We start from the raw sequence: 57,671 nt of genomic DNA on the forward strand, positions 1-57,671 counted from the left end.
TCATTGACTGAAGCTTTCGGGCGATTGTACTATTGCGGATTTGAAATTGTCGGGCTAAAAGAAATTGACAACTTAATTTATTTCGCAGTAAAAAAATTTAGGGAACCGATTTCAGAAAAGAACCCATCCTACAGTTTAATCTTTAAAACCAGGCGGCAGGGAAAAGACGGCAGGGAGATTTTTGTTTATAAGATAAGAACTATGCATCCCTATTCTGAATACCTGCAGGAGTTTATTTACGAAATTAATAATCTTGAGATCGGAGGTAAGTTCAAAGATGATTTTCGAATTACAAAGTTAGGATCGCTTTTACGCAAGGTATGGGTAGATGAACTTCCGATGTTATATAATCTGATCAGAGGTGATATCAAACTTTTTGGAGTGCGCCCTATCAGCCGGCACTATTTAAGTCTCTATTCACCCGAACATCAGACACGCCGATTAAAATATAAACCGGGCTTGATACCCCCATTTTATTCGGATATGCCGGAAACTATAGACGCTATTGAAAGATCTGAGAGCAAGTATTTTGATATGTATGATCAATCACCAATCAAGACTGATATTATTTATTTCTTCAGAGCATTTAAGAATATAGTTTTTAAAGCAAAACACAGCAAATAACTGATGCGAACTTTGGGCATCCTGGTGATGGGGAAGAATTAACCACGAAGTATCGCGAAGGATTCCACGAAGTAACACAAAGAGAAAAAATTCTTCGTGCACCTTTTGGCAATGCCATCCTTTTGGGAGTGATGAACTTTGAGCATCCTGGTGTCGGGAAAATGAATACCTAACTATTTGTCATTCTTGAGGTGATGGCATCAGTAATCTTTATTTTTATAAATAGCAATAAAAGCTATTCCCACCCATAATGTTGTTTGACTTGGTATATCTTTAGAAAACTGTGCAAGCCAGAGAGAAAAGAATATCAACGCAAATAATTTATAAGAAACGGTGTAAGATTTTTTTAAAATAAATAATATTAAAAGTACGACAAGCAGCAAGCCGCCCATACCTAATTCAACAAATGCCTCAAGAAAAATATTATGCGGATATGAGATTATCCACCCTATCTTATTATCATTATACACACTTTTGTATCCGCCAAAACCAACACCTATTATTGGTGATTCCGCAATGCGATCCAATGCTAAATCATAGCCCTCTATTCTTGATTGAATAGCTTCATCCTCAGAACTTTTTAGCTGAAAGGTTTCGACCAGATTATTTACTCTTGTTTTAATATTCCCCTGCCAATTGGATGCGATAAAAAAGAGCAGTACACCCGCAAACAGGATTGAAATTATGAGCAGCACTTTTTGATAGTTTAATTGTTTTGAAAATATCCCCGCAGTTATCAGCATGAATGATGAAACGACAACTCCACTTATTGCAGATCTCAGCCCGGTAACAATTAAGCCAAATGCTATAAAAAGTGTGATGAAATAGAAGAGTAATTTACCCTTGCCTTTGCTGTAGTCAATTGTGAAAATCAGTGAAGTGAGAAAGGCTAATCCTAGAAACCTGCCGAAGAAAACATGACTCCAGTGGAAAGTCATCAAATCATAAACCTGATCATAATAGAACGGATTAACTATCAGGATAGTTCCAACTGAAATAACTGCACCCGCCAAAACGATTATGCTTATAAATTTTAATTGTAATTGAATCGGATCGGTGAGGAAATAGATCAAAATAAGTGAAGGGAAAACAGTACTTAAAATCAAATTAAATATTTTAAGCATTCCGAATTGCGGATTAGCTGAATAAAATAAAGTCAATGCCGGAAGTGCAATTAAGCAGGAAATAATCAGTAGTACTTTGCTTAAATCAAATTGTTTAATCCTGAACCAAAATTTTACTTCAGAGTGTCTTTCTTTAATCGCAATTAAGAAAAAAATAAAAATGATTGCAGAAGATTTAATCACAAAAGATGAGACAGTATAATTAGAAATCGTTCCTAACATCAGAAAGGAAAGAAAAGAAATCATTAATACTGAGTGTAAGAATGAAGATTTTATTTTTAATAAGTAATTTTGAAAATTCATAATGTGATTAGCATTTACTTAGCCAAATTTAAGTAATTTAATTATACAAATTTTTTAGAGAATCATGAAGACATTGCGGCACGTGCAATTCTTTTGGCGATGGAATCCTATTTCCGCTGAATTGATTAATACTGCAATGTCGGAAGAGGTCTCTATTTAATTACTCAGCTAAAATGATTAACAATTTAACACAAAGATTTATGACACATACTGAATCAAGAATAACCGTCTTTTTAATAATCATATTTTTTATTTCAGCCAATATTATTTCTTTGGGGCAGGTAGTTTACACTCCCCTGGAAAATAGTGTGTATGATTTTATCGGGAGACTTTCCATTAAAAAAATAATCTCGATTGATGATGAAGTAAAACCATTTCACAGAAAATATATTGCAGAAAAACTATCCCTGCTGGATCACAAAAGAGAATATCTGAATGAGCTTGAGGAAAAAGAGCTTGATTGGTACATGGCTGAGTATGGTAATGAATTAAACTTAACAGATGATGAAACCAGGTGGTTTTTATTTAATCATTCCGATAGTCTGTTTTCTTTTTCGGTATCGCCGATTGCAGGATACGGGCTCTCAGCTATCGGGTAGTAATAGTGGTCATTCGCGCTGGTGGGGTGCCTCGGTTTATTCTTCCTATCAGAGCTGGTTCGGTGCATCATTAAGTTTGAGAGATAAAGGAGAATACGGCGATAATGTTGATGTTCAGAAGGAATTCACACCAATACGCGGAGCATGGTATAAAGCTGCTCCCAATGGCATAGAGTATTCGGATGTAATCGGAAGTATTTCATTAAACTGGGATTGGGGTACTGTATCATTGATTAAAGATTACTTTCAATGGGGGCATGGCAAATTCGGGCAGCTTATTTTATCGGATAAAGCACCCTCATTTCCGAGAATAGACTTTTCCATAAAACCCGTTGATTGGCTGAGATTTAGCTACATACATGGGTGGTTAAACTCTTTAGTATTAGATTCTTCCCGGTTTTATTACACGTATCCTTTAAGTGAATTCCCACGGCTGAGGCAAAACTACATCAATAAATATATCGCCGCTAATATGCTGACTATTTCGCCGAATGATTGGATGGATATTTCACTCGGGAATTCAATTGTTTACAGCGGCGACTTGCGCCCGGAGTTTTTCATTCCATTTATGTTTTTTAAATTTCTGGATCACAATACAGGACGCGGAGATATTGAAGACGGCAACGGGCAAATGTATTTTGATTTTTCGGTGAAGTATCCCGAAAGTTATCATTTTTATTCAACTGTTTTTATTGATGTGACAGAGATAAGAAATATACTCGACGGTGAATTTTATAATACATGGTTTGGCTTTAGTCTTGGCGGCGAAAAGGTTGATTTATTAATACCTAATCTTGATATATTATTTGAATGGACTCATATAAGCCCCTGGGTATATGAACATAAAGATGAGACAACAAACTATAAACATTTGAATTATTATTTGGGTCACTGGCTTGGTCAAAACTCAGATCAGTTAAGACTGCAGCTTAATTATAAAATTATACGCGGTCTAAGTGTCAGCGCATTTGCTGAAAGAGTTCGCAAAGGAGGACTGCTTGATATCTATTATGCTTATGAGGCGCCATTAAATCTGGAGTTTCTTTATTCTCCTCTTAGAAAGGATATAAATGTTGGCTTTACTGCCTCTTACGAATATTTACATGATTTAATTTTTAAGCTTGATTACCATCATTCTCAAGTTAGTGATGATCAAACTGGAAGGACACCTTCCTATTTAATTGGAGAAAAGGAAAATTTTTTTTTACAAATTTATTATGGGCTTTAGGTTTTTCTCAAATATATTTTATAAATTACAGTAGTTGAATTAATCTAACCTTTATCTATAAGGTTTTTATAGTGTCATATAAAAAAATATTAGAGGGTGTTATGAGAAACTTTATTGTTTCAGTTTTTGTAATAATGTTTGTAAGTACTGGTTTTGCACAGTACAGTTTAAAATACCATCCATTCTCCGGTAGTGTAGGAGTAACGGGTGAACTTGGCGGAACGCTTGCTTTGACGGATTTCAACAACAATAAAATTGATTTCCTTGGCAGGGCAAATGTTGAATACTTTTTCCCCACTACAAATATGGGAATATTCGGTTTACGAATATATGGCGGAGGCGGGTATATTGCGGGCAAGGGTGGTGCAACGGGTAATTATCCATTAATTACTGAGTTCCGTACAGATTTACTATTTGTCGGAGCCGGTCTTTCCTATAATCTTCAGGCTGATGAATCTATTTATCCTTATGTTTTCGCAGGTATTTCATATCTTTATTTTAATCCGAAAGATCAGAATGGAGATAACATGCCTTTTAACAGCGTAAATAAGTACAGCCGAAATGAAAAACTGATCGTCGGGGAATCAGGTGTGCGATTCAAAATCTCGGATGAAGCATCTATTAATTTTGCACTGGGATTAAACTACGCAGGCAATGACAATTTAGACGATCTTGATAATTCACTAACTAATGGAACAGATGATGATGTTTTCTTTACCGGGTTACTTGGATTTACTTTATTCATCGGCGGTACGCAAGATTCTGATGCCGATGGAATAGAAGATGAGCATGATTTATGTCCTCACACACCGGAGGGAATTCAGGTTGATCAGTTTGGATGCCCTGTTGATGTTGATAAGGATGGTGTTCCGGATTATATGGATTTATGTCAAGGCTCACCTCTAAATGTCCCTGTGGATGAAAATGGCTGCCCGTTAGATACTGACAGTGACGGTATTCCTGACTACTTAGATTTATGCAGAGACACTCCGCTGAAAGTTAAGGTTGATAAACGCGGCTGTCCGATTGACACTGATGGCGACGGGGTACCTGACTATAAAGATAAATGTGCAAATACCGCTGCCGGTGTCGAAGTGGATAAAAACGGATGTGAACTTGTCGCTCAAATCAGCGAGATACCAACTTTGCCGACAAAAATAATTCTGTCCGGCGCAACTAATTTTGAATCGGGGCAATCTCATTTACCTCTTGCTTCGATACAAGAATTAGAAAAGTTGATCCCGGTTATGAACGAATTCCCGGACAGCAGATGGCGAATTGAAGGATATACTGATAATACAGGCTCATATAAAAACAATAAAAAGTTATCTTTGAATAGAGCCAATGAGATAAAAAATTATTTCGTAAATGCAGGCATTTCGGAATCAAGATTTGAGACTTTTGGCTTCGGCTCAGACTATCCAATAGCCGATAACAGTACTGAGTCCGGACGCGCAATGAACCGCAGAGTCACCATTGAGATGATAGGCAGCGATGATATTGAAAATTCTAAAATAAATGAAGACCACACATATAATAGTGCAGCCGAAAAAAATGTCGGCGAGATGATTTTTACTGATGGTTATCTCTACTGTTATCAAGTATCATCATGGCGGACAAGAGCAAAAGCTGAAGCAGAAAAAAATAGACTGATTGGCGAGGGTTTAAAAGCTTTCATTACAGAAGCAAGGCTGCCTGAATTAGAAGGTATCTGGTATCGTGTACGAGTAGGATTTTTTAGATCTTATGAAGAAGCGCTGCTATCCAGAAAAAAATAAAAGTTATATTTAATTTTAGAAGGCGTCCAATTAGGACGCCTTTTTTATTTTATTTCGTCTGAAAGTTTATTGTTCAGGAAATTTCATTAGGCAATCTTTAGTATTTTTGTACTGAAGAAAATCAAAGGGAATCTAAATTGAAAAAAATCATCTCTGTTGTTGGTGCCCGTCCTAATTTTATGAAAGTTGCACCTCTCCATCGCGCATTTGAAAAATATAACAAACAACAATCTGTCTCCTCATTAATGATTGATCATAGGATTTGTCATACAGGTCAGCATTATGATGAAAAAATGTCAAAGATATTTTTTGAAGAACTTGAACTTCCGCAGCCCGATTTTTATCTTGGAATTGGAAGCGGCAGTCATGCTGAACAAACTGGAAAAATAATGATTGAGTTTGAAAAAATTCTTATTCAGCAGCAGCCTGCTTTAGTGATAGTAGTTGGTGATGTGAATTCAACGATTGCGTGCAGCTTAACTGCTTCGAAGTTAAATATACCGGTTGCCCATGTTGAAGCAGGATTAAGAAGTTTTGACAGACAAATGCCTGAAGAAATTAACAGACTGTTAACGGACTCGATAGCAGACTTTCTTTTTGTATCCGAACCTTCAGGGTTGAGTAACCTGAAAAATGAGGGGGTGTCAGATGAAAAGGTTTTCTTTGTCGGTAATGTTATGATAGACAGCTTGCTTCATCATCTTACAAAAGCGGAAGAATCTCAGATATTAAAGAAATTAAATCTTCTTCCTAATGAATACATACTTGTTACGATGCACAGACCGAGTAATGTTGATTCTGATGAACAGCTTTCCCTGCTGGTAAGAATGTTGAATTCCCTTTCGGAAAAACGCGATATTGTTTTCCCCATCCATCCACGCACAATGAAAAATCTCGAGAAGAATCAGCTTGACAGCAAATTGAATGAAAAAATAATTCTCACTGATCCAATCGGTTATATTGATTTTTTATGGCTCACACGAAATGCTGAGGTGGTGTTAACTGACAGCGGCGGAATTCAGGAAGAAAGCACATTCCTCGGTATTCAGTGCGTAACTGTTCGGAGCTCAACTGAAAGACCGGTAACCATTGAAGTTGGTACAAATCATTTAGTAGGCGATGACTTTGATGAAGCTGAAAAGGTTGTGATGGATATTATTCACGGCAGAAAGAAAAAGGGTAATATTCCAGAATTGTGGGACGGAAAAACATCCGATCGGATAGTTGAAATTATTGCTAAAAATATTTTTTAGTAACCTGCTTCTATACTTTTTATTACTAACTGATGTTACGCACTTTGTGATTTCTTAGTGTTTTTGTGACTTGGCGGCAAAAGAAAAAGCATCTGCCACAAAGGCTCGAAGTCACCAAGTTTCACTAAGGAGAATTCGTGAAAATTCAATTTATGCATAACATAAGTTACTAATTCAAATTTCGTTAATAAAAAAAGCCCGGTGATGGGGGGACACCGGGCTCGACTTGTAATTTCAAAAAGAATAATCCTTTTGAAAAGGTCAGAGGAAACTTAAAATGTTTTCGAAATAAAAGCAATAGTGTGATTAACTTAATTTTAGAGGTAAGGTAATTGAGGTTTTAGAATATTTAATTCTTCCAAAATGAATTTGTTTTTAACATTGGACAGTTTTATCGAATCATTTAGGTCTTTCAATCCCCTGTCTATTCAACTTAACAATCAATTTCCTTTTGCAGAAGATCAGTTATCGGATACGAATGAAAAATAGGCACCCAATTAATTGACTGCCTATTTATTCGGGTAACGTACCACTTGAGATTATCTGATTAGAATCATCTTCCTTGTTTGAATATAACTCCCCGCCTTCAACTGGTAGAAATATACTCCACTTGAGAGATTCTGACCTTTGTTAGAATGACTGTCAAATTCAACTTCATATCTACCAGCAGGTTTATATTCATCCACAAGAGTCGCAACTTCATTTCCAAGTACATCATAAATTTTTAAAGTTTGCCAACTGCCTGCTGGAGACTGCCAACTTATCTTCGTGCTTGGGTTATATGGGTTGGGGTAGTTTTGATCCAATCTAAATTCATTCGGGTTTGAAGATATATCTTCCTGGTTATCCGAGGTATTTAGCAATTCAACTTCGACAAGAATATCCCATGTGTATTCCAATGACCACCAGCCATAATCAACCCCAGGGTTAAAGCGACCGTTAGCATAAAACTTCCATCCCGGTATGCCAATAATTCCAGATCGAAGACTAATCCGATCTGTATCCATATTAGCTCCAGTATTTCTATACGCAATTCCAAATATCTCACCCTGAAAAATATTCGGTTCGAACTTTATGTTTGTTTGCATCCACACATACTGACCAGTGTCAAACGGTACAATAGGCACACTGAAACCACCATCACTCCATATATCACTACCGAATGGTTCCGGATCACCGCTTATTGATGTCCATCCGCCTGTTCGATCCGGGTTATCAAGGAATGCGGTAATATTATTGTAACCATTTCCCGACGCCTGATAATACCCATCCCGTTCTGCTGGAGTAATTAACAACTGATCTTCCGTTAAATTTACTTTTACAATTTTGCTTTCAAGATAAGCACCATTAAGTAGTCCAGAATTATCAGTTGCTAAAAAAGCAAATCCTTTGATTATAAGATCTGCCGGTGCAACAAACCATTGCAGCATCCAGTCCTGTCCAAAGGATCCAAAATCAGTATTAAACGTGCCATCATTATATCCGAGCGTATCAATTATACCATTAGCTGATATTGGATTTTTGACGGTTGATCTGATCTGTTGCTTATTCGTGTTTGGTTTAATCTTCATAACTTCAAAAGAGTTCTCGTTCCCATTAAATCTGTAGAACTTCCCATCAGGTCTCATAACCATTCTTTCCTGCGCAATCAAAGTCATTGAAGAAATTATAATAACCACGAATAGATATACAGCTTTTTGCAGCATTGTATCACCTTTTGGTTTAGTTAATTAAAAAACTGAAACCATCTTCAAAACTGATCTCAGTTAGATGCTGATACTTTATTAAAATTGATTTCATTGATTCACTATTAGAGAGATTAATTATTTAATAAATATCATCTTCCTTGTCTGAATAAAATCCCCCGCCTTCAACTGGTAGAAATATACTCCACTGGAGAGATTCTGTCCTTTGTCAGAATGACTGTCAAATTCAACTTCATATCTTCCGGCAGGTTTGTATTCATCAACAAGAGTCGCAACTTCATTTCCAAGAACATCATAAATTTTTAAAGTTTGCCAACTGCCTGCTGGAGACTGCCAACTGATTTTAGTAGTTGGGTTAAATGGGTTGGGGTAGTTTTGATTAAGTGAAAATTCTTTCGGTATTGAACTATGACTATCATCATTTACATCTGTGACAATATCAATCCCAAACCACTTCAGTGTTTGGTAAGGTGCATTGGATGAATCATATCCAACCCAATGATAATATGAATAATCATCACTTAAGGCTGTATTTAGTGCAATTGGATCATACGCAAGAAATACTATTTTATTACCCGCAGGCAATTCTCTGTGCATCGCAGTCGGTTTTATCTGTATCTCCGGTACTCCTGCTATTCCTCTTGTTTCAACTTCCATATCAACTACAACGTCATTTGTTGTTTCGAACCCATCTATCCAATTGCTTGTTCCCAATTCAAAATTAGGATTATACATTAGTGAATCAGCCGGCGGGTTTAGTGAATTGAATAATGTTCTAATCGGCTCACCAAATAAACTACCTTCAACCGGTAAAACCAAAGATGGAATATTTTGCCCGGATACTCCATCATAACTTACATCGTTATAGCTGTGTGTTATTCCTAAAATATCATACTCAAAATCTCCGGGAGTAAAATCCTGGTCAACATAACCATATCTATCACCGAGCCATTCCTGTCCGGCAAGAAAGTAATTTCTGTTTCCATCAGCCTCAAGCCAGGGACCGATCAATGAATCAGTATAGTTTTCAGGTGCTCCGTTACAGATTTCAATTATGTTAGAATAATAATCAAACAATTCAGCGGGTGCTTCGCCGTATCCCCAGACATCGTGAGCAAAATCTAACTCCCCTCCCGGTAATAATTGCGGACCGAAATAATAATCTTGAGGATAGCCGCCGATAAAATTAAATCCATTAAACAAAACAAGTGTATTTGCCCCGGACGGGCCAAAGACGGTGTACACTTTTGGAAGTTACCGCTGAATGCATTGTTGTATCAGTAGCTTCAAAGTAATAAGCGACATTCGTATTGGCCGGAAAACCCGGGAGCTCTCCGGTATACAGACTATCAACTATGTGATTAAGTCTTGACTCATACCATGTTTGTTGATCATCTGTAGAATAGTATGCCGAAACGACAAACTCCGGGTCAGGATTTTTAGTCCATCCACCTAAAACAACAGCAAATATCGGTCTTGGTTCTGTTGATAATGTTCAATTTAGATAAGAATGAATCAAAAAATGGTCCAGATCCCCACTAACAATATCTACTGCAACCGCAAAATCAAATGTATATTCTCTTGTCCACCATCCGAAATCTACTCCCGGGTAAAATCTCCCATTTGCATAATATTTCCAGAATGGGAAACCGACTATACCTGCAAGAAATCCGATTCTATTTTCGCCCATATTTGGTGACGTGTTTTTTACAGCAACACAAAAAGTCTCGTTTTCCGAAATTATCGGCTCATAACCAAGTAGATTCATATCGATCCACTGATAATCAAATAAATTCTCATCCGGGATATATGAATAACCAACTCCATTATCACTCCATAAATCTTCTCCGAATGGTTCAGTATCACCGGATTGAATTGAAGTCCATCCGCCGGTTCTATCAGGATTATCAAAAAATGAAGTGATGTCATTATAGCCATTGCCAAGCGCTTCGTAGTACCCGCGTCGCACAGTATCAGCGCCAAGTAATTGAGATTCGGTCCAATTCACTTTTACTATTTTTACTTCTGCCGGAGTATCATCAGGATTATCGGTGCAATTTAATCCTACACTTTTAATAATTAACTCTGCAGGTGCTTTATACCACTGAAGCCCCCAATCTTGTCCAAATAGACCAAAATTACTATTGAACGATCCATCGTTGTACCCAAGTGTATCATGAAGCCCAAGAGTTCGGCTGTCAGATATCGGTTTCAGAATTTGTGTTGAAGGAATTTTCAGAAAAGGTTTTATTCGTTCTGTTTCTTGAGATTTAAGTAAACTCAATTTTTTTTGTTTTTCCAATAAAATATTTTCCTGCGGAAAGAGATTTGCTGAGAATAAAATAAGGAAAAGTATTAGTAAAGATTTCATAGTAGCCTCCTTTATTTTAAAACAATCATCTTCCTTGTTTGAATAAAACCCCCCGCCTTCAACTGGTAGAAATATACTCCACTTGAGAGATTCTGACCTTTGTCAGAATGACTGTCAAATTCAATCTCATATCTTCCGGCAGGTTTGTATTCATCAACAAGAGTCGCAACTTCATTTCCAAGAACATCATAAATTTTTAAAGTTTGCCAACTGCCAACTGGAGACTGCCAACTGATTTTAGTAGTTGGGTTAAATGGGTTGGGGTAGTTTTGTTTAAGTGAAAATTCTTTCGGTAATGAATTATCAGTATGATCATTTGCATCTGTGACAATATCAATTCCAAACCATTTCAGTGTTTGGTAAGGTGTATTCGATGAATCATATCCAACCCAGTGATAATATGAATAATCCGTACTTAAGGCTGTATTTAGTGCAATTGGATCATAAGCAAGAAATACTATTTTATTACCCGCAGTCAATTCTCTGTGTATAGCAGTCGGTTTCATCTGAATGTCCGGTATTCCTGCTATCCCTCTTGTTTCAACTTCCATATCAACTACAACGTCATTTGTTGTTTCGAACCCATCTATCCAATTGCTTGTTCCCAATTCAAAATTAGGATTATACATTAGTGAATCAGCCGGCGGGTTTAATGAATTGAATAATGTTCTTACCGGCTCACCAAAGAGACTACTTTCAACAGGCAAAACCAAAGATGGAATATTTTGTCCTGATACACCATCATAACTTACATCGTTATAACTGTGTGTAATTCCTAAAATATCATACTCAAAATCTCCGGGAGTAAAATCCTGATCAACATAACCATATCTATCGCCGAGCCATTCCTGTCCGGCAAGAAAGTAATTTCTGTTTCCATCAGCCTCAAGCCAGGGACCGATCAATGAATCAGTATAGTTTCCAGGATCTTCGTAACAGATTTCAATTATATTAGAATAATAATCAAACAATTCAGCGGGCGCTTCGCCGTATCCCCAAATATCGTGAGCAAAATCTAACTCCCCTCCCGGAAATAATTGCGGACCAAAATAATAATCTTGTGGATAGCCGTTTGGAGAATCAAATCCATTGAACAAGACAAGAGTATTTGCTCCGGACGGAACAAAGACGGTGTACTCTGTTGTTGGAGTTACCGTTGAAAGCATTGTTGTGGTATCAGTAGCTTCAAAGTAATAAGCCACATTCGTATTAGCAGGAAAACCCGGGAGTTCTCCAGTATATAGGCTATCAATTTCATGATTAAGTAGGATTGGAGGGTACTGATTCCAAGTACTACCTCCATCAATAGAATAGATTAAATTAGCAGTAACAACAAATTCCGGGTAAGGATTTTTAGTCCCTCCACCTAAAACAACAGTTGCAAATACGGGACGTGGTTCGGTTGATAATGTTGAGTTTAAATAAGAATATTCTAAAAAAATTGGGACCGTCCCGCCACTAGCGATATCTACTGCAACCGGAAAATCAAATGTGTATTCTCTTGTCCACCAACCGAAATCTGCTTCCGGTTCGGGGGGATGAATATATCTTCCATTCGCATAAAATTTCCAACCGGGAACTCCTATTCCTGCTAAAAATCCTATCCTATCTGAATCCATGTTTGGAGAAGTATTTTGTACTGCGACACCAAAAATCTCCCCTGCTGCTATCATCGGAGTATAAAGCAAATCCATATCAATCCATTGATAATCTTGACGAGACTCATCTGGTACGAAAGGAATTCCATAACCTTGATCACTCCAAATATCTTCTCCGAATGGTTCAGTATCCCTTGGTTGGATTGAAGTCCAGCCGCCGGTTACATCAGGATTACTACCAAATGCAGTAATGTCGTTATACCCATTGCCAAGAGCTTCGTAGTAACCACGCCGTAAAGTATCAGCACTAATTAATTGTGACTCACTCCAGTTTACTTTTACGAGTTTTACTTCAGCCGGTGCATTATTATTATTATCGGTGCAATAAAATCCCACACTCTTAATTTCCAAATTTGCTGGTGCTTTATACCATTGAAGAAGCCAATCCTGTCCAAATATACCAAAATCAATATTGAATGTTCCGTCGTTATAACCAAGTGTATCAAGAAGCCCAAGAGTTCGGCTGTCAGATATCGGTTTCAGAATTTGTGTTGAAGGAGATTTCTGGAAAGATTTTATTTGTTGTGTTTCCGCTGATTTAAATAAGCTCATTTTTTTTTGCTTTTCCAATAAAACATTTTCTTGCGAATAACTATGTACTGCGCATAAAAATATTAAAAGTGTAATCAAAGATTTCATAGTAACCTCCTGTTATAATTTAGAGAATAATAAAAGTCTGATTGATAAAGCGAAGTAGATGGCGTGATAGAAGTTGGAACGTATAATTTTCGGAAAGCGCTTAAAAATATTTTTAAGCGAAGCGGGCAATGAGAACTATTTTGAACCTCGAAGCAACCAATCAAATACAGATGGATCTGCATAGATACCTCAAACCAATTAATAAACCGTTTTAATTACGGCATAATTGTAATGAATTTATTAGAAAAAAGAAACAACTATTTTTAGTTCTTATTTTTTAATATTAATGACCCTCAATGGCTACGCAAGCAAGCTTGCCGCTTTTAACTGCGCTTTCAATTGTTGAGGGTAATCCTGTATCAATCCAATCACCGGCGAGAAATAAATTATTAATATTCGTTATGGTCGAAGGTCGTTCGCTGTTGATTCTGTTGGATGGAATAAACGCCGCTCTTTTTTCTTTTAGAATTTTATGATGAGTAATCAAATCTTTCGGTATTAGAAGAAATTTTTCAAGTTCAGAAGCTGCTAGATCTAATATTTCCTCTTTAGATTTTTCATTAAGATAATCAGCATCACTGATCACAAGAGTAAGGTGGCTGCCTTTATTAAATACCCAATGTACCGGTGAGTCAATCAATCCATAAAATGCTTTGCCGAGATTATTTTCTTTCAGCCACAAATGAATAGTGAGGATGGTGGAATACTCCAATTCCGGAATCTGCAATTGCAATGATGAGCTTTTTATTTTTTGTAAAGCGAATAACGGAATTGCAGTAATAACGAAATCAAAATCTGTAATGTTTCTTTTATTCGTAACTACTTCAGTTACTCTGTCCTTTTCGATAATAAATTCCTGCACAGTTTCTGAAAGATGAATCGAGCCGGAATGTTTTTTTATAAATTTCATTGCCGGTTCGCAGTATGTCTCACTCAATCCATATTTTGGAAGGATAATTGTCGAAGAAAAATTTCCTTTGAAAAATATTTCTTTTAAAATGTCTGCAAACATTTGTGCTGATGCTTTTTCTGCACTGCAGTTTAATGCACCCGCAACAAGAATATTCCAGAATGCTTTCTTGGTATTTTCATTTTGCATTTGTTTATCAAGCCAATCCGAAACTGATAAATCCAACAAATCACTTTTATGCTGAAAAAATAATTTCAAGAAAAATTTCAGAATTAAAATCCTTTCTGAAAATTTTAGAGCACTATATTTCAGAATACTGATTAGAAGATTGAACGGATAAAAGAATCTATCTGCAGAAAGCAGATGAATGCGATTTTTTTTTTCTACGAAATTAACATTCAGATTTCTTTGAGAAATTAAATTTTCTTCTGCGCCGATGAGTTTTAGAAAATCTATCGTGTGATTGTAACAGCCCATCAAAATATGCTGACCGTTATCAATTACGGTTTGGGTTTTTGAATCTGAAAAGGAATAAGCTCTTCAGTGAAGTTTTGGTGAGGCTTCAATTAATTCGACTTGATAATTATTAGCGGCGAGAAAAGATGCAGCAGAAAGTCCGGCGAACCCTCCACCTATCACTAACACTTTTTCATCAATAAACAAGCTGATACTTCGCCCAAACACCGATTGCTATACCCACCTTCTGAATTTTTGAGACTTTGATATTCTTATTGAACACATCATATTCAGCGTCGATGATTTTATTCAGCATTTTGTAGTAGATATGCTGCATTGCCCTTGCTGCGAACATCGCACGTTTATCGTCAAGATTCAAACAACTTGTGGCGGCATCAAAATAAGTTTTTGCTCTGCGCACTTCGTAAGCCATCAGATCGCGGAAGTTTTCGTTATAGACATACCTAACAAGTTCATCTTCTGAATAGTTAAACTTTGCCATATCTTCTTTGGGCAAATAGATTCTTCCCTTTTCCAAATCCTTTTTTATATCGCGTAAAATATTTGTAAGCTGCAAAGCGATTCCGAGATTGACAGCAAAATCTTTTGTGGTTTTATGTTTGTAACCAAAAATCTCTATGCACATTAGTCCAACGGTGGATGCGACGCGATAGCAATAAAGCTGCAGATCATCAAAAGTCAAATAACGATTTTTTTGAAGATCCATTTCCATGCCTTTTATCAAATCATAAAAAGGATCAAGCGGAATATCAAACTTGGAGATTATTCTGATAAGTTTGTTTAGAAGAGGAAAATCAGATTCACCCTTTAATGATTTTTGAAATTCTACTCGCCAGCGATGAAGTTTTTGGTATTTAATTTCGAGCGATTCATTTCCTTCATCAATAATATCATCCGTCTGACGGCAGAAAGCATAGACTGTATTCATTGCATCGCGCTTATCTTCGGGAAGAAGATTGAATGCATAATAAAATGAACTTTTACTGTTCTTCGCTATTTCTTTTGCTTCATCCATTAACAAATGATTTTATGAGTAGAATAAAAAAATCCTTCTTAGAAAGTTCCGGTCGAATAAAAATATTGTAATTATTTTTTTTAATTTTATTTAAAATTTCTTTTCCGCCTGCAATTGTCCATTTGATTTCATACTTCAGTCGCCCGCTTAAGTATTCCGAAAGTGCGGCACCTTCATTAAATAAATTAAATGCCCGATCAACATTTAACTTTATAAGCGCTTGTAAATTAAGGTTAAAATCTTTTAACTCAAACACTTTTTCTTTGACATTAAATTTCGTCAGTTCATCAAGCGGATAATAAATCCGACCTTTACTATAATCAATTATCGTATCCTGATAAAAATTAGTTAATTGCAATGCAGTGCAAATCTTATCCGAAAGTTGGAATGCATTTTCATCTCTGATATTATAAAGTTCAAGAATCAGTCTGCCGACAGGGTTTGCAGAAAGTGAACAGTAATGCATCAGTTCTTCAAAATTTTTATATCTGGATTTTACCACATCCTGCCTGAAAGCTTTTATCAGGTTCAGGAAATGCTCCTTTGATAATTTTTTTTCAGTAATAGTTGTGAAAAGTGTTTCATCAAATTCATCAACAAAATTTCCATGCATAGATTTCAAAAATCTCTGTTCAAATAAATTTAGTTGATTGAGTCTTTCATCAACAGCCGCATTACCTTCGTCTGCTATATCATCAGCAGTTCTTGCAAACCAGTAAATAATTGAAACATGTTTTCTTAAATTTTTCTTAATCAGAAATGATGCAACTGGAAAATTTTCATAATGATTTTTTGCAAAGCTCAATGCTTTTTGATATGTGTGATAGTGTTCTATCAATATGTTTTATTGTTCGGTTGAAAGTATTTAATTAAATTTGTTCGAGTAAAATTAAGTATTTGATATGGAAGATTTGTAATTAGTTTTTTTGTGACGGATAAATATAATTCGAACTATAACACGCATCACACATTCTCTTTTCTTCCTTCGTAAAAATCATTAAATGAAATAATCATGAGTTTAATACAAGAAATTAATAGAAGACGTACTTTTGCCATCATCTCGCATCCTGATGCAGGTAAGACTACTTTAACCGAAAAATTTTTATTATACGGCGGTGCAGTTCAACTTGCTGGATCGGTAAAAGCACGGAAAAATCAGCGTGCCGCTACATCTGATTGGATGGAGCTTGAAAAGAAAAGAGGGATTTCAATCACCTCGGCTGTGCTTCAGTTTGATTACAAAGGTTTCAAAATAAATTTGCTCGATACCCCCGGTCACGAAGATTTTTCAGAAGATACTTACCGTGTATTAACCGCTGTTGATGCTGCCGTGATGGTTATTGATGGAGCGAAAGGCGTTGAAGCTCAAACAAGAAAATTATTTGAAGTTTGCAGAAGAAGAAACATCCCGATTTTTACATTCATAAATAAAATGGATAGACCTGTTCGTGATCCATTAGAATTGATGGATGAAATTGAAAATGTTCTTGGTATTGGTGCATTTGCAATTAATTATCCAATCGGGCTTGGCGATAGTTTTCGCGGTGTTTACGATCGACTGAAAAATCAGATTCATCTTTTTGAAAAAACTACAGGCGGTAATTTTAAAGCACCGGTGACAATCACTAACATTTCAGACCCCTTTTTCAAATCTATTCTTGGCGAACCTGATTATAAAAAGTTCACAGAAGAATTGGAAATGATTGAGACCGCCGGCGAAAGTTTCGATGTAAATAAAATATTTAAAGGCGAATTGACTCCCGTTTTTTTTGGAAGTGCAAGAAACAATTTTGGAGTACAGCTTCTGCTTGATGGATTTTTAGGTTACGCAGTTCCCCCTACCTCCCGCAATAGCTCCAGTGGAATTGTAAATCCCACAGATGAAAACTTTTCAGGTTTTATCTTTAAAATTCAAGGCAAATATGGACCCTCGCCACAGGGACCGAATCGCATTCTTAAGAATTTGTTCAGGAAAATTCACCCGCGATATGCAGGCTTATCACGTTAATAGTGGAAAGAAAGTAAGGTTATCTAATTCACAAAAACTTTTTGCACAGGATAGAGAAACAATTGATGAAGCATATCCAGGTGATATAATCGGATTTGTCGGTAATACTAATTTTGGCATTGGTGATACAATTTCTGAGAATGAAAATATTTTATTTAAAGAAATTCCTCGATTTGCTCCCGAACATTTCGTGCTTTGTCACAATCCTAATCCATCAAATTATAAGAAATTCCGTGATGGGTTAGATCAGCTTTTGCAGGAAGGTGTAATTCAAAGTTTCTATTTAAAAAACTCGGTGACTAAAACTCCACTACTTGGAGCAGTTGGTCCGCTTCAATTTGAAGTTGCACAATACCGCCTTGAAAACGAATATGGAGCGCCATCGCGAATTGAACCAACCAATTGGAAACTACTGCGTTGGATTGACCCTGCAATTGATGAAGATGAGATTGCCAGATTGTTAATTCCTGCTGGCGCTGCCTGGGCTTACGATCAATTGGAAAGAGCTGTTCTTTTACTAACATCAGAATGGTCAATGAATTATTTTATTGAAAAGAACCCCAAAATAAAATTACAAGACATACCATTTATAGAGCTTGTAACACAATAGGACTTTGTTTTCATTTCGATCCAACTATCATTAACATTTTCCTCAAATTTGTCGATTATCAACATGGAATGAGAATTGAATAGCTATTAATCATATAACAAAGCTTATTCATACTATTTCATAAACAAAAAAGATTAAAAATGATTACACTCGAAGTTTCGGATTTAGATTTTAGAACTGTTTTCTATGGCGATGTGCTCGTTGAGCGCGTTCAAATGCTGCGAGCTACAAAACGTGAGGCAGAATTTTTTAATAAAAAACTTAACTCACACATAGAAAAAAAATTAAATAAAATTGTAATTGATCTTAGCCAATGTGAATTTTTAGACTCCAGTTTCCTCGGCGCAATCGTATTCAATCTAAAAAACATTGAACGCATCGGCGGTGAAATAAAATTAGTTGAGCCGGCAAACACCTATCAAGGACTGCTCGAAAAGACAGGAACATTCAGGATTTTTAATACTTACAAATCAATAAAGGATGCGGTAGAAAGTTTTAGATATAACTAATTTATCCTTCTTCCATTCTTTCACCTTTTCATTAATATTGTACTTACATAAAAAAAACAGCCTCCCAAGATCAGGAGGCTGTGACATCTTAAAAGTAAGAGATTGAAAACTAATTCACGCTTACTTTGATTGCTTATTGATTAGCTCTACTTAATGAGCACCATCTTATTAACCTGAACAAAATTATTTGAGGTTAATTTGTAGAAATAAATTCCTGACGCATATTTTGAAGCGTTCCATGAATAGGAATATTTACCCGGAGCCATTTGTCCGCTTACCAAAGTCTCAATCTCATTTCCAATTGCATCATAAATAACAAGACTTACTTCTGCATTTTCAGGAACTGAAAATTGAATCTTCGTTTCCGGGTTGAATGGATTTGGATAATTCTGTTCAAGTACATAAGAATTAGGAAGATTGTTATCAACGGGTTCTACATTGACAACCCCGCCAACAGCTTCAATCGAAGCCTTTAACAATGCAAATGTGAATGCAGGATTATGAATGCCAAGACTTCTATCTTCTAAAACAACAAGGTAATTATACGTAGCAGCCGCAACATTTAAAGTGACTGTTGAATCAATTACAACTTCGCCTTCTTCATCTATAGGCAAGAATGTCGCGAGGTAGTCAAGTAATCCTTGCATTTCTATTTGCAAACCTTCAGCAGTTCCGTTTCCATCAAGATCAGCATTTCCGTTGATATAATATTTTTTGTCAGCGAAAGAAGTGCCAATATTACCGTGACAGTTAGCACAAGCCTCTACGTTATCATTGCCCTCTTGATCAGCCATGCTAAATGTATGTCCGCCGAACATTGGAATTCCTTCTGCTTCTTCAGAACTATACATATGACAACTGACACAACTGTTTTCAACATCCATCAGGTGGGGAGATGTAGGAAGTATCTGACCGAATGTCCACACATTACTTGCAGAAAGTACCTCTGCTTGTGGTCCATGATGAGGACCGAAATGGCTTGCATTCAACAAGTAATCCGACACATAAGCCACCGCATCTCTTCTGCTTCTGTGACAGTTCATACAAATTTTACCATAACCGCCTTCAGTAATTTCCTGACCACTGACTAAAGTTACATCAAGAGTTCGGAGCTGATGATCGAGGGATGCATCATGAGGATCGTGGCAAGTTGCACAGCCAATTGGCATTTCATTGCTATAGCCGTCTATTAAATCTACTTTGCCGCCATTAACCCAATCAACAAATCCTTCACCGCTATGGCAGGGGGCACACGAATTTCTATCTTCAGGATAAAGATTCATACCATGACCAGAATTATCCCACTGTTCAGGGAAGAAATGATGATCGCCCGAATCATGACACCAGGCACAATTTGCAACATCAAGAGGTGCGACCATTCTTGAATCGGTTGTTAAACCGTAGTGTTCACTTCCGGGACCATGACAACTTTCGCATTGTATGTTTGCTAATTTCATTGCGTCCGGATATTGATTCATCATCAATTCATATACACCAGGATACAAGGTATCTGGAAAAACAAAACCAAAATCATCGAAGCCATTGTTTGAAGCATTAGGATCATAGCCGGTTGTATGGCATGAGATACAGCTTGATGAATAATGATCGCTTAATGTTCCATCAAGACCTCGTTCTAACATGGAAGAGTGCCCGGTCAACTTCCAATTATCAAATTTATAATCGAATGGTTCATTGTTGTGGCAGACTACACAGTTAACAGTTCCGTTTTCAACTCCGACAAATAAGCCTGCGTTGATTGTGATAGTTTGTGTTAATGCTCCATCCGAAAACTGAATTTCATATTTCCCTGCAACATCTGGAGTAAACACTCTTATCTGAGTTGTATCATTTAAATTAAGCAAGTCGCCAAGTTCAGCACTTGATCCTACCGGTTTGGAGAGCAATGTCCAGGTAGGTGTATTAAATACTGTATCAACAACTTGCCCTTTAAGAAACATTTTAGTTTGAACGCCAACATTCATTAAACCATTGTACGCGCTTGTGAATATATCCATTGTATCCACAGCAGCGTCGCGAGGAGAGATTCCATACGTTTCCAGTTTAAGAGATTGGGAGAATAAAAAGCTACCGTTTACCAATACTATCAGTAAAGCAAGTAGTAATTTGTTTTTCATTATTTCGCCTTTCATATTAATTAATTTGAACACTTGATTTATTTAATTTTATTACAGATTGTACAGCCTGGATTAATTCATTAGGCTGAATTGGTTTTAATGCGTAGTAGTAAACACCGATCTGGCTAATTTCTTTCCCCAATTCCAGCCCTTCGTTTGAGGTGATAAAAATAATTTTGAAATTTTTATTGATGTCTTTTAAAGATCGGATTATCCGAACAGAATTCGGATTTAGAAAATCATCATCAATGATCATAAGCGAAGGATGAATTCTGTGCACACTTGAATGAACCTCCAATGGATCGTGAGTATCTGAATTTATGAATAATTCATTCTCAGTTCCATGGGTATTCTGCTGAATCAATTCGATTATTTGACGGTCATTTGTTATTAATAGTATTTTCATCGCTTTTATTATGCAATCGTAATGCCAATAAGATTTTAAAATGATTCTTATTAGTTGGGCTGTTGCATGATTAAAAGGTTTATTTAAGTAAAATAATCGCTCTATAAGTTTTTAAATGATTGAAATTTAGATATTTCAATTTGTGAAAGTGAGATATTTTTGTCTCGATGCGACAAGAATGGGATAGTAAATTTTTTAAAATTTAATTGATTGAGAAATGACAATGCACCTGACTTTACTTTTAAACGCTCGATGGATTATTCTTTTAAAAAAGGATTAAGTTATTCCTAACAATTATTTAATTTTTAATTGATAATTTTTAAGTTGTATGAAATACTTGCTCAAGTAAAAATTTTCAAATTTCATGGTGCATTAATATTTCTAAAGGGATATAAATCATATGATCCATTCGGTGAGAGGTAAGTTTATACTTTTTTCTACTTTATTCATCACTCTTAGTGTTGGGGTTCCTTTATTTTTCCTGGTTAATCAGATTGATAAAAACTTCGAACAGCGCTCAAAAGCTATGTTGATGACCACTTTGGATATGCTTCATTATGGTTTGTATCATGTGATGACAATCGGTGAACATAAAGATGTTCAGGGAATTGTTGATGGAATATCTTTAAATACGAGTATAAAAAATTTAAGATTGTACGATCACTCAGGTAAAATACTTTATTCATCCAATCAAAAAGAAATCGGAACCAACATAAACACGATTGATCCGAAACATGCTTATTTCGGGGAAAGTGAAGAATGGAAAATTAAGTTCTTAAAGAAGGAAGGGTCATATTCAGCTTCTGAACCCTTGCTTAATAAAGAACTTTGCCAGAATTGTCATGGAGATAAAAAAGTAATAGCCTTTATTGATGTTGATGCAAATTTAACAAAAGCCGAACTACAATTTAATACGGGCGTTACTCACATAATTTTTCTGGGGATAGCAGTCACCCTCCTTTTAATCTCGGGGCTTTTTATCATCTTTAATAAATTTGTAAACACACCGATTAAAAAATTTACTGCTGCATTAGACGAAGTTGGACGAGGAAATTTATCGCTCAAATTGGATGATCAAAAGTCCGATGAATTTGGGACGTTGCACAAAGACTTTAATTCAATGGTGACTACAATCAGAGATTCAAAAACAAAACTTGAAGAAATGCACCTTGAACAGCTTCAGCGAACCGATAAACTCGTCACACTTGGCGAACTTACTTCTGAAACCGCTCACGAAATAAATAATTTTTCAGCCATAATTATGTCACGCGTTGATTATTTAGCTCTTGCCTTTCAACAAGATAATAATCTAAAAAAATACTCCGAAGATTTAGAAGTGATACTTAAACAGATTAATAACATTAATCATATTACCGGTAATATTCTTAAACATAGTAAGCAATCTTCCAAATCGAACGAGGCAATTGATCTTCTAAAAGTTATTGATGAAAGTATTTCGTTATTAAATCCATTGATAAGAAAGAAAGACATAAAACTGATTAAAAAATATGATGTCTCCAATTCCTTGATAAATGGAAATTCACTGTTATTAGAACAGGCATTTACAAACTTGATTCTTAACTCTCTTGATTTTCTAGAAAAGGATGGTGAAATAATAATTTCGATCAGAGAAGTAACTGATGATAAACTTTTAGAGTTAACAATCAGTGATAATGGATGTGGCATTGAAGAAAAATATCTTGACCAAATATTCTCGCCGTTTTTTACCACCAAGACGAAAGAGCGCGGCACAGGGCTTGGTCTGTATATCGTAAAAAAGATTTGCGATAAACATAACGCTTCAATCAAATGTTCTTCGGTGTTTGGCGGCGGTACTACTTTTACAATCATATTTAAAACAAGATGGTAATTTTATGAATGAAATTTTGATCATTGATGATGAAGAGGAAATGCTTACAAGCTAAAAAAAATTCTTTCCTTTAAACCCGAATACAGCCTCACCCTTTTGAATGATTCCAACGAAGCAATAAAAATAGTTCAGAGCAAAAAATTCGATCTTATAATAACTGATCTTAAAATGAAAGGAGTTACCGGGTTAGATATTCTTCGTGCAGCCAAGAATAAATTTCGTGATTCAAAAGTGATTATGATTTCCGGTTACGGTACAATTGAAGCAAGTGTACAGGCAATTAAGGATGGTGCAATTGATTTTTTGGAAAAGCCTTTTACTTCCACAAAATTATTTGATTGTATAAATAACGCTTTAGACAAAGACATTTCATCCTCAAAAGATTCTGACGATGAGAGTGGTGATCAGAAAAATATCGAAGGGATTATTTATCAAAGCAAAAAGATTGATGAATTAATAACAGTCATTAAGCGAACAGCTTCTGAAAATGTTACAATTCTATTAACCGGCGAAAGCGGTACAGGCAAGGAATTATTTGCCCGCGCAATTCATAATCTAAGTCCGCGAAAGAAAAATCCTTTCGTACCTGTTAACTGCGGCGCACTTCCGCCCGAGCTTTTTGAAAGTGAATTATTCGGACACGAACGGGGGGCTTTTACCGGTGCAGTTAAAACAAAACTTGGACTCCTAGAATTTGCAAACTCCGGCACATTCTTTTTTGATGAGATTGGCGATTTGAATCATCCGCTTCAAATAAAATTGCTCCGGATGCTTGAGGAAAGAAAAATACGAAGGGTGGGCGGGCAAAATGAAATTGAGATTGATGTGCGCATAATTGCAGCGACGAATAAAAATCTCGAGAAGGAAGTTGCCGAGAAAAGATTTCGTGAAGATTTATATTACAGACTCGATAGCATCAGGATAAATATTCCCCCCTTAAGAGAACGTCAGGAAGATATTACTCCTCTTGCAAATCATTTCATTAATAATTATTGTATTCGTGATGATAAGCAAGCAAAATATTTTTCACAGGATGCAGAAGCAGTTCTGAAAAATTATTCCTGGCCTGGAAATGTTAGAGAATTACAAAATGTAATCAGCAGAGTTTATTATCTAAGTTCGGGTGACACAATTCAGAAGGACGATCTTCCGGTCAACATGGTTGATGCACAACAAAGTATCAAAAGTGAATTCCTCACACTTCAATATAAAGACGCTAAAGATGCTATCACTGAAAAATTCGAATTAGAATTTCTCACCTATCATCTTAAAAAAAATAACGGAAACATTTCTAAAACTGCCGATGCCTGCGGACTCGATCGCCGTTCGATTCATCGTTTAATAAATAAGTATAATATTATTTATAAAGAAGAAGAGTAGTAAGCCGGATATTCCAATTTCATTTCTTCTAATAGCTAAATCACCTTTGTTAAATGTGAAGGGTAAAAAATTATACTTCAGTATAAAATTTATATTTCCCTGCATCCCAACTTTGCCGCCATGGATTGAAAACATGGCAGCAAAGTTGTGAACTTTGCTTCTGTAATCAGAACTTGGACGGTAAAGTTGAGAACTTTGCCAGCATGGTTCAGAACTTTGCGAACAATATTGGGAACAAAACGCTTTGTTTGAAAACATGACGCCATGGATTGAAACCTTGCCATTCTACTTTGCATCCAGGCAAGTTTTTTTTAGAACTAAGCGGGCAAAGTTCAGGAAATTGCCGCCAAAGTTGAGAACTTTGCTGGCAATGGTGTCAAATTGTGCGATTACGAGCGAATTTTAAAGGGTAATGGTGCCGTGGAAGAAGTAAATTTTGGCAGGTTAAGAGCAATTTTTATGGCGGATATCAAGACAATGAAACAGTTGTCCATAAATATTATATGATATGAATAAGTTTAAAACCCAAATTTTATCTGCACTCATCTCTTCAATTACCTTTCCGCCAAGTGGAATTGAAAGTTGATTGCTGTGCCTTTTGTATTTTTTCAGCAGCGGTAAGTAAACAATAACCGGTTTTGTTTTTGAGGCAACCCACTCCCCTCCTCTAAAAGCAAAGTCACTTTTTACTTTTTCAAGACACTTAATGATTATAGAAAATATTCATTAATATAAAGGAGCGACAAATGTTTCAGCAGCGATTTTTTTTGATCTTAGCGCAAACACTTTTCTTATCTTTCATAATTTTTTATGCGGGATGTGAAAGTAATACCGAACCGACTTCAACAACGTCACAAAATTTTTCACTCAGTCTTAAGACTCCGGTTAATACTCCAAAGCAAAATGGTGATGTCCTTATGATTGATGAAGCAAAAATTCTTGTGCGTGATTTAAAACTAATATCATCGCAAGGTGATGATTCAATGAGCGTCGAAATAGGACCTTTTGTACTCAACCTAAATCTTTCGGGTTCATTAAACACTTACTCTTTTAATAATGTAACAACTAATTTGTACAAAAGTGTAAAGTGGGAAATTCATAAACCTGAAGACAATGAAATACCACCCGATCCCGAATTCAGAGATGGTGAAAGCGGTAATCAAAGATATTCTGTAATTGTTAAAGGAACTTTCAACGGAGCTTTGTTTGTATATAAGTCAACAAAAACTTCTCATCAGATAATTGATTTTCCAACTCCAATTGAAATCAGTTCTGATCAAGCCATTAACGTTACTTTGATAGTTGATCCATACAGTTGGTTCAATGACGATGGTGTTGTATTAGATCCAAATGATAACAGTAATGAAAATGATATAGATAACTTGATTGCGAGTTCATTTAAAGATGTATTCAAAGATTTTAATCGTGACGGTAACCCCGACTGAGTGTTAAAATTTTCATTTCAAGCCCCGCGAAACGGGGCTTTTTTGTTTTAAACGAAACATAAATTTTTATGAGAAGTGAAAATGATTGGAAGTTATTGAACCCATAATCTATTTAGCGAAAAATAGAATTTTATAAAATGATGATATATTAATTACAATCGCCTTGTCCCTTTTTATTAACTCGGATTACTTATTATTAAAAGCAATTATTGAGTGCAAGCTTAAACATCAGTTGACACAAAAGCTGCCATAACCTGCTCGCTTTAAGAAGAATACATTTATTATTTGGTAGTTGAATTACTAAAAGGGTGAGCTATTTCTGTTCTGATATTTGATATAGACAATCGTTTGATGCGATAAAGTTATTTCGATTTTGAAAGTTCTTGTTCCTTAATTAATTATTCAATAACAAAAATGTTCGGAGGTCCTATGAAGTCCTTTCTTTCTCAACAGTCGTTCAGAACTTTAGCTTTAGTTTTCGCTTTAGTTCTGTCAGTCTTTTCCTTAGAGGTTCAGGCACAAAATGATAATGTCTCTGTTTCAATAAACACACTTATTGATCAGGGGGGTTCATCAATGAACTATGAACTCACATTAGAAAACAGGGGTACGGTTAACGAAAGTTTCGATATGTGGATTGTTGTCACCGGTCCAAATGGTTACAATGATTTAGTAATGAATCGTCACTTTAACTTTAGACCCGGTAGAATTATTATCAGAACCAGACCTTATATGATTCAAGGTGCCGATCTCGGTATTTTTACATTCACTATCAATGCCGGAACATTTGCTACCGGAACCCTTATTGATACTGACTTTGATACTTACACCAGAACTTCTGTAAGTGCCAATGAAGTACAAATCAATAAAGATATTGATTTAACAGGCGTTCCTGATAAAATGATGCTCGTTGCAAACTACCCCAACCCTTTCAATCCTTCAACAACGATAAGTTATGGATTGAATGAAGATGCGAATGTTTCCATAATTATTTACAATGCATTAGGACAGGAAGTAACTACATTGATAAACACTCAACAGACAAAAGGATTCCATAGTGTAGTTTGGAACGGTAGAGACAACTCCGGTAATCAAGTTACAAGCGGAATTTATTTCTACAGAATGATCACAGGAAATTTTGTTGAAGTCAAGAAGATGCTACTGAATAAATAATATTCTTTTTTTGTGTTAGTTCTATCAGGATTAAAGCATTAATAACTGTTTGCTTCATAAGGCAGTCATAACTGGCTGCCTTTATTTTTATTAATTGAGACTTCTGAAAAATTAAGTTTGTAAAACCCGCATGGGAAAAACGAGTTGAAGTGACATTTGCTTTGAACGTTTTTATCGCTAATTTTTAATATAGTTGTTGCTACTTTAGGCGGGAATGGCTTTATATTCATAATTAAAACAAAGCAAAAAAAAGACAACTAATTAAGCATAAACATTGTCTCTTTTTTCAATGTTCAGCTACTAATTCAAAAAACAATTTTAAAACAAAGGGAAAAATTTATGCGAAATCTTATAGCAGTTACATTCATATTTTTTACAATTATAACCTATGGACAGGTTAGTATTGATTGGGTTCAATTTACGAGAGGTGTTTCAATCGCAACGGATAATACAAACAATGTTTACACGGTGGATTATGACTACAATCCTGCAGGTGATATAACATTAACCAAACGAGACACTGATGGAAATTTCCTTTGGTCGGCGAAGTACGATCAAATAGATAATACAAAATGGGAAAAAGCAACATGGGTTGCTGTAGATAATTTAGGAAATGTTTATGTCAGCGGTACATTGATGTCAGGATATTCTAACCCGGTAAATGCTGCCTCAATTTTAATGAAGTTTGATCCGATTGGGAATTTATTATGGCGCAACGTTTATGAAAATTCATTCGATGGATCATACACAAAAAAATGTCTGATTGACACCGATAACAATATTTACGTTTTAGGAATGGGAAGCGGTCCAGCCGGATATGTTACTAAGGTGAAAAAATTTACGCCAGATGGTTTAGCCTTATGGACTTATTACGACGCTGATGGAATTGGTGCGCCGATCAACTTCAAATTCACACTTGATAATAGTATTGTGATCTCCGCAAGGGGAATTATAGGCAGTGTCAACGGTTATGCGAAAATTAACAAAGACGGAAATAAATTATGGAGTTTCCCAGGTGTAAACAGTTTAACTATTGGTGACCTGGCTGGTGACGATTTTGGTAATACTTATTTAGTTCATACCGAAGATGTAATTAATGGCGGAACTACTGTAAAAAATTATCCCCGACTGGAGCGCTTATCTGGGAAAATAATTATACTTTAGCCGGTTTCCGTGTAGAGGTTGGAACTGATAATTTGCCCGTCGTTTGTGGTTTCCCGAATCAGAATTCCGGAGGTTCATCCTTTATAAAAATAGATGGTAACGGCAACACTGTATGGTTTAATCCCGATGCAGATGGAACTTATGCATTGCTTTTACATGCACAATTAATGATGGATCAGTACAATAATATTTATCTGGCTGCAGGCACTTTGTTCGAAATGGCAGTATGTAAAGTAAACAGTGATGGAACATCTGCTTACACAATTACAACATCAGGAAGTTATGCTAATGCTTTCACACTCGGAAATGATTACTCAGTTTATGTTGTGGGAGGAACAACTGCAAAGATTAATCAAACAATTCCGATCTCAACAGTTATGCATGTTGGAGCACAAACTGTTACCCGGGAGTTGTCCGGCAGAGCTAAATACCGTGGTGTTGATCAGGTTTTAGTTTTGGATGAAAATAATCAACCGGTTGCAGGCGTTACTGTAAGAGCTAATTATACCGGACCTACAAATGGAAGAACTTCTGCTGTAACAGGGGCTGATGGAATTGCAATCCTTTATAGCAAGTTTATGCGGAATCCAGTTGGAACTTGGTGCTTCGAAGTAATCAGTCTAACTAAGTCTGGATTTACATACGATCCAAATGGTAATGTAATTACAACTCAATGTGAATCCGCTGAAGTTTTAACTAAAGAAGAAATTGAAATAAATGATTATAATCTGGAAGCATATCCCAACCCTTTCAATCCTACAACTACTATTTCTTTCTCCCTACCTGAAACGGGATATACATCATTGAAAGTATATGATATACTTGGTAATGAAGTGGCAGATTTGGTTAATGAAGTAAAGGATGCCGGGATTTATAAAGTTCAGTTTGACGGCAGCAACCTTTCAAGCGGTGTATATGTCTATCAGTTACAAACCGGAGATTATATTGCTACCAAAAAGATTCAAATGATAAAATAATTAATTAAAAAAACAGGGAGATATTAATGTCACAAATTCACAAGTTGATTATCGTCTTACAAATATTTCTAATTACAGGATCACTGCTTGCCCAACCCGAATATTCCTGGCGTTATTATAACACTGGAAATACAGGGATTCAGGGCGATTATGTTGAAGCAATATGGGTTGATCACGATGGTGATCCATACATTGCCGGTTATACCCCAGGTTGGGAAGAAGGAGGTTTTGCAAAATATATTCAATCAGAAAATAGGTGGATTAATTATTCCAATGTTGACTACCCAATAATTGGAGATATTAACGATGTAGGTTCATCTCGAATAAGTGACATAGAGGAAGATGCTAGTGGAATACTATGGATGGCTACATGGCGCGGAATATTAAAATTTGATCCCGCAGTTGGTGCAAGTTCATTGGAGTTTTTTGGCGCAGATAATTCCTTGCATCCCGGCGGTAGAACGATTGATTTAGCAATTGCACCTGATGGATCAATTTGGGCGGCGGTATTATCTGTGACATGGGGGGGCGGCGGTCTAGTAAATTATAATCCGTCAACAAACTTATGGCGTTACTGGTACTATGGATCTACAGCTAACAACTGGCCAAGTAATATAGGTGTGTGTGAAAATATTTCGATACAGGAAAAACCTTCCGGTGGCTACATTGTGTGGATAGATGGTGAAGGTTGGAATACTATGATTACTTTTGATAGTGATACGCAGCTATTTACATTATTGCCGCAGAATCTTGACCCCGGAGAGGTTGTTTCTTTGCCTGGGAATAAGTGTACTGATTCGGCAAATAATTTATGGGCGCTTAGGTATACAGGCACAGCGAGTATTTATTCACTCGATTACAGAACCCCTGCTGGTGATTGGATCACACCATCTCAACCTCAATCAAGTTCTGAAAACGATATCTATGCATTTAAAGCTTATGAGAACGGTAAGGCTCTGCTTATTGATGGGAATAGTAATGTCTGGCAATTTAACGGTACCTCATGGCAAAACTTTGGCATCTGGCGGGAAGGTGGTTTTTCTTACGGGTTAGATATTGACGCTGACGGGAATGTCTGGGCAAGCGGAATTGGTGGTGCTGCAAAAAGAGATGTACAAACAGGTATTTGGCAGCGCTATCGAATAACGAACTCCTCACAAATTACATACTGGGTCGAAGACATTGCAATTGATACGGATGGCAGTGTTTGGATGGCAGGAAATGCTGGGCCCGGAGTTGGTGGGTTTGAAAAATTTGATGGTATTAGATGGATTGGTTTTAATAATGAAAACTATGGTTTAGGTTATCCTTTCCCTTTCCCGACTGATAACACAGAAGTTATTTACTATCGTTCGTCAAATAGTGAAATAATTGTCAACCCAATGTATAACTATTTACATACATGGGATGGCAGTAACTATACATCACTAAATTATCCATTGGATCGTTCTAAAGGTGTCGTTGAAGATTCACAAAACAGATTGTGGAGTCTTGGTGAGTACTACAATCTTTCTTACTATAATGATGCAGGCAACAACTGGACTGCTGTTCCTTTCATGGGATGGGGTGCGAACATCATGAAAGATTCAGATAGACCAGGAACAATTTGGGCTTGCTCGGGTTATCAGGTTTTAAGAACTGATGGAACATATAATTTTTCAAAAGTAGTAGATGATTTTTCTGAGTTAAATCCGCAAAGTGATTTCCTAACCACAGTCGTTCCTTTGCTTGGAGGGTTTGCCTGGGTTGGGACTAATCAAGGGCTTGCAAAAGTAAATACAAACGACGGTACTTATCAGTTTTACGCACCGTCAAATTCACAAATTCCTGGAGAAAGTATTACTCCACTTGCAGTAACACCCGACGGCCGATTATGGTTTGCAAACTTTGGAAGTACAACAACTTCAACTTACGGCTTGTGTTGGTTTGATGGAACAGAATTTGGAATTTTTCCACAACAGCAAATTGGGGGTTTGCCACATGCTCAGATTTATGATCTTGAAGTAAAAAACATTCAGGATGGATATGAATTATGGATCAGTTGTGCTAGCAGGGGTGCTGCTGTCTTAACAATATTAGGAACGGTAATTCCTGTCGAGCTTTCTTCTTTCGAAGTAAATTTGGATGACAAAAACGTCCAACTTTTTTGGCAAACTGCAACTGAGACAAATAACTCAGGCTTTGTGGTTGAAAAAAGTCAAATGTCAAACGTCAAAGCTCAAATGGATTGGAATGTAATTGCTTTTGTTCCAGGCTTTGGTACGACCACCGAACCGAAGAGTTATTCCTTCATTGATGAAAATCTTTCGGCAGGAAAATATCAATACAGATTAAAACAAATTGATTTTGATGGTAGTTATGATTACTCATATGCTATTGAAGTTGAAATAACTACACCAACTGAATTTTCACTTGAGCAGAATTATCCCAACCCATTCAATCCTACAACCACAATTTCTTTCTCCCTCCCTGAAACGGGATATACATCATTGAAAGTATATGATATACTTGGAAATGAAGTAGCAAATCTGGTTAATGAAGTAAAGGATGCCGGGATTTATAAAGTTCAGTTTGACGGCAGTAACCTTTCAAGCGGTGTATATGTCTATCAGCTGCAAACCGGAGACTATATTGCTACCAAAAAGATTCAAATGATAAAATAATTAATTTAAAATACAGGGAGATATTAATGTCACAAATTCACAAGTTGTTTATCGTCTTACAAATATTTCTAATTACAGGACCACTGCTTGCCCAAGCCGAGTATTCCTGGCGTTATTATCGGCCAGGCAACACCGGTATACAAGGGGATCAGGCTACAGCCATTTGGATTGATGAAAATGGTGACCCATATATAGCAGCTAGCACTGGTAATTGGGGCGAAGGCGGGTTTGCAAAATTTAGCCAATCAGAAAACAAATGGGTAAATTACTCAAACGTTGACTTACCAATACTAGGCTCATTTGATAATGGGGAGGTTCAAATTTTAGATATCATAGAGGATTATGATCAAAATCTTTGGATGGGTAATTTTACCGGGGCACTAAAATTTAATCCCCAGATTGGTATATCATCAATTGAAAAATTTGATCCTAACAATTCAGAGTTGGACGGATTTACTTATGACATTGATTTAGCACCTGACAGCACCATCTGGTTTACGAGTGGTGGTCTTGTTCGTTTTAATCCTAAAAATGAAGAGTGGACTTATTTTCCAGGTGGCAATACTCGAATAGCCATACAACCTAAATCGGACGGCAGTTATTTAGTTTGGTCTGCCGATACATATTTTGGATTTGTGTTTACTTATAACAGTGCGACAAACCAATTATCATATTATACACCTTCGGCAGTTGGAGACATTGCGGGGTTACCGGGAAAAGATTGTGTAGATGACACAGGAAATTTTTGGTCTTTACGAATGTCAGACAATGGTGATTGGGAGACACTCGAATATCAACGCCCCGATGGAGTTTGGGTTTTTCCTACCCCACCGTACATAAATGTAAGTTTTTATATTGATGCATTTAAAGCCTTTGGAAACGGCAAAGCTCTCTTAGTTACTACTTCTGGTGAGACTTGGATGTTTGACGGCTCAATCTGGAATAATTTTGGGACATGGCGACCGGGCGATTTTACTCTCTCTGTTGATGTTGATCAACAGGAAAATGTCTGGGTTTGTGGAATTGAAGGAGCTGCAAAACGTGATGCTGTGACAGGTAACTGGCAGCGTTATAGAATAACCAATACTTCTCAGCTTGATTATTTCGTACAGGATATTTCCTTAGATAGCGAAGGAAATGTTTGGATGACTGGAAACGCAGGAACTGGTATTGGCGGGTTTCAAAAATTTGATGGTACAAACTGGATAGGCTTCAACCAATACACTTATGGCTTGGGATATACTTTCCCTTATGATGCAGACAATACCCAGGCAATTTATAGAAGGCCTGTAAACGGAGATGTTGTCTTCAATCCGACATTCCATGGAATCCATGCCTGGAATGGAGTTGATTTTTTTGCTTTGGAAGATTCATTTAATACCTCGAAAGGATTTGTTGAAGATTCATACGGAGTGTTGTGGAGCCTGGGCGAATATTTCAATGTAAGATATTACGATGAAACTATCCCTGATTGGATTGTTGTTCCATTGACAGGATGGGGTAGCCAAATAAAAAAGGATCTGACAAATAATGGTTCAATATGGGCTTCAACTGACTTCGAGTTATTGCGTACCGATGGAAGCTCTTCGTTCTCTCGTACTCCGAGTGATTTCCCTGGTTCGGCCGCTTCATTCACTGGCTTAGCCGTTGATGATAGTGATATAGTTTGGATTGGAACGTGGACGCAATTTACAGTTAGTGGTAGTACGCTTATCCGCCTCAATGCGAACAACGGTTCTTACACGGTGTTTCAACATGATCTGGGCTGGCCGTTTCCCGGCGAACACGTACGTCCCTTGGCGGTCACATCAGATGGGCGACTTTGGATGCAGTACGACAGCGAGTATCCATCAAATGACAACGGTTTATGCTGGTATGACGGTGTGAATGTTGGCTCGTTTCCTTCTCCACCGGGCGGAATACCACAGTGGGGCGGTTTACCAAACAGCAATATCAAAGATCTTGAAGTCCGAGAAATACCTGGTGGTTATGAATTATGGATGAGTTGTCTGGGAAGAGGTGTGGCAGTGCTCACAGTTCAAAATTCAGTTCCAGTTGAACTATATTCGTTTCGTGCGAGTATGATTGGAAATTCTGTAACATTGAGCTGGCAGACTGCTACTGAATTAAATAATAGTAGGTTTGAAATTGAAAGAAAACAAGTCAGCAGCCCACAGTCTTCAGTCGGCAATCAGGAATGGAATGTAATCGGTTTCGTCCCAGGATTTGGGACAACCACAGAATCAAAGAGTTATTCTTTCGCTGATGAAAATCTTTCAGCAGGAAAATATCAATACAGACTAAAGCAAATGGATTTTGACGGAACGTTTGATTACTCAAATGCTATTGAAGTTGAAATAATTACACCAACTGAATTTTCACTTGAACAGAATTATCCCAACCCATTCAATCCTACAACCACGATTTCTTTCTCCCTCCCTAAAGCAGGGTTTACATCATTGAAAGTATATGATATACTTGGAAATGAAGTAGCAAATCTGGTTAATGAAGTAAAGGATGCCGGGATTTATGAAATGCAATTCGATGGAAGCAATCTTGCAAGCGGAATGTACGTTTATCAATTGCAGGCAGATAGCTATATCGAATCCAAAAAATTACTTTTACTAAAATAGATTTTGGGGAGCTTCGGCTCCCTAAGGATAAGACGACAAAAAGTTACAATTATTTTTTGATCGAGGGATTGAAACTAATTTATAATTAATTATTGAGGTCAACTATGACACACTATTTCAGGTTCAATTTCCTTTCAGTAAGAATTAACCATGGCGGTTTTCCATTTATTTTTTTTCTATTTCTTATAATTGGTGCCAATCGAAATTATGCACAATTGCTTGCCTCGGCTTTTGACAGCACCTGGTTCGGTTATAATACGCAGGTAAGTAATCAGCCATATTTTTTATCAAGTGCAAAACTTATAGATCTTGATAATGACGGAGATTCGGACGTCGTTGCTTCAAAATATTTTGGTGGGTTCATGGGTAGCGCAAAAGGATTTGTTGTTCTAAAGAATAATGGCGAGGGACTTTTCAATAGCACGCCTGCTCATTATAATTCTCCCGAAACCTCCCAGTTTGTTGAAACGGCTGATTTTAATAACGATAGTTTTTTAGATGTTGTCGTTTCTAACTCCGGAGAATTCTGGGATGGGAATTCTATTTCTGTTTTTATGAATGATGGAGATGGTACATTTGGAAGCCCGGCAACTTACACAGTAGGGATTGGAGCAGCAGGCATTGTCGCTGCAGATTTTAACGATGATGGAAATATTGACCTCGCAGTTGCCAACTACGGAACTTTCGGTTCGCAAAATACAATCAGAATTTTATTGAATACCGGCGGCGGAGCTTTTTCACCTGCAGTTAGTTACCCCGCAGGCGATTCTCCGTACAGAATTGAAGCGGCAAAGATTAATCTTGATGATTTCATTGACCTTGTAGTCGCGAACGAAAATGGATTTCTAAATGTATTACTGAATTCCGGCACAGGAAATTTTTCGAATAGAACAGAATATTCAGTCTCCCAAACGAGTAATGGTCTTTTTCCATCTGTTTGGCTGGCTGATATTGATAATGACAGCGATCAAGACATTCTCTACACAAACCTAAACTTGTTCGGGATTGAATTATTCAGAAATCTTGGTAATTCGTTTTCTACGCCGGAGACGATTCAATCAAATGATTTTTCTGGAGGAATAATGGATATTGAAACTGCAGACCTAAACGCCGATGGCTGGTTGGACATTGTAGCGACCTCCACAACAGCAAGAACAACTGACGGCTACCAGGTTTTTTATAAATAACAGTTCGGGCGGATTCCTCGAACCATACCGAAACCCCGCAGGACAAAATACAGTTGATATCATGCTCGGTGATGTTGACAGCGATGGGTGGGTGGACATTCTGACCGCAGACTCCTACTCGATGCAAATAACAGTTCACAAGAATTACGGGCAAGCTACCTTCCCCATCCCTCATCTGTTCGATACAGGCAGTTCCATTGCCGGCAGTTTAGATGCTGCTGATATTGATGGTGACGGCGATCTTGATGTCGTAACATCGGCTTCAGGTCGTGCGGCAATTGGAGTGACGGTCAAAGTTCAAATAAATCTTGGTAACGGTATTTTTTGGCGAAGGGGTTTCATACTCAATTAGAGGTGGAGGTGTACAGGCAAAATTCAGGGAATCTTAATGGAGATTCCTTCCCTGATTTACTATTTGCAACTGCTATCAATTCCCCGCCCTACGATTTTCATTATGCTATCAACAACGGCGACGGCACTTTTGGCACTGTTCAAACAAAATCTATTGGTTCCTGCGGATGGTACGATATTGATGCTTTTGATATTGACAATGACGGTGATGAAGATGTTTTGATTACTGAGTGGCTTGGGTGTCCAAACGTAACGAATTCTAGTATGAGATTATTCATTTGTCTTAACGATGGGAATGCATCATTTGCTGATCCACTTATTGAAGTCATTGGTCGGGAGTTGCCCTATTGCTGCAGGCGATTTTAATTCTGACGGTAAAATAGATATAGCCACAGGCACAGCCGGCGCCCTGATAAATATTTCGATTGGAAATGGCAATGGTGATTTCAACGATCCAGTCAATTATTCCATCGGAAGTCAGGAGGGGCGACAGATATTGTTGTGGCAGATTTCAATGGCGATGATATCCTCGATATTGCTTCGTCCAATTTCTGGGAATCTACAACCATGTCAGTCCTTATTGGAAATGGTGATGGTACTTTTCAACCGGCAAATATAATTCCTTCTGCATATTCACCGGATTTATTAAATGTGTCCGGGATTACTGTTGGAGATGTTGACAGCGATGGAGATGCTGATATTATGGTCGGGAATAACGCCTCAAATTGTATTTCACTTTTATGAAAATAATAATGGTGTATTTACATACAGAGTGAGGATCGGAGGATATTCGGGCGTCTTCTCCCCCTTGTTCGCAGATTTTGATGGAGACGACAGAGGAGATTTAGTTGCTGTTGGGCAGTTACCGCCAAGTGGAATTCCTAGCACTTTAATGTTCATCAAAGGAGTAACCACCGGAGGTATTCCGGTTGAACTCACATCCTTCACCGCAACTGTAACGCGAAACTCCGTTTCGCTTAACTGGCAGACTGCTACTGAATTAAATAATAGTAGGTTTGAAATTGAAAGAAAACAAGTCGGCAGCCCACAGTCTTCAGTCGGCAATCAGGAATGGAATGTAATTGCTTTTGTTCCAGGCTTCGGTACAACTACCGAACCAAAGAGTTATTCTTTCGCTGATGAAAATCTTTCAGCAGGAAAATATCAATACAGACTAAAACAAATTGACTTTGATGGCATCTTTGAATATTCAAAATCAATTGACGTTGAAATAACAACTCCGACAGAATTTTCTCTTGAGCAGAATTATCCCAACCCTTTCAACCCTACAACATTAATCACCTTTGGATTGCAAGAAAAATCCATAGTTAACTTAAAAGTATTTAATTTAATAGGAGAAGAAGTTGCATTATTATTAAATGAAGAGAAAGCCGCAGGCGTGCACACTTTAACATTTAATTCAGAATCGTTACCAAGCGGAGTTTATTTCTATAAATTGCAAGCTGGTTCATTTACTCAGACAAAGAAAATGATCCTTTTGAGATAAAATATTTAATTATTATACAAAGAAATATTTAAATGAAAAATAATAATTGTTCGAACTTATTCATAAAATAAACAGGAGTAGTGATGACTTACCGTTTCACAATTAAAAATCTTGCGCTGCTATATTCAGCGTTTGCAATCTTTTTAAGTGCGCAGGCTTTCTCCTCGCCTCAGGGAAATGATCAGACACCGTTGCAGATCAGTTCCACCAAAACCGGTTCGCAAATAAAAACTGAGTTTGTTGTACCGGGCAGTTATGTAGTTGATCTTGTTGCAACTGCCTCCTTTGGGGTTGACATGAACGACGCCGGCGATGTGATCGGAACTTCTTACCCGGATCCTGGTTGCGGATCCACATGCCTCCCTCCCCTTGAAACAGTTGTTTGGAAGGACGGTATTCGAATTGTACTTCCAACTGTGCCCGGCTTGTCAGGCATCACCCTTACCGACATCAATAACCAGGGCTGGATTTGCGGTTTTGCGGGATTGCTTTCGACCACAACTCACGTTGTTGTATGGAAAACCCAACGGAAATACATACACCGCTATTGATCTCGGAAATCTACCCGGCAAAACTATTTCTACAGCAATCGGTATAGATGACTTTGGCAGAGTAGTTGGTTGGTCAACTACACAAAATTTCCCGCCGACCGGAGCTCCTTTTATGTGGACCGAAGCCGGGGGGATGATAGACCTGACGACTCTGGGTTTTCCCAATGAAAGTCCGCTCGGCATTAGCCCTGGTGGAACAGTAGCTGTTTATGGTTATTGGTATCGCTTAGACGATCCCGGAAGTATTACTGCTATCGCACCCCCACCTGCCGGATTTGCCATTGAGAACTCAACTGTTGCAATTAATGATGCCGGAGATCAAGCTCGTTTTCTTGTTACTATAAGCTCCGAAAACCTCGATTATCCTTTCCGTTACAATCATCAAGGAACATGGCAGCAGATTTCGTTTGTTCCAACCGGTCACTTGAGCTCTTATGGAGTTGGTTCTATCACTGATGCAGGTGATATAACTGCAACAGTTCAGGGAATAGGAATGATCGCTTATGGTCCCGATGAACTTGCTCAGCCTTTGGCTCCTCTCGTATCTTCTGCCTATGGTGGAAGTGTCCTCACTTCTTCTGGACAAATGAATGCAAATGGTGAGATTCTTGCAAGGATGATCATCGGTCAGAGCGGGCAGCGTCTTGTGCGTCTGATTCCCGGCGAACCATGTGTAACAAATTGCATTCAGGTATCCTCTATCTTTATGAAGGGAAGGGGTCCCCTTTTTGCAATCAGGGAAATGCAAAAGTCAGAGCCAAAGTAACTGTTACAGATGAAGCAGGAGTTAAACTATCAGGCGTTACAGTTACAGGTCACTTTTTTGATGATTACTGGCTTGATGAAACTGTAGTAGGTACAACAAATGCGCAGGGTAATGTGACATTTACTCACATAGGTCCCCCTTGCATTGGAGCAATTGCTTTCCTTATCACGGATGCGACAACAGCCCCAACCCGTACACTCGATCGAACAACCGGAATATTGACAAATAATATAATACCACTCCCACCCGGCAACAGTTCGGAAGTAGAAGAATCACTGGATTTTGATGACGATTCAGTAACCGAAAATATCCAGTCAAAGGTAGCATTGGACATTCCGACTGATTTCGGAGTTGCACAAAACTACCCCAACCCCTTTAACCCAAGCACAACAATCAGCTTTTCAATTCCTGAGAGGAGTTTTGTTACGCTTAAAATTTATGATCTGCTTGGAAGAGAAGTAGCACAACTTGTAAATGAAGAACTCGAAACCGGCAGCTTCGAAAAAACATTTGAAGCAAGAGTCCCGAAGGAGCGGGACAAGTTCGTGCAAGGGGTGTACTATTATCAACTACGCGCCGGCAGTTTTGTAGAAACGAAAAAGATGATCCTACTCCGGTAATTTGATTTTTTAGATATGCCGGATTTCGTTTGTGGTTAGCGTTCCCAAATCCGGCATATATCTACTGCCAAAAAAATCTTGTATAGCTTAATTAAAAATATATTATTAACTAACTTAAGTTGATCGCTTTTTGGTTGGGAGTTAAAACCCCACAAATTATTGGATGATTTAATTATCCACACCTAACGGGCACAGTAATTACCCAGATCTTTAGATCGGGGAATATGAAAAACCCAAAAAACTTAACAGGCTTTAGCCCCAGATACTAAGGCGGTCAACTTGAGTAACTAAACTATTTTATTCGAGTTTATTCAAGGAGGTATAAAGTGAAAACTTTATTTTTACTCATTTGCATTTTTATTTCACTTGTTCTAAATATTTTTGGACAAGGAGATTATCCTCGCTCAGATACTAAGCTAACACCCCGTAATCTAACCCCGGGTAAATTTGAGAACGATATGAGAATAAAAACTCCACGAAGCTAAAATTAGGTGATAGAGAAATACCAATAAACACAAACAGCGGGCAAATGCCAGGAGAACGCCAGCTTGAAATTATAAAAAATGTACTCACTGAAGATTTCCTTGTTAATGATGATTCAACTGGAGGAACAGATCAATATTCTCCTTCAATCTCAATGGATGGTAGTGGTAATTTTGTGATTGTGTGGGAAGACTATAGGAATGGTAATTTTGATATCTATTTTCAGCGCTACAACAGCAGCGGCACAGAACAAGGTGTAAACAGAAAAGCAAACGATGATGATGGTACGGCAGGGCAAGATTCTCCTTCAATCTCCATGGATGGCAGCGGAAATTTTGTGATTGTGTGGATAGACTTTAGGAATTATTATGATTATGATTCTGATTTTTATTATCAGCGATACAATTCAAATGGAGAGGCGCAAGGCATAAATACAAAAGCAATTATTGATGATGCTGGAAGTGCTCGTCAATACGATCCCACAATCGCGATGGAAGGATCAGGTAATTTTGTGATTGCTTGGCAGGACTATAGGAATGGTAATTCTGATATTTATTATCAGCGTTACAACAGCAGCGGCACAGCACAAGGAGTAAACACAAAAGCAAACGATGATGTTGTTTCGGCATATCAATTTTCTCCTTCAATCTCAATGGATGGTAGTGATAATTTTGTGATTGCTTGGCAGGACTATAGGAATGGTAATTCTGATATTTATTATCAGCGTTACAACAGCAGCGGCACAGCACAAGGAGTAAACACAAAAGCAAACGATGATGTTGTTTCGGCATATCAATGGTCTCCTTCAATCTCAATGGATAGTAGTGGTAATTTTGTGATTGTGTGGGAAGACTATAGGAATGGTGATTATGATTCTGATATCTACTATCAGCGCTACAACAGCAGCGGCACAGCACAAGGAGTAAACACAAAAGCAAACGATGATGCTGGTTCGGCATATCAATATTCTCCATCAATCTCAATGGATGGTAGTGGTAATTTTGTGATTGTGTGGATAGACGATAGGAATGTTAATTCTGATATCTATTATCAGCGTTACAACAGCAGCGGCACAGCACAAGGAGTAAACACAAAAGCAAACGATGATGATGGTTCGGCAGATCAGTTGTATCCTTCAATCTCCATGGATGGCAGCGGTAATTTTGTGATTGTGTGGACAGACGAGAGGGATGGAATTTCTGATATCTATTTTCAGCGCTACAACAGCAGCGGCACTACACAAGTGTAAACACAAAAGCAAACGATGATGTTGGTTCGGCATATCTATATTCTCCTTCAATCTCAATGGATGGTAGTGATAATTTTGTGATTGTGTGGATAGACGATAGGAATGTTAATTCTGATATCTATTATCAGCGTTACAACAGCAGCGGCACAGCACAAGGAGTAAACACAAAAGCAAACGATGATGTTGGTTCGGCATATCAATATTCTCCTTCAATCTCAATGGATGGTAGTGGTAATTTTGTGATTGTGTGGGAAGATTATAGGAATGTAAATTATGATATCTACTTTCAGCGCTACAACAGCAGCGGCACAGCACAAGGAGTAAACACAAAAGCAAACGATGATGTTGGTTCGGCATATCAATTTTCTCCTTCAATCTCAATCGATAGTAGTGGTAATTTTGTGATTGTGTGGCTTGACGATAGGAATGTTAATTCTGATATCTATTATCAGCGTTACAACAGCAGCGGCACAGCACAAGGAGTAAACACAAAAGCAAACGATGATGTTGGTTCGGCAATACAATGGTATCCCACAATCGCTATGGATGGATCAGGAAATTTTGTAATTGTGTGGCTTGACGATAGGAATGTTAATTCTGATATCTATTATCAGCGTTACAACAGCAGCACAGCACAAGGAGTAAACACAAAAGCAAACGATGATGTTGGTTCGGCATTACAATGGTATCCCACAATCGCTATGGATGGATCAGGAAATTTTGTGATTACCTGGAGGGACCATAGGAATGGTAATTATGATTATGATATTTATTATCAGCGATACAATTCAAATGGAGTGGTGCAAGGTATAAATACCAAAGCAAATGATGATGCTGGAAGTGCTGATCAATGGTATCCCACAATCGCTATGGATGGATCAGGAAATTTTGTGATTGCGTGGGAAGACCTTCGTTATGGGATAAATAATCAGGATATCATAGGACAGAGATATTATGCAAATGGCACTCCAAATGGAAGCAACTATCGCATTGTAGCTGATGGACCGAATTATGGAGAGACATCACCAGTAGCAGCAGCAAATAATAATCAGATAGTATTTTCATGGATGGATAATCGCCGCTCAAAGGGATGGAACATCTACGGTAAAGTAGTTGGTTGGGATTGGAATGGAGTTACATCAGTTTCAGATCAAGGAAATAACTTACCCAAAGAATACGTACTTGAACAAAATTACCCAAACCCATTTAATCCGGGTACTAAAATTAAATTCAGCATTCCAAATGTAGGGACTGGGCTTGCCATGTCCGTGTTAAAAGTTTACGATGTTCTCGGCAGAGAAGTCGCAACCCTGGTGAACGAAGAAAAACCAGCAGGAAGTTATGAAGTTGAGTTTGATGCAAGCAAACTAAGCAGTGGTGTTTACTATTATAAATTATCAGCCGGCAGTTTTGTTGAAACGCGTAAAATGATTTTAATGAAATAACGACAAATGTTGTAATTGTAAATAATAAACCTTACTTCTAAACCTCCGAGGTTTTCCTAAACCTCGGAGGTTTTTCTTATTTGCAAGTTTTTTACACTTTAATCATTTACTCCCGTAACTATTCTCCCTAAAATTTACCCAAATCCTCGAAAATCGTTAAAATTCGCACAGCAGATGAGATCCGCGGTGCGCCGGGTACCATCAGCGGTACACCGGAAAGTATCCGCAATACCCCGGGAATCACCTGCGGTATCCCCGGTATTGCCGGGCGTACTCCTGTTAAAAAGCGAGGTATCCCGCACGCAATCCGGCGTACTCTGGCTAATATGCGGCGCATCCCGGCGTCACCGCTGTACCCCGGTGACATCCGCGGTACTCCTGGCGTCATCAGCGGTACCCCGGTAAAATCAGCAATACCCCCGATAACGTCCGGCGCATCCTACGACATCCGGCGTACCCCCGATGCAATCCGCTGTAAACCGGATTTCATTTATGCTAAGCTGGTCAGCGCCATTTTTAAAGAAGATCAAATATTAAGGGACAAATTTTTGACCGTACGTAAAAATCCGTTGATTTTATAATTGTTATTTTTTAGAATTGCCTAAGCAGTTTGAGGTCTGGTTATTTCCTTCCTCATTCTGTAAAAATAAATTGTTTTTTTAACAAATTTTTTAAAGGAGGCTGCAATGCCAAAAAGGATTATCTCCCAAAGACATCCCATCATTTAACGAATGGGTTAACAGCTATGAGTTAAACTACCCCACCGTTGGTCCTACTCTGGGGCTTAGTGCACCGGAAGTGACTGCAGGTACTGCGTTAATAACGGACTATAAAACTGCATACGCCGCTCAGACGGCTGCTGAAGTTGCGTTTAAAAATAGTGTGCAAAACACCGTGGCAAAAGGCGGGCGTTAGTTTCCGGTCCAAATGGGATACGCAAGCAGGTTGCAAGTATGAAAGCGAATTCAAATTACACCCTCGCAATTGGTGAAACGCTTCAAGTAGAATTAGATGCAGAACAAATAGACATCAACACTGCAAACCCAGTGTTAAAGTTAAGGCTTACTGCTGAAAATTTCGTTGAAATATTTTTTAAGAAACTTATTTTTGACGGAATTAAGATTGAAAGTAAAAGAGGAAATGAAACATCATTTTCTTTTTTAGCTTTTGATACAGAAGCACCCTACCTTGATACACGACCAAATCTAACTGACGGACCTGAAAGAAGAGAATACCGTGCTTATTTCATGTTACACGATCAAATTGTTGGAATAGTATCTGCTGTTTTCACAATAACAGTTGGTTAATCTAACCCGCCATCAAATAAAAAGTCCCGCCAACAAAGCGGGACTTTTAATTTTATTAAAATCAGTTTTTAATTTTTCGATTGAAGCAATCATAATTGCAAAATAGGCGCTGCTGTTTTGCCTATCATTTGAGAAGAGACCCCCGTCAGCAATCCGAAATCTATTTGAGACGAATTTGATTTTAATACTCTAAACATAGATTGAAAAAAGATAAAATAGATTGCAATCAGAAGTATTACTCCAATCAATCCCTGATTCATAAAAGTTTCGATATAATCTGATTCCCAACTTGTAAAACTGCTTGCCGGGTAGATTATAATCCTGCTGTTCAATCCCCTACCTAATAATAGATTAATTATCTTAGTATTTTCCAAATCCGAACTGATAACGTCTGCTGCTTCACTGTAAAGGCTTAATCGTCCGCTGCTAAAATCATTTTGGTTTTGATTTTCGTACAAAATTGATAAAGGATTTATTCTTATATCGTCAGAGCTAAAAATCAAGATTAAAATTATTATTGAAATAGCTCCGATCGATGCCACTGGAAATAGAAAAGATTTAATGTTATTTTTTTGAAAAAGAAAAATAGAATTATAACTCCTGCGGCAAGAGTATAATAGCCAGCAAATAATCCGAAAGCCCTTTCACCTGTTGAGAAATGGTTGATAACTCCAGCTATGCCTGAAATTAATCCGCCCCCAGCTATGAGGAATAAAAAAAATTTTAAGTTGATGGATTCATCTTTAAGATATAAGAATGAAAGTGGAATAGCAGTTAACAATAATGCCAGTCTCGGTAAACTATGAAACGAAAGTTGCCTGTTTGCGGATAACAAAACAGAGATGACACCGGATAAAAACAACAGCAATAAAAGCAAATCTATTTGCGTAAGAAGTTTGCTCCGATATTTTTGCACATAAACAATAATTATTGCTGGAAGAAATAACACTATACAAATCTGCACGACAGCACTTGAGATAAACATTCCAATTAATAATGTTAAATAAAGAATGCGCAAATATTTAAGGAAAAGTTTTTCCAAATTTTTATCGAATAGTTTTTACCGATTGATAATCTAATCTCGAATCAAGTAACGAAGGTGGAAACATTTTACGCTTGTATTTTTCCCCGGTTACCGCATTTTGTTGATGAATTTCATTTAGCATTTTTAAATGAAGGAGTGCCGTTTCCTTCCAACTAAACAAACCGGCACGTTGATATCCGGTTTTAATTAAATTTTCTCGTAGTAAAGAATTTGACAAGACTTCAAGTATTCCGGTTGCAATATTCATATTGTCATTAGGCTCAACATAGTAAGCAGCGTTGCCACAAATTTCCGGAAGACTGGAATTGTTAGAAACCACAACCGGGCAACCTAAGGACATAGCTTCAAGCGGCGGCAAACCGAAGCCTTCGTAGAATGAAGGAAAAAGTAGTAGTGAAGCATTTCGAATCAGACTTGAGAGTTCTATATCACTTAAATGACCGGCATAAATTATTCGATCACAAAAAGCATCGTATTCTTTAATCACACCGTTCTTAATCAACTTAACAATTTCTTTTGCGTCATCACCTGCTAAAACTAACTTGTGTTTTATTTGATGCTTTATAAGAGAAAATGAATTAATCACACCTGCAATATTTTTCATAGGTGTGATCCTGCCATAATAGAGTATGTACTTTCCCTCCCCGCTTTTTGTATTGATCATATTTCCCGATTTATTTTCCTTTGTACCGTTTGCGATTACAATAATCTTTTCATCAGAAATTGAGTATGTATGTTTAATAAGTGATTTTGAATGATTGGAGGGTGTTACTATCAGTCTGCATTTCTTTAATGCTATTTTGACAAAATACTTAAAGAAAAAATATTGTTTAAAGTGATATTGCTTAAATAATAGCGGGATAATATCGTGAATGGTAACTACTTGATTCTTGTTGAATAAACTAACCTCAAGCTGACTTGTATTAAACACAATTGCATCCTTATGAAGGAATGAAAGAATATTTGAGAAAGCAAATCTTAATAAATGACCTTTAAAATGATTATCGGGTGACATAAGTGATGTAACCCAAATAATACTAAAATTTGTGGGAAAATTTATTTTTGATACATGATCTTTTGCCGATTGGTTTGCGTACACGATAAAATTAGTTTTGTCATCTTGTTCCGAGAAATTCCTAAGTAAATTAAGAGTATAAACCCCAATGCCACTCAATTTTCTACCGATGTTTGTAGCATTTATTACGACAGTCTTATTTTCACTTGATTTAAACATTTAACTCACCATCACTTTCTTTTTAGTTTCACATTGCACTTTGATTTCTAAAGACATTCCCTGCTGTTTTCTATAAATTGTTGAAACAAAATTCGGATTGCCGTCCATAATAATTTTCCCTTTATCGATCCATACTAATCTACTGCATTGAGAAACGAGGAAATCAATATTGTGAGAAACGAAAATAGTTGTACTGCCATTCTTCATTAATCTTTGCATTCTTGCAATACACTTCCGCATAAAAAATTCGTCCCCCACTCCGAATACCTCATCAATTAAAAGAACTTCCGGTTTCACATCAGTAGCAATGGCGAAAGCAAGCCTTGCGTACATTCCCGAGGAATAATTTTTTACAGGTTCGTCAATAAAGTTTTCCAGCTCGGCAAATTTGATAATGTCTTCGATCCTTTCTCTGATTTCCTTAGGTGAATATCCCATCAGAATTCCGGCAAGCATACAATTTTCCCTGCCAGATAAATCCGGTTGAAAGCCAATCCCCAATTCGAGCAAAGGAACTATATGCTTATTTGTTGCTCTGATTACCCTGCCCCAAGTCGGAGAAATTACGCCAGTGAATACTTTTAACAACGTTGATTTACCTGCACCATTTCTTCCGATAATTCCAATGTGCTCTCCTTCAAATATTCTTAATGAAATATCTTGAAGTGCACAGATTTTTTCATTCTCCTGTCCATTTAGTTTTGCACCGATTACTTCCCGAAGTGTTTTACGATCAAGGGAATGCTTGTCAAATTCGACATCTACTTTTTCAAGATTGAATATTTCTTTCATTATTAGCTCACAGATAAAAATAAAATTTCTTGTTATATCTTTTTATCAGTAGATATCCGGCACTGAACGACAGAAAACTGATAAAAATAGTTATTGCCCAATCATTCAGATTCGGGAACGTGCCTAAATAAATTGGTTTCTGGAAAAGTGCTGCAAAATAGGTAAAGGGATGCCATTGCATTATTTTCCCCTGAATTGAATCAGCAGCGAATACATCTTTGTTAAATAAAATGGGAGAGGTAAAAAAAACAAGCGTAAGAAACATTTGAACGAGAGGTTTAACATCTCTAAAAAAAATAAATAACACAGCACAAATCATCCCTACTCCAATTCCAGTGACCGCCCACGGTATTATTGAAAGAGGAATAATTATCAGACTAATTGACCAATCAATTTTTAAATAAGCAAATAGTGTAAATGCTGCTGCCATCGTGAATAATAAATCGAAGCTAGAAACAATCCATCTATTTAATGGAAATGCAAACGGAGACACATACATTTTTTTCAATAGCCACTCACCTCCAACAATTGATTCCATAGCGCTTAGCGCTACCTTTTCAAAATACCTCCATGGAACAAGTGCTGAAAATAGAAAGACTGCATAGTCCTTGATATTCATTTTATTTATTACCGAAAAAACCAGGCTTAGGATTATTAAGTATAATGTTGGTTCGAGAAAATTCCAGAAAAATCCTAAAAAAGTATATCGGTACCTTGTCTTAATTTGGCTTTTCGCATAAAACCATGAAAACCGCAGTGAAGTTAAATCCATCATAAATCCTTTACTGATATTTCTTGATTATAATTATGATTATGATTTTCATTTGATTTAGCAGTGAGGTTTTTCATAAGACAGCTTTTTAATTTTATGCTGTTCAGAGTAAAATCTCCGGATATTTTTTTACCGAGTATAGCATAGCAATAGTCGTCTTTTACCTCTACATTCAAGTCAACATTAATCGAATTTAGATCAGTTATGTCTATTACCATTTTTGCACAACAACTAACTTCTGCTGAATTAAGTGTTGCGTAGTGGTGAACTCTAAGTTCAATTTTATTTTCAAGTCTATTATTGAAGGTATTAACCTGTAATTGAATGTTAAAATTCCTGTTACCATTACTTAGCCAAAAATAATCAGAGTGAAAAACTGTATTATCAGTTTCATTAAAAGTAAATCCTGACTCAAAAAACTCCGCATGATTTTGAAAGAACCGCGACACGCTATTTGGCAGCGAGGAAAACGGATTGATAGACACTTCCTTATCTTCAATCCAGTTTTTATATCTCACAGATCCTTCATAGAGAAATTTTTTAGTTTTATCAAAACCGTGATAAATTAAACCTGTCTGCGCTTTAATTTTCTTTTTTCTCAAAACAAGGCTGATTGACGTAAACGGATATTTTCCGTGTAGTAGAATGGTATGATTAAAGTCAGCCATAATTTTACTGATTATATTTTTATCATCATCTGAACAAATATTTTTAATGTTCGAGGGGAACGGATAATTGGAATTATGCTCACTTAAAAATATGTTCGGTTGTGAACCAACAGAAAGACGTGATTCATTTATAAATTTAGCAAGATATGAAGGTGAAAAAATATAATTATTCGGGTCACGAATAGTTTCATCACCTAAATGAAGTTCTGTGGTAAACACATAGATTCCTTCTTCCTTTAATACTCTCCACACTTCGTCGAGATGTTTTAAAAAATCTTCAAAAGATCCAATGTGCTCCACAGAACAGGATGAATAACAAAAGTCAAAGCTATTATCCTCAAATTTCAAATCACGCATATCCATATTAATAACACTAAGTTTATTTATATCCATGTTAAATGGCATACGCTGTTTTATTAATGCTTCAGGACTATCCGTACGTGCAGTATCCCAGGTGGTTTCCAATTCGTATAGATCTGTAACAGTTAAATGGTTAATTCTTCTTGCGATTGAATAAAGCACTCTTTCGTATCCGCCTCCAACGGATAGACCAATTTTATCCTCACTTATTAGTCCTTGCTTTTCAAGTATATAATAGATCATTGCGAACTCCCATTGTTTACGATGAAACTTTGGCACCTCTTCAAGTTCCTCCCTTATGATTCTATTAAATTCCGGCTCAAACCAATCAGCGCTGTCACATATTTTACTTAATGGCAGCATATTTTCTCCTTCATATTAATATCTTGTTAACTTCTTGAATTATTCGATTAATTGGAATTGTTTCCAGACATGCACTTGATCTCATATTAGTTAATTGACATGCAATATTATCATTGCGCCAGCAAGGCAGGCAGCCAAGTTCTTCCCGAACATCAATAAATTTAACCTTGGGGTAATCTTTGGTTCTCACCTTACCGTCAATTGGTCCAAAAATCCCGAGTGCAGGAATATTCATTGCCCCGGCAAAGTGTATGAATGAAGAATCCGGGGCAACTATTAAACTGCATTTAGCCGCAAGACTAAATGCTTCCCTAATTGTAAAGGAATCAATCTTAAATATATTTTCAGAATTGAATCCATCAATCGGTATGGAATCGAACACTAACACTTTATATTTTTGAGCAAGTCTATTTACAAGTGCTTTCATAAAAGGATAGTCTCTATATACCTCCTCCGAGTGAAGTTGGATCCCAACAACTTGTTTACTGTTTAAATTGAATCTTTCCCAAAAATTATTTGCTAATGTTATTTCTTCTTCTGTTAAGTAATACTTAGGTCTCCGATCCATAAGATAGCGGGATAAAACGTTTATTCCGAATGCTTTTGCGAAAATTTCTATTCGATTTTTTTTAATTCTCGGTGATTTCCTGCTTTCGCTTCGAGATGCCGGACAGTCAGTAAAATTGTAAAATTTATAATATGATAAAAAGTTTATTGGTGCTTCCTCTATATCAACTAATGTGACATCCGGATTATTCTTAAATACTGCGAAGTATCTTTTGGGAATTGCAAGACAGATTTTTTTATGTGGAAATTTTTTCTTTAAAGCGTGAATTCCCGGAGTCATCATGAGTAGATCGCCTATCCCGCCCATCGCACGTGTTATTAGTATTTTATCCTTGTTTAAAAGCGATAAATCTATACCATTATTCCCTTTATAATCTACAATTCTTATTGCTCGATTTTCTTTCACCACGCTTTTTAATAAATCACTTTCATTCCTTCTTATATAATTGAAAAGGAATACGTAACCAAGTACAAAATATTTAGAAATAATATTAATCCATCCCAATCTTATTTTGCTGAAATCTGGTTTTTTATAATAAAGCCAGTGAACTAAAAAAAGTATCTTATTTGAAATACTGATTTCTCGTGTTAGTAATACTTTATATGCTCTCTTATAACTTCTTGATATTTGTCCAGTAAATTGATTTCTATAATCAACATCAGAATAAAAGTGTCTTAACCCGAGAAACAATAATTTTTTATAATATTCCACCTCTCCTGACTTAAGAGCAATTTGACTAAGATTAAAAAGTATTTGTGGAATTATGTTTTTTTCGGTTAAAAGATAGGGCCTCTCAACAAATTGAGTAAGTATCTTATCAGCCAATTCTAAGTTTCCCTTCCGCGCGTAAATCAGTGCAAGCCTGCTTAATAAGTGAAGGTTTATGTCTGGAAATTTATTTGAGCCAAGTAACTGTATCTCATTAATATAATCCTTTGCTTCTTCAATATAAGCAAGGGTAATTAGCTCATCACTCCAATACAAAACTGACTTAAATAATTCACGTGAATAAATATTTTTTTCTTTCGAACAATCAATAAATTGCCTGATTATCTCATCAATGAAATTTTTCTCACTAACTATTGCTTCCTCATTATGTGTTGATTTAAACTTTCTAATTTTCTCTATTCCAGCCCAGATAACCTGGCTGAAAATATCTTTGTCACCTGATATTTTACGTTGAGATGGATCGATTTGCTTGAAGTCATGATAGACTAAATCATATTGACCGGTGAAAGCAAGATAATTCAGTTCTTTTAAATCAAACCTCTTAAAGTTAATTCCTATGGATTCTTTTAAAACTTGAATTTCCATCACATTGTTTTCGATTGATTATATAATAATTAGTTGGTTTAATATTTCTTTTTCTTTTTCAATCAATTCAATTAACTCTTTAAAACGATCGCCATCAAGTTCGCTTCTACTACTTGAATAAAACCGATTACATTGTTCCAATGCCTGTTCATAATTCCCTATTTGGTTTAAACAGCAAATCTCTCTCCATCTGCATTCCATTGCAGTACTAGCATTCTCCGATTGAACTTCCTGATACAGTTTCAAAGCATCTAAGTAATAATTTTGAGCTTCAAGACAAATTGCTAACCAGTATGTTGCATCAGAATAAATAGAATTAATTTGTTGATTCTCAATCCCTATCACCCGCGAATTAAAAAAAGTTCTCAGCGGCTTTGGAATAATTTTTTAAATGCATAAAAATCCAGCCTGCTCTAAAATAACAATTCATCCTGCAAGCAATTTTAAGCGATGCATCCGCTCCCTCTGTATAATAAACAAGAGCTTCCTCGCTCGTATTTCCAAATTGCATTTCAACACACCAGCCGCAGTGGAAAAGGATTTCTCCTCTCTCACCAATATCAAGTTTTAGGCATTGCTGAAATTTTTCATATGCCGAAGAGAAAAACTTCTTTTCCTCCAACTCTACCGCATTTATATATATTTGCTCCAATTGAAATCCTATTAATAATCAGATATTTTATTTTGAACTAATTCAGTCTATGGCGTAACACTCTATAACTCAAGTAGTAATGCTACCGCATCAAAAGGGACAATAGTTGCTGAGGATATTTGCTTGGGAGGATAAATTTTTAAGTGGGTCGAGGGTAAGCTTCAAAAAAACATTTTAATTTTACTTAGCTGTTGCATCGTGTATCAAATTCTAAGTCGGCGGTTATTTAATTTTGGTGTGTAATTTTATTTCTATAATGGATCTAATTCCAATACCCACCCTGGAACGATTAAATTCACCAAATGCTTTATGACTTGTTAATTATAAATTGTACATTGTTAATTGAAACCCTGTGCCCGAAGGGGGACTCGAACCCCCATGGAAGTACATCCACTAGACCCTGAACCTAGCGCGTCTACCAATTTCGCCATTCGGGCAGTTCAATTAACAATTTATAATGATCAATGTACAATTAAAAAAATAAAATAATCAATACTTTAGTGCAACAACTGTGTCCACTCCCCAGGGATTTTCAAATAGAAATTACTGTCACACTGAGCTTGTCGAAGTGTGAACACAATCAAAATTGTCATCCTTCGACAAGCTCAGGATGACAGAAAGATAATTTTTTGAGAAGTCTCTTTAGGTAAATCTTTTTTCTAATTCAAAGTTACTAAAAATTATTCGACATCGAAAATAATTTGTTGAAATTCTGTTTTATTAGTGGGCCGAGGTTTTTTTTTCCCCCGGTCCGTGAAAAATCCCCCCCGGGCCCCCTCCTGTTGGGGGGAGATCCTTACCAGCCGGATTGATCTTCCCGTTTGATCTTTCCTCCCCCGTTATGAATCTCGCAGGTCGCAGGTAAATACTTTTCGTTTATAATGTCAGTATAAGTTTCGGGACAATTATCCGTTGCAATTCTTGGATCACCAAGATTCATAGTTTCCTTACAAAAAGTTGCCTGCACAACCCTTCCGTCAAGATCAAAATATTGAAGAGGAATTTTTAATTCTTTATATGCTGCTTCCATAAACATTGCCCAAATCGGTAAAGCCGCTTTAGCCCCCTGCCCGTACCAATTTGTAAACTTTACGCGGTGATCATCAAAGCCAACCCAAACACCGCCAACAAGCTGTGGCGTATATCCCACGAACCACGCATCGGAAAAGTTTTGTGTAGTGCCGGTTTTTCCCGCAGCCGGGTATTGGAAATATCTTCTAACCCCCGCCCCTGTTCCATAATTAATTACGTCCTGCATCATATCAACCATAATAGATGCGGACTGCGGTGATAGTGCTTCAGTATAATCCGGAGTGAATTGTTCAATCATCACACCATTTCTATCTTCAATTTTCAAGATCGAGATCGGATCAACGTGAACTCCTTTATTCACAAACGTGCCGAATGCAGAAGTAATCTCAAGCGGTGTAAGTTCCGAAGTACCAAGCCCGATTGAAGGATAGGGTGCAAGTGTGGATTTAACCCCCATCCTTTGAGCAAGTCTGATTACCTGGTTAGGAGGCGCAATTTCACTGATTGTCATTCTTCCGGTTATGACATTTACAGAATGCGCAAGCGCCCATCGCAAAGTTTCATATCCGGTATAATCATTATCAGCATTATCCGGCGACCATCCGTTATAATTAAATTTTTGATTTAATAATGTGTAAGCTGGATAGTAACCATTTTCTAAAGCGGTTGCATATACGAAAGGCTTAAATGATGATCCCGGCTGTCGTCTAATTCCAGTGACATGATTTAATCCTCTGCCGAATTCCTGGTTCTCCCCACCTACCATGGCTTTAATCTGTCCATTTGATGGATCAACGACAACAAAACCAACTTCAACTGTAGCAGCATCTTTCTTTACAGAATCAACAAAGCTTGTTCGGTTCTTTAATTGATTATAAATTTTCGCTTTCTGCCCATCACTACTTGCTGAAATATAATGTGGATTATGCTTAATTGCCTGATCAACTAAACTGGCAAGCAAAGTTTTATTTTTATCCCAGCTCCAATTTTTATCAAACAATTCCTGATATTTTTTTATGTGTTCTGCTGCAACACGATTTGCAATCTTCTGCATTCGCATATCGAGCGATGTATAAATATTTATTCCATCACGATAAAAATCAAATCCATGCTTCGTAGCCAACGCGGTCATCTGCTGGCGTACATATTCCATAAAATAAGGAGCTTCACTCTTTACGCCGCTAATTCTTCCGGAAGTCAAAACAATCGGCTGAAGTTTCATAGATTCATACTGAGCTTCGGTCAACTTGCCTGTGACAACCATATTGTACATTACAAGATTTCTTCTTGCTAAAGAATTTTCATAATTTTTTACAGGGTCATAATACTCGGGTGATTTAAGCAATGCAATAAACACAGCCGCCTCCGGCAGAGTAAGTTCAGAGGCTTTTTTATTGAAATAAACTTTAGCAGCTGACTCAATTCCGTAAGCACTTCTTCCAAAGTTTGAAACATTCAGATATAATTCAAGAATTTCTTCTTTAGTGAAATTTTTTTTCAATTTGAATTGCAGTCAGCCACTCACGAATTTTACGCACACCCGTATCAAGCAGATTTTCTCTTCCCTCCTTCAGTTGGTAAAGATTTTTTGCCAGCTGCTGTGTAATCGTAGAAGCACCTTCGCGGGAAAAAGTAAAGACATTTTTGAGCATCGCTTTAAAAAATCTTCCAAGATCAACCCCCCAATGATCGAAAAATTTTCTATCTTCGGTAGAAATCAAAGCATCAGATATAAAGCCCGGCAGGGAATCTATATTAGTTTCAATTCTATTCTCTATAAAAAATTGTCCGAGTAATTCACCATCAGAAGTAAATACTTTGCTTGCAAGCATGGGGCGGGGGTTTTCAAGCTCCTCTAATGAAGGTAATCCTGAATAGATATAGATTGATCCTGCAAGAAACAATAACAAAAAGCCAATGAGAAAAATCTTTTTATAATTCCATCTGTTTATTTTTTTATTATCTTTCAATCTATTTTTGTTCCTGAATTCGGGGTCGTTAAAATATTTTTGAAAATCATTATCACTTATTTTTTTCGCCATCTTAGTTCCAGTTCACTATCTCAAATTTATTATTTTTAAATTTTCCATAACAAGGTGCATCTAACCACGAACCTAAATTGATATAATAGCCCTCTCCTATTTTCTCAAAAGCTTTATTATGCACGTGTCCAAATATAACATAATCAAATCCACTTTTAATTTTGGCATCAGCTTCGTTTAATAAACCATCAGCTTCGCCGTAGTCTTTCTTTGACGTGTATCCCCTGCTTGTTTTGCTTGTGCCGCTTGCAATCGCTATCCCAAGATCGGGATGAATAATTGAATATAATTTTTGGAAAAAGCGATTTCGTAAAATCTTTTTAAGGAGGAGATATCCGTAATCATTCTTTACAAGACCATCGCCATGACCGATAAAAAATTTCTTTCCGTTCAACTGAAATTCTTTTCCAGCCTCATACATTTCGGCAGCAAATTCTGTTTTGAAGAAATCACGATGAAGGAAATCATGATTGCCAATGAAGTAATGAATTTTTATTCCTCTCTCAGCAATATCTGCAAGAGCGGTTAATGTTCGGTAGTATCCTTTCTGATAAACTCTTTTGTATTCAAACCAGTAATCAAAAAGATCACCAACAATAAAAAGTTCATCACAGTTGTCCTTCGCAAATTGAAGAAACCTGACAAGCAATTTTTCTTTTGCTTGTTCGATTTCTTTAGAATGCAAACCTAAGTGAAGATCGGAAATAAAGAAATAAGTTTTGTCCAAGTTTATTATTTCATTTTTAATTAAGAATTATTCGTTGGTATCAACGGTGTTTTCGAATGAAGCTAAAAGCCAGTTGTCATAATCAAGAATAATCTTTGCAGGTTTTTCTTTCACGTTAAAAGTAAATTTCTGATCCCGTTGATTAACATATAAAATTTTGTCTTCAGTAGATTCATCCGAATAAATCAAATGAACTTGAAGTTTAAACTCAAAGACCTTCCAATCATTTTGAACTTGTTCAATATTCAGATGAACAGAATTCGAATCATTCACAATTTCACTTTTCCAAATGTATCGAGCTTTGATTTGATCCTCTCCTTTGTAAACCCATTGTGCAAAAAAGTTTTCAAGATTTTTTTGCTGATCTGCTCAGAGAGAATTTTAAAATCTTCGGTTGAAGCATTCAAATATTTATATTTATTAAAATATTCTTTTAGAATCTTAAAAAATATTTCATCACCGACTTCCCATCTTAACATATGCAGCACCCACGCACCTTTATCATATACCGTTGTACCAAAAAGATTTTCCCCGGGATCATAAAGTTTTCCCTTAAACCGGTCCTGATATTTTGCGAGCATAGTTGACTTCAGCGCATCCGAACCGGAAATTGCTTCATAGTAAAGTGCTTCGGAATAAGTCGCAAAGCCTTCATTCAGCCAAATGTCTTTCCAGGATTTTGGGCCAACAGCATTCCCCCACCATTGATGTGCAAGTTCGTGGATATAAATATCCTCAAAAAAATTATTCCCTGAAACGAAATTAGAACCAATTCCTGTAATTGTTTGATGTTCCATTGCCCCAGCCTGCCATAAAAATTCTGCTACACCATATTTCTCCTTAATAAAAGGATATTCCCCAAATAGCTTTGAAAAGATATTCAACATTTTTGGATGATTTTTAAAATCTTTCTTTGCATCAGATAAGTGATCGGGAAAAACAAAATAATCAACCGACATTGTATCTGATGAATCCTGCGAAATATATTGATCAGAAAATGAAACATAATCGGATGAATAAACACTCACCAGATAAGTCGAGATCGGATAAACAGTTTGCCAGTGATAAGTTTTTCTATTACCCGAAACCGAAACATCAATCAAGTTTCCATTGGAGATTGAAACTTGTGATGAATCATTTGTAATATAAATATCGAGCATAGCTTTATCTGTTGGCAAATCATTACACGGAAACCAGGTGGAAGCAAAATCTGGTTCGCTTAAATTATAAACAACACTTTTTCCATTCAACTTCCCAAACATAAATCCGCCGAGTCCGCTTTTTTGCGGAGTGCCTTCATAAAGTATTTCGAGGATGCAGGAATCTTGCTTCAACTGATTAGCAAATGAAAGCAGGTTATTTGATTGTTGATAGTCAATTTTTTTATGATTCAATTCTAATTTTTTATTTTCATATTATTATAAAAGTTAAAATGAATTGAATCCATAGTTGTGTCATTTAATTTAAATTGAATATTGATAGTGGCAATGAGCAGCTTAGATTCGGGAAATAAATCAAGTTTCAAATCATAATGAAGAACGTCAATATTATTTTGCCCAAGAATTATTTTCTGCTCCGAATTATCTTGAAATGGAAAGTCTTCTAATGAATAGCTGCTGATTGCGCCACCCTGAATAAAAACATTCCAGCCGAGTAAAAAAGAAATAAAAAATGTCAAGCAGGAAATCATCCGGGGATATTTTTTCATCTGATATTTTATCGAAATGGACACAAAAAATTTATTATAAACAATCAATTAATCTTTCAATTCAATTTAATAAAAACTTAAATTGCCAATCAAATCATAATTCAATATATTCTAGGAAAAAATACGGAGGATTTATGCCTTTTCCCGGTTCTTCGATTCTAAGAGATACGATAACAATGATATTAGCTGGTGGTCAGGGAGAAAGACTTTATCCGCTGACTGCTCATCGAACGAAACCGGCTGTACCATTCGGTGGTAAATACAGGATCA

At 36.8% G+C, this 57,671-nt stretch carries 51 protein-coding genes, 1 tRNA gene and 2 pseudogenes (2 of these 54 running past the window's edge); 28 read left to right on the forward strand and 26 right to left on the reverse strand.

From position 1 onward, the window contains the following. Positions 1 to 624, forward strand: the 3' portion of a protein-coding gene (locus tag IPH11_00970) for a sugar transferase (protein ID MBK6912307.1). 1,296 nt of this gene lie to the left of the window's left edge; only the last 624 of its 1,920 coding nucleotides appear in the window; the start codon falls outside the window, past its left edge; its stop codon occupies positions 622 to 624. Between the two features lie 200 nt (positions 625 to 824). On the opposite strand, the gene IPH11_00975 is transcribed toward IPH11_00970, so the two are convergent. Then, positions 825 to 1,994 (reverse strand): O-antigen ligase family protein, encoded by a 1,170-nt coding sequence (locus IPH11_00975; GenBank protein ID MBK6912308.1) that lies wholly within the window; start codon positions 1,992 to 1,994, stop codon positions 825 to 827. Positions 1,995 to 2,224: 230 nt separating this feature from the next. Between IPH11_00975 and IPH11_00980 the strand changes: the two genes are divergently transcribed. From IPH11_00980 to wecB, 4 genes are all read left to right on the forward strand, one after another. Next, a complete protein-coding gene (locus IPH11_00980; GenBank protein MBK6912309.1) occupies positions 2,225 to 2,650 on the forward strand; it encodes a hypothetical protein in 426 nt (141 codons plus the stop codon). Then, complete coding sequence (locus IPH11_00985) at positions 2,619 to 3,878, forward strand: hypothetical protein (GenBank protein ID MBK6912310.1); 1,260 nt, start codon at positions 2,619 to 2,621, stop codon at positions 3,876 to 3,878. Before IPH11_00980 ends, IPH11_00985 begins: the two co-directional genes overlap by 32 nt. A gap of 101 nt (positions 3,879 to 3,979) precedes the next feature. Next, positions 3,980 to 5,656, forward strand: coding sequence for an OmpA family protein (locus tag IPH11_00990; GenBank protein ID MBK6912311.1), 1,677 nt, complete (start codon positions 3,980 to 3,982; stop codon positions 5,654 to 5,656). Between the two features lie 137 nt (positions 5,657 to 5,793). Continuing rightward, entirely contained in the window at positions 5,794 to 6,909 is a 1,116-nt protein-coding gene (wecB, locus tag IPH11_00995; protein MBK6912312.1) for a UDP-N-acetylglucosamine 2-epimerase (non-hydrolyzing), read from the forward strand. 539 nt (positions 6,910 to 7,448) lie between these two features. Here wecB and IPH11_01000 read toward each other — a convergent pair. From IPH11_01000 to hpnC, 8 genes are all read right to left on the reverse strand, one after another. Further along, positions 7,449 to 8,615: a T9SS type A sorting domain-containing protein gene (locus tag IPH11_01000; GenBank protein MBK6912313.1), complete on the reverse strand. Its 1,167-nt coding sequence runs from the start codon at positions 8,613 to 8,615 to the stop codon at positions 7,449 to 7,451. 117 nt (positions 8,616 to 8,732) lie between these two features. Beyond that, positions 8,733 to 9,350 (reverse strand): T9SS type A sorting domain-containing protein, encoded by a 618-nt coding sequence (locus IPH11_01005; GenBank protein ID MBK6912314.1) that lies wholly within the window; start codon positions 9,348 to 9,350, stop codon positions 8,733 to 8,735. 760 nt (positions 9,351 to 10,110) lie between these two features. After that, positions 10,111 to 10,986 (reverse strand): hypothetical protein, encoded by an 876-nt coding sequence (locus tag IPH11_01010; protein MBK6912315.1) that lies wholly within the window; start codon positions 10,984 to 10,986, stop codon positions 10,111 to 10,113. A gap of 11 nt (positions 10,987 to 10,997) precedes the next feature. Then, positions 10,998 to 11,615, reverse strand: coding sequence for a T9SS type A sorting domain-containing protein (locus tag IPH11_01015; GenBank protein MBK6912316.1), 618 nt, complete (start codon positions 11,613 to 11,615; stop codon positions 10,998 to 11,000). 1,951 nt (positions 11,616 to 13,566) lie between these two features. After that, the gene (locus tag IPH11_01020) at positions 13,567 to 14,694 is read right to left on the reverse strand and encodes an FAD-dependent oxidoreductase (protein MBK6912317.1); all 1,128 of its coding nucleotides are present in this window, start codon (positions 14,692 to 14,694) and stop codon (positions 13,567 to 13,569) included. 39 nt (positions 14,695 to 14,733) lie between these two features. Next, a complete protein-coding gene (locus IPH11_01025; protein ID MBK6912318.1) occupies positions 14,734 to 14,850 on the reverse strand; it encodes an NAD(P)-binding protein in 117 nt (38 codons plus the stop codon). Beyond that, the gene (gene hpnD / locus IPH11_01030; protein ID MBK6912319.1) at positions 14,846 to 15,685 is read right to left on the reverse strand and encodes a presqualene diphosphate synthase HpnD; all 840 of its coding nucleotides are present in this window, start codon (positions 15,683 to 15,685) and stop codon (positions 14,846 to 14,848) included. The genes IPH11_01025 and hpnD overlap by 5 nt, the downstream gene beginning before the upstream one ends. After that, the gene (gene hpnC / locus IPH11_01035; protein MBK6912320.1) at positions 15,678 to 16,490 is read right to left on the reverse strand and encodes a squalene synthase HpnC; all 813 of its coding nucleotides are present in this window, start codon (positions 16,488 to 16,490) and stop codon (positions 15,678 to 15,680) included. Before hpnC ends, hpnD begins: the two co-directional genes overlap by 8 nt. Before the next feature lie 207 nt (positions 16,491 to 16,697). Here hpnC and IPH11_01040 point away from each other — a divergent pair. Continuing rightward, positions 16,698 to 18,303: pseudogene (locus tag IPH11_01040) on the forward strand (peptide chain release factor 3). A gap of 140 nt (positions 18,304 to 18,443) precedes the next feature. Beyond that, positions 18,444 to 18,812 (forward strand): STAS domain-containing protein, encoded by a 369-nt coding sequence (locus IPH11_01045; GenBank protein ID MBK6912321.1) that lies wholly within the window; start codon positions 18,444 to 18,446, stop codon positions 18,810 to 18,812. Positions 18,813 to 18,958: 146 nt separating this feature from the next. Here the strand turns inward: IPH11_01045 and IPH11_01050 are convergent, their stop codons facing one another. Both IPH11_01050 and IPH11_01055 read right to left on the reverse strand, forming a co-directional pair. Then, complete coding sequence (locus IPH11_01050; protein ID MBK6912322.1) at positions 18,959 to 20,947, reverse strand: T9SS type A sorting domain-containing protein; 1,989 nt, start codon at positions 20,945 to 20,947, stop codon at positions 18,959 to 18,961. A 16-nt stretch (positions 20,948 to 20,963) separates the two neighbouring features. After that, a complete protein-coding gene (locus IPH11_01055) occupies positions 20,964 to 21,353 on the reverse strand; it encodes a response regulator transcription factor (GenBank protein MBK6912323.1) in 390 nt (129 codons plus the stop codon). A gap of 400 nt (positions 21,354 to 21,753) precedes the next feature. On the opposite strand from IPH11_01055, the gene IPH11_01060 reads away from it, so the two are divergent. The 20 genes from IPH11_01060 to IPH11_01155 all read left to right on the forward strand — a co-directional run bounded on the left by IPH11_01060 (position 21,754) and on the right by IPH11_01155 (position 44,124). After that, positions 21,754 to 23,223: a HAMP domain-containing protein gene (locus tag IPH11_01060; GenBank protein MBK6912324.1), complete on the forward strand. Its 1,470-nt coding sequence runs from the start codon at positions 21,754 to 21,756 to the stop codon at positions 23,221 to 23,223. A gap of 96 nt (positions 23,224 to 23,319) precedes the next feature. Beyond that, the gene (locus IPH11_01065) at positions 23,320 to 24,603 is read left to right on the forward strand and encodes a sigma-54-dependent Fis family transcriptional regulator (protein ID MBK6912325.1); all 1,284 of its coding nucleotides are present in this window, start codon (positions 23,320 to 23,322) and stop codon (positions 24,601 to 24,603) included. A gap of 746 nt (positions 24,604 to 25,349) precedes the next feature. Next, entirely contained in the window at positions 25,350 to 26,048 is a 699-nt protein-coding gene (locus IPH11_01070; protein ID MBK6912326.1) for a hypothetical protein, read from the forward strand. A 429-nt stretch (positions 26,049 to 26,477) separates the two neighbouring features. Then, positions 26,478 to 27,221, forward strand: a complete 744-nt coding sequence (locus IPH11_01075) for a T9SS type A sorting domain-containing protein (GenBank protein ID MBK6912327.1) — start codon at positions 26,478 to 26,480, stop codon at positions 27,219 to 27,221. A 339-nt stretch (positions 27,222 to 27,560) separates the two neighbouring features. Beyond that, positions 27,561 to 28,385: a hypothetical protein gene (locus IPH11_01080; GenBank protein ID MBK6912328.1), complete on the forward strand. Its 825-nt coding sequence runs from the start codon at positions 27,561 to 27,563 to the stop codon at positions 28,383 to 28,385. 167 nt (positions 28,386 to 28,552) lie between these two features. Then, on the forward strand, positions 28,553 to 29,362 hold the full coding sequence (locus IPH11_01085; protein MBK6912329.1) for a T9SS type A sorting domain-containing protein: 810 nt from the start codon (positions 28,553 to 28,555) through the stop codon (positions 29,360 to 29,362). A gap of 1,211 nt (positions 29,363 to 30,573) precedes the next feature. Further along, positions 30,574 to 32,025: a T9SS type A sorting domain-containing protein gene (locus tag IPH11_01090; protein ID MBK6912330.1), complete on the forward strand. Its 1,452-nt coding sequence runs from the start codon at positions 30,574 to 30,576 to the stop codon at positions 32,023 to 32,025. A gap of 920 nt (positions 32,026 to 32,945) precedes the next feature. Then, positions 32,946 to 34,658 (forward strand): T9SS type A sorting domain-containing protein, encoded by a 1,713-nt coding sequence (locus IPH11_01095; GenBank protein ID MBK6912331.1) that lies wholly within the window; start codon positions 32,946 to 32,948, stop codon positions 34,656 to 34,658. Positions 34,659 to 34,762: 104 nt separating this feature from the next. Continuing rightward, complete coding sequence (locus IPH11_01100) at positions 34,763 to 35,845, forward strand: VCBS repeat-containing protein (protein ID MBK6912332.1); 1,083 nt, start codon at positions 34,763 to 34,765, stop codon at positions 35,843 to 35,845. Between the two features lie 61 nt (positions 35,846 to 35,906). Beyond that, positions 35,907 to 36,197, forward strand: a complete 291-nt coding sequence (locus IPH11_01105) for a VCBS repeat-containing protein (protein MBK6912333.1) — start codon at positions 35,907 to 35,909, stop codon at positions 36,195 to 36,197. 8 nt (positions 36,198 to 36,205) lie between these two features. Beyond that, positions 36,206 to 36,562: a VCBS repeat-containing protein gene (locus tag IPH11_01110; protein ID MBK6912334.1), complete on the forward strand. Its 357-nt coding sequence runs from the start codon at positions 36,206 to 36,208 to the stop codon at positions 36,560 to 36,562. Between the two features lie 135 nt (positions 36,563 to 36,697). After that, positions 36,698 to 36,940, forward strand: coding sequence for a VCBS repeat-containing protein (locus IPH11_01115; protein ID MBK6912335.1), 243 nt, complete (start codon positions 36,698 to 36,700; stop codon positions 36,938 to 36,940). Then, positions 36,846 to 37,703, forward strand: a complete 858-nt coding sequence (locus IPH11_01120) for a T9SS type A sorting domain-containing protein (protein MBK6912336.1) — start codon at positions 36,846 to 36,848, stop codon at positions 37,701 to 37,703. The genes IPH11_01115 and IPH11_01120 overlap by 95 nt, the downstream gene beginning before the upstream one ends. 83 nt (positions 37,704 to 37,786) lie before the next feature. After that, positions 37,787 to 38,254, forward strand: a complete 468-nt coding sequence (locus IPH11_01125) for a hypothetical protein (protein MBK6912337.1) — start codon at positions 37,787 to 37,789, stop codon at positions 38,252 to 38,254. After that, on the forward strand, positions 38,214 to 39,020 hold the full coding sequence (locus IPH11_01130; protein MBK6912338.1) for a hypothetical protein: 807 nt from the start codon (positions 38,214 to 38,216) through the stop codon (positions 39,018 to 39,020). Before IPH11_01125 ends, IPH11_01130 begins: the two co-directional genes overlap by 41 nt. Then, the gene (locus IPH11_01135) at positions 38,936 to 39,640 is read left to right on the forward strand and encodes a T9SS type A sorting domain-containing protein (GenBank protein MBK6912339.1); all 705 of its coding nucleotides are present in this window, start codon (positions 38,936 to 38,938) and stop codon (positions 39,638 to 39,640) included. The genes IPH11_01130 and IPH11_01135 overlap by 85 nt, the downstream gene beginning before the upstream one ends. A gap of 326 nt (positions 39,641 to 39,966) precedes the next feature. Continuing rightward, positions 39,967 to 40,125, forward strand: coding sequence for a hypothetical protein (locus tag IPH11_01140; GenBank protein ID MBK6912340.1), 159 nt, complete (start codon positions 39,967 to 39,969; stop codon positions 40,123 to 40,125). A 44-nt stretch (positions 40,126 to 40,169) separates the two neighbouring features. After that, positions 40,170 to 41,372, forward strand: a complete 1,203-nt coding sequence (locus IPH11_01145; GenBank protein MBK6912341.1) for a hypothetical protein — start codon at positions 40,170 to 40,172, stop codon at positions 41,370 to 41,372. An 869-nt stretch (positions 41,373 to 42,241) separates the two neighbouring features. Then, positions 42,242 to 42,817, forward strand: a complete 576-nt coding sequence (locus IPH11_01150) for a T9SS type A sorting domain-containing protein (protein ID MBK6912342.1) — start codon at positions 42,242 to 42,244, stop codon at positions 42,815 to 42,817. A 953-nt stretch (positions 42,818 to 43,770) separates the two neighbouring features. Then, positions 43,771 to 44,124, forward strand: a complete 354-nt coding sequence (locus IPH11_01155) for a hypothetical protein (GenBank protein ID MBK6912343.1) — start codon at positions 43,771 to 43,773, stop codon at positions 44,122 to 44,124. Positions 44,125 to 44,213: 89 nt separating this feature from the next. On the opposite strand, the gene IPH11_01160 is transcribed toward IPH11_01155, so the two are convergent. The 15 genes and pseudogenes from IPH11_01160 to IPH11_01230 form a co-directional block, all read right to left on the reverse strand. Next, on the reverse strand, positions 44,214 to 44,627 hold the full coding sequence (locus tag IPH11_01160; protein ID MBK6912344.1) for a hypothetical protein: 414 nt from the start codon (positions 44,625 to 44,627) through the stop codon (positions 44,214 to 44,216). Between the two features lie 11 nt (positions 44,628 to 44,638). Further along, positions 44,639 to 45,166, reverse strand: coding sequence for a hypothetical protein (locus IPH11_01165; GenBank protein MBK6912345.1), 528 nt, complete (start codon positions 45,164 to 45,166; stop codon positions 44,639 to 44,641). Between the two features lie 4 nt (positions 45,167 to 45,170). Further along, positions 45,171 to 46,403: a glycosyltransferase family 4 protein gene (locus IPH11_01170; GenBank protein MBK6912346.1), complete on the reverse strand. Its 1,233-nt coding sequence runs from the start codon at positions 46,401 to 46,403 to the stop codon at positions 45,171 to 45,173. Beyond that, on the reverse strand, positions 46,404 to 47,195 hold the full coding sequence (locus IPH11_01175) for an ABC transporter ATP-binding protein (protein ID MBK6912347.1): 792 nt from the start codon (positions 47,193 to 47,195) through the stop codon (positions 46,404 to 46,406). It abuts the gene before it with no gap. A gap of 7 nt (positions 47,196 to 47,202) precedes the next feature. Further along, positions 47,203 to 47,967, reverse strand: coding sequence for an ABC transporter permease (locus IPH11_01180; protein ID MBK6912348.1), 765 nt, complete (start codon positions 47,965 to 47,967; stop codon positions 47,203 to 47,205). Then, the gene (locus tag IPH11_01185; GenBank protein MBK6912349.1) at positions 47,967 to 49,358 is read right to left on the reverse strand and encodes a class I SAM-dependent methyltransferase; all 1,392 of its coding nucleotides are present in this window, start codon (positions 49,356 to 49,358) and stop codon (positions 47,967 to 47,969) included. The genes IPH11_01180 and IPH11_01185 overlap by 1 nt, the downstream gene beginning before the upstream one ends. Positions 49,359 to 49,368: 10 nt before the next feature. After that, a complete protein-coding gene (locus IPH11_01190; GenBank protein ID MBK6912350.1) occupies positions 49,369 to 51,240 on the reverse strand; it encodes a glycosyltransferase family 9 protein in 1,872 nt (623 codons plus the stop codon). An 18-nt stretch (positions 51,241 to 51,258) separates the two neighbouring features. After that, entirely contained in the window at positions 51,259 to 51,585 is a 327-nt protein-coding gene (locus tag IPH11_01195; GenBank protein ID MBK6912351.1) for a hypothetical protein, read from the reverse strand. A 7-nt stretch (positions 51,586 to 51,592) separates the two neighbouring features. Further along, the gene (locus IPH11_01200; protein MBK6912352.1) at positions 51,593 to 51,892 is read right to left on the reverse strand and encodes a hypothetical protein; all 300 of its coding nucleotides are present in this window, start codon (positions 51,890 to 51,892) and stop codon (positions 51,593 to 51,595) included. Between the two features lie 353 nt (positions 51,893 to 52,245). After that, positions 52,246 to 52,329: transfer RNA gene (locus IPH11_01205), tRNA-Leu, on the reverse strand. A 359-nt stretch (positions 52,330 to 52,688) separates the two neighbouring features. Next, positions 52,689 to 54,966 (reverse strand): annotated as a pseudogene (locus IPH11_01210) (PBP1A family penicillin-binding protein). A gap of 1 nt (position 54,967) precedes the next feature. Next, positions 54,968 to 55,702 carry a UDP-2,3-diacylglucosamine diphosphatase gene (locus IPH11_01215; GenBank protein MBK6912353.1) on the reverse strand — a complete coding sequence of 245 codons (735 nt, stop codon included), beginning with the start codon at positions 55,700 to 55,702 and terminating at the stop codon, positions 54,968 to 54,970. 18 nt (positions 55,703 to 55,720) lie between these two features. Next, on the reverse strand, positions 55,721 to 55,966 hold the full coding sequence (locus IPH11_01220; protein ID MBK6912354.1) for a hypothetical protein: 246 nt from the start codon (positions 55,964 to 55,966) through the stop codon (positions 55,721 to 55,723). Next, positions 55,963 to 57,087, reverse strand: a complete 1,125-nt coding sequence (locus IPH11_01225) for a M1 family metallopeptidase (protein MBK6912355.1) — start codon at positions 57,085 to 57,087, stop codon at positions 55,963 to 55,965. The genes IPH11_01220 and IPH11_01225 overlap by 4 nt, the downstream gene beginning before the upstream one ends. Positions 57,088 to 57,089: 2 nt before the next feature. Beyond that, the gene (locus IPH11_01230) at positions 57,090 to 57,401 is read right to left on the reverse strand and encodes a hypothetical protein (GenBank protein MBK6912356.1); all 312 of its coding nucleotides are present in this window, start codon (positions 57,399 to 57,401) and stop codon (positions 57,090 to 57,092) included. Between the two features lie 134 nt (positions 57,402 to 57,535). On the opposite strand from IPH11_01230, the gene glgC reads away from it, so the two are divergent. Continuing rightward, positions 57,536 to 57,671, forward strand: partial view of a glucose-1-phosphate adenylyltransferase gene (gene glgC, locus IPH11_01235; GenBank protein ID MBK6912357.1) — the 5' portion only. 1,106 nt of this gene lie beyond the right edge of the window; the window shows 136 of its 1,242 coding nt (coding positions 1–136); its start codon is at positions 57,536 to 57,538; its stop codon lies off the right edge, out of view.

The organism is Ignavibacteriales bacterium, from assembly GCA_016709155.1.
Lineage (GTDB): Bacteria > Bacteroidota > Ignavibacteria > Ignavibacteriales > Ignavibacteriaceae > JADJEI01.

What these genes read in the sequence shown, in the direction of transcription:
- hpnD (MBK6912319.1), bottom strand. Translation starts at nt 15,685, where the DNA reads ATGGATGAAGCAAAAGAAATAGCGAAGAACAGTAAAAGTTCATTTTAT.
- IPH11_00975 (MBK6912308.1), bottom strand. Translation starts at nt 1,994, where the DNA reads ATGATTTCTTTTCTTTCCTTTCTGATGTTAGGAACGATTTCTAATTAT.
- IPH11_01055 (MBK6912323.1), bottom strand. Translation starts at nt 21,353, where the DNA reads ATGAAAATACTATTAATAACAAATGACCGTCAAATAATCGAATTGATT.
- IPH11_01080 (MBK6912328.1), top strand. Translation starts at nt 27,561, where the DNA reads ATGCGAAATCTTATAGCAGTTACATTCATATTTTTTACAATTATAACC.
- IPH11_01100 (MBK6912332.1), top strand. Translation starts at nt 34,763, where the DNA reads ATGACACACTATTTCAGGTTCAATTTCCTTTCAGTAAGAATTAACCAT.
- IPH11_01170 (MBK6912346.1), bottom strand. Translation starts at nt 46,403, where the DNA reads ATGTTTAAATCAAGTGAAAATAAGACTGTCGTAATAAATGCTACAAAC.
- IPH11_01075 (MBK6912327.1), top strand. Translation starts at nt 26,478, where the DNA reads ATGAAGTCCTTTCTTTCTCAACAGTCGTTCAGAACTTTAGCTTTAGTT.
- IPH11_01145 (MBK6912341.1), top strand. Translation starts at nt 40,170, where the DNA reads ATGCCAGGAGAACGCCAGCTTGAAATTATAAAAAATGTACTCACTGAA.
- IPH11_01105 (MBK6912333.1), top strand. Translation starts at nt 35,907, where the DNA reads ATGCTCGGTGATGTTGACAGCGATGGGTGGGTGGACATTCTGACCGCA.
- IPH11_01175 (MBK6912347.1), bottom strand. Translation starts at nt 47,195, where the DNA reads ATGAAAGAAATATTCAATCTTGAAAAAGTAGATGTCGAATTTGACAAG.
- IPH11_01230 (MBK6912356.1), bottom strand. Translation starts at nt 57,401, where the DNA reads ATGAAAAAATATCCCCGGATGATTTCCTGCTTGACATTTTTTATTTCT.
- IPH11_01005 (MBK6912314.1), bottom strand. Translation starts at nt 9,350, where the DNA reads ATGTATAATCCTAATTTTGAATTGGGAACAAGCAATTGGATAGATGGG.
- IPH11_01070 (MBK6912326.1), top strand. Translation starts at nt 25,350, where the DNA reads ATGTTTCAGCAGCGATTTTTTTTGATCTTAGCGCAAACACTTTTCTTA.
- IPH11_01050 (MBK6912322.1), bottom strand. Translation starts at nt 20,947, where the DNA reads ATGAAAAACAAATTACTACTTGCTTTACTGATAGTATTGGTAAACGGT.
- IPH11_01045 (MBK6912321.1), top strand. Translation starts at nt 18,444, where the DNA reads ATGATTACACTCGAAGTTTCGGATTTAGATTTTAGAACTGTTTTCTAT.
- IPH11_00980 (MBK6912309.1), top strand. Translation starts at nt 2,225, where the DNA reads ATGATTAACAATTTAACACAAAGATTTATGACACATACTGAATCAAGA.
- IPH11_01085 (MBK6912329.1), top strand. Translation starts at nt 28,553, where the DNA reads ATGATGGATCAGTACAATAATATTTATCTGGCTGCAGGCACTTTGTTC.
- IPH11_01185 (MBK6912349.1), bottom strand. Translation starts at nt 49,358, where the DNA reads ATGCTGCCATTAAGTAAAATATGTGACAGCGCTGATTGGTTTGAGCCG.
- IPH11_01095 (MBK6912331.1), top strand. Translation starts at nt 32,946, where the DNA reads ATGTTTGACGGCTCAATCTGGAATAATTTTGGGACATGGCGACCGGGC.
- IPH11_01090 (MBK6912330.1), top strand. Translation starts at nt 30,574, where the DNA reads ATGGCAGGAAATGCTGGGCCCGGAGTTGGTGGGTTTGAAAAATTTGAT.
- IPH11_01000 (MBK6912313.1), bottom strand. Translation starts at nt 8,615, where the DNA reads ATGCTGCAAAAAGCTGTATATCTATTCGTGGTTATTATAATTTCTTCA.
- IPH11_01015 (MBK6912316.1), bottom strand. Translation starts at nt 11,615, where the DNA reads ATGTATAATCCTAATTTTGAATTGGGAACAAGCAATTGGATAGATGGG.
- IPH11_01010 (MBK6912315.1), bottom strand. Translation starts at nt 10,986, where the DNA reads ATGAAATCTTTACTAATACTTTTCCTTATTTTATTCTCAGCAAATCTC.
- IPH11_01150 (MBK6912342.1), top strand. Translation starts at nt 42,242, where the DNA reads ATGGATGGATCAGGAAATTTTGTGATTGCGTGGGAAGACCTTCGTTAT.
- IPH11_01190 (MBK6912350.1), bottom strand. Translation starts at nt 51,240, where the DNA reads ATGGAAATTCAAGTTTTAAAAGAATCCATAGGAATTAACTTTAAGAGG.
- IPH11_01180 (MBK6912348.1), bottom strand. Translation starts at nt 47,967, where the DNA reads ATGGATTTAACTTCACTGCGGTTTTCATGGTTTTATGCGAAAAGCCAA.
- IPH11_01120 (MBK6912336.1), top strand. Translation starts at nt 36,846, where the DNA reads ATGTGTCCGGGATTACTGTTGGAGATGTTGACAGCGATGGAGATGCTG.
- IPH11_01060 (MBK6912324.1), top strand. Translation starts at nt 21,754, where the DNA reads ATGATCCATTCGGTGAGAGGTAAGTTTATACTTTTTTCTACTTTATTC.
- IPH11_01155 (MBK6912343.1), top strand. Translation starts at nt 43,771, where the DNA reads ATGAAAGCGAATTCAAATTACACCCTCGCAATTGGTGAAACGCTTCAA.
- IPH11_01125 (MBK6912337.1), top strand. Translation starts at nt 37,787, where the DNA reads ATGACTTACCGTTTCACAATTAAAAATCTTGCGCTGCTATATTCAGCG.
- IPH11_00990 (MBK6912311.1), top strand. Translation starts at nt 3,980, where the DNA reads ATGAGAAACTTTATTGTTTCAGTTTTTGTAATAATGTTTGTAAGTACT.